Source organism: Faecalibacterium sp. I3-3-33, assembly GCF_023347295.1.
Classification (GTDB): Bacteria; Bacillota; Clostridia; order Oscillospirales; family Ruminococcaceae; genus Faecalibacterium.
The window spans coordinates 2,229,816-2,287,486 of record NZ_CP094469.1 but is presented as its reverse complement, the minus strand read 5'-3'; the positions used below and the strand labels follow the sequence as shown (position 1 = coordinate 2,287,486).

Here is a 57,671-nt window from a genome sequence, read left to right as displayed (position 1 = left end):
GCACAGGCCGGGCTGTACTACCACTACGGCGTGCGCAAGCAGCTGCTGCCGGAAAAGATGTTCGGTGTGTTCGAGCACCGGGTCACCCGTCCGGCAAACCCGCTGGTGCGCGGCTTTGATGAGGTGTTCTACGCCCCCCACAGCCGCCACACCGGCATCTGCCGGGAGGATGTGGACAACTGCACCGCCCTGCGCATTCTGGCCGAGAGCGACGCCGCCGGGCCCTTCCTCATGAGCACCGAGAACGGGCGGCAGATCTTTGTCACCGGTCACCCGGAGTACGATAAATATACGCTGGATGCCGAGTATAAGCGGGATGTAGCCAAGGGTCTGCCCATCCATGTGCCCGCCAACTACTACCCGGATGACGACCCTGCAAAGCCGCCGCTGTTCCGCTGGCGTGCCCACGCCCACCTGCTGTATGAAAACTGGCTGAACTATTATGTCTACCAGAACACCCCCTACGACTTGGGAGAGATTCAGCGGGTCAAGCACGAAGAAACATAAGAAAGTTCAAAAGCCGCCGCGCAGAAAAAACTGCCCGGCGGCTTTTCTATACAGGTAGGTATTGTATGAAAAAAGTACAGGTGGTACAATAAAATACATAAATCGTCTGAAAAAGGCGAAAACAGAAAGGGTGAGGTCATGGAACAAAAAGCTTTTGCGGACAAAAGCAGAATGCGGGATTCCGGCGTTGAGCTTTTGAAGGTCATTGCGGTCATTCTGATCGTAATAAGCCATGTGGTGCTGACACTGACAACGAAAAATGAATATATCCCGTATAACAACTATCTTTTGGATTGTACCCATGCAACGACCAGTGGAACCGTTCTGCTTTTAGCGGTCATGCGGCATTTTGGCGCGCTGGGGAACTGGATCTTCTTCGTTGCTTCTGCATGGTTTTTGCTGGACAGCACAAAAGCGTCCGGGAAGAAAATAATGGGGATGCTGCTGGATATCTGGGTGATCTCTGTCCTGTTCCTTGGAATAACGCTTTTGCTCCGGGGTGAGGTAAGCGGTAAACTTTTCCTTTTCTCGCTTTTCCCAACGCTCTTTGCAAATAACTGGTATTTGACCTGCTATCTGCTATTCTATCCCATCCATCCGTATTTGAACCGTCTGATTTCCGCGATGACGCAAAAAGAACATCTGAAGATGATCTCTGTGCTGACGGTACTGTATATCGGCTTTAACTTTATAGAAAGCAGGTTTTTCTTTCCGAATATGCTGCTTCTCTGGATCAGCGTATATCTGATCCTTGCCTATATCAAGCGCTACTGCATAGAGCTGTATTTCAGCACAAAAGTGAACGGCATCTTGCTGCTGTGCGGTGCGGCGGGTGCGGTGGGCATCGTGGTTTTGACCGACCTGCTTGGATTGAAGATCGCTGTGCTGTCGGATCAGCTTTTACGGTGGGTGAGTAATTTTAATCCTTTTTTGATCCTGATCGCCATTGCGGCGTTTGGGCTTGCCAGAAAGAACCGCTTTAAAAATAAGACGGTAAATCAGATCGCAAAGTGTTCCATGCTGATCTATATCATCCATGAAAACATTCTGCTGCGAACCTATACAAGACCCTATCTCTGGCACTGTATTTTTAACCGGTATGGGTATGCCCATCTGTTTTTGTGGGTCTTTTTGTATTCGGCAGGCTGGCTGCTTGCGGCACTTGCGCTCAGCTTGCTTTACGAAAAGAGCATTCAAAAGATAACAGCAAAGGTAAGTGAAAAAATACTGAAATGGATGGGCAGCTGGTATCAAAAATATGAGGATGCCATGCTGAAACTGCATTGATAAAACCGCAGCCTGCCCGGACCTGTAAAAAAGGGACCCTCTCAAAGCAAAAACTTTGCAGAGGGTCCCTTTTTGTGTGATGGCTATTTTTTGCGTTTTGCGGGCTTTTTCTTGCACACGCTGTAACCAAAAGTGCCCAGCTTTTTGCCAAGGGCCAGATACTCCCCGTGGCTGTACACGATGAGGTTTGCCTTGTCCAGACACAGCTTGCCTTTTTCGTCCAGCAGGCTCTCGTCCACATCGCAGGCCACCACCTCGGCTAAAAACAGGTCATGGCTGCCCAGCGGGATGCGCTGGGTGATGCGGCATTCCAGATTGACCGGGCTTTCTTCCAGCACCGGGCAGTCGGTCAGCACGCTGCCGGGGGCGGCGTGCAGGCCGCAGGCGGCAAATTTGTCCACGTCGCGGCCGCTCTTCACGCCGCACCAGTCGATGGCGCGCACCAGCTTTTCGGTGGGGAGGTTAATGGCGAACTGCCCGCTCTCGCACAGCAGCTGATGACTGTACCGCTCCGGGCGCACGCTGATGGATACCATGCTGGGCTGGGTGCAGATGGTGCCTGTCCAGCCGATGGTGATAAGGTTGGGCTTTTCCAGCCCGCCGCAGGATACCAGTACCGGCGGTTCCGGGTTCAGAAGGGTGCTGCCCTTCCAGCTTTGTTTGCTCATCCGTGATATTTCCTTTCGTAGGGAGCCCATGTGCGCTCCGAGATGATATAGCGCGGGCGGGCTTTCGTTTCCATATAGATCTTGCCGATATACTCGCCGATCACGCCCAGACACACCAGCTGCACACCGCCCATAAAGCAGACGATGCAGACGGTGGAAGCCCAGCCAGCCACACTGCTGCCCATGGCGGCGCATACGATGGCCCAGATGACCCCGATAAAGCTGACAAGGCTTACCGCGATGCCCGCCCCGGTAATGATGCGGATGGGCTTGTTGGAAAGGCTGGTAATGCCGTCAAAGGCCAGCGCCAGCATCTTGCTCAGGGGGTAGTGGCTCTCGCCGGCCAGACGCTCGTGGCGCTCGTAGGTGACCACATCGTGGGCAAAGCCCACCAGCGGCACCATGCCCCGCAAAAAGATGTTGACCTCCTTGTAATCCGCAAAGCTTTCCAGCACGCGGGTGCTGATCAGGCGGTAGTCTGCGTGGTTGAACACGATATCCGCGCCCAGAGCATTCATCACATGATAAAAGCCCTCGGCGGTGAACCGCTTGAAGAAGGTGTCGGTGTCCCGGCGGCTGCGCACACCGTACACCACCTCGGCACCGTCCAGATACTTTTTCACCATCTCGTCCATGGCGTTGATATCGTCCTGACCGTCGCAGTCGATGGAGATGGTAATATCGCAGCTGTCGCTGTGCAGCGCCTCCATCAGCCCCGCCAGCACGGCGTTCTGGTGGCCGCGGTTGCGGCTCTGGGAAATGCCGATATAGTGCTCGTCCTGCGCGGCAAAGCCTTGGATCAGCTCCCACGTTTTGTCGCGGGAGCCATCGTTGACAAAGAGCACCCGGCTTTTATCGCTGACCAGCCCCTGTGCGGTCAGACTGTGGATCTTTTCCAGAAACATGGGTGCTGTAATGGGCAGCACCTGTTCCTCGTTGTAGCAGGGGATCACGATCCAAAGAACAGGCTTGGACATTGCTTGATTGCTCCTTAATTATAAAATAGTTGGCAAAAGGCTACTGCACCATCTGCTGCAAGGCGTCCGGCTCCAGCAGTTTGAAACTGCTGCGGTAGGTGTCGATGAGCCCTTCCTTCTGCATGGTGCTCAGCTCCCGGGAAAGGGCGCTGCGGTCGCAGTTGAGGTAATCCGACAGCTGGATGCGGGAGAAGGGGATGCTGAAGGTCAGGCTGTGGGCGCGGGCGGCTTCGCTGAGCAGATAAGCCGCCACCTTGGCGCGCAGGCTCTTCATCACCAGCAGGTCGATGCGGCGGGAGAGGGAAAAATATTTATCGCTGATGGTGCGCACAAGGTTCTGTACCACCCGCTGGTGGGCGGGGCTGCCGTCCGAGAGCAGCAGCCGCTCGTAGGGCAGCAGCAGCACCTCGCAGGGGGCGGCAGCCAGCACGGTGACCGGGCTGGACAGGCTGGAACCGCCCAGCACGTCCCCGAACACCCCGCCCGGCTCTACCCGGGCAATGGGGATGCGTGCCCCGCCCGGTGCCGGACGGTAGGCCTCCAGCTCGCCGGACAGCACGATGCCTACCCGGTGGCTGGGCTCCCCCGCCAGCACAAGGGCTTCGCCCTTGCCGTAGCTGCGCACGCTTGCCCCAAGCCGGGACAGCAGCGTGCTGAGCTCCGCAGCGGAAAGACCCGTGAACAGCGTGGTGGTTTGTAACAGCGGCAGATAATTATTCATCGCAACTCCGCAGAGAAAATAGTGTTCTCCGCAGCCTCCTGCAATTACGTTGCGCACGCAACGGTATTTTTACCCCTATTATAGTAAACTGGAACGCGCAAAGCAAATGATTTTGCAAAATTTTCAAAAAAAGACCGGTTTCCGTCCCCGCAGCGGGGCGTGCCGGGTGTAAAAAGGAGTATTTCATGAAAAAGATCCTGTCCTTACTGCTGGCGTTCAGCCTTGCACTGAGCCTTGCAGCCTGCGGCGGCAGCGCAAGCTCTGCCGCTTCCAGCACGGCGGTGTCCGAGACTGCTTCCTCTGCGGCTGCTTCTGAGGAAGAGTCCGCAGCGCCGCTGTCCGCTACCGAGCCGCTGCGCATTGCGGGCCTGAAGGGCCCCACCACCATGGGGCTTGTCAACCTGCTCTCGATGGAGCAGGCCGGCACCGCTGCCATGGACTATGATTTGCAGCTTTACGGCGCTGCGGATGAGATCGTGCCGCTGCTCATCAAGGGCGAGCTGGACATGGCCGCCATCCCGGCTAATCTGGCGGCGACTCTGTACCAGAAAACAAATGGCGGCATTCAGGCCGTGGCAGTGAACACCTTGGGCGTTTTGTATGTGGTGGAGCAGGGCGATACCGTCCACAGTATGGCCGACCTCAAGGGCCGCACCATCCTGTCCACCGGCAAGGGCACGACCCCGGAGTATGTGCTGCGCTATCTGCTTACCGCCAACGGCCTTGACCCGGACAAGGATGTGGACATCCAGTATTACAGCGAAGCCACCGAGGTGACCGCCCAGATGGCCGCTACGCAGGACGCCATTGCCGTGCTGCCCCAGCCCTATGTGACCGCCGCCGGGCTGAAGGACGACACCCTGCGGGTAGCCCTTGACCTGACCGCCGAGTGGGACAAGGTGGCAGACACCCAGCTGATCACCGGTGTGACCGTGGTGCGCAAGGCCTACGCTGAGGAGCACCCGGACGTGGTAGCCGCCTTTCTGGCAGACTACGCCCAGAGCGTGAACGCCGCCAACACCGATCTGGATGGCACCGCCGCTCTGTGCGAGGAGCAGGGCGTGGTGGCGAAAGCCGCCATCGCCAAAAAGGCACTGCCCAACTGCAACATCGTCTGCCTGACCGGCGAGGAACTGAAGGCAGACGTCTCCGGTTATCTGCAGGTGCTCTACGATGCCGACCCCGCCGCCGTGGGCGGCACGCTGCCCGGCGAGGACTTCTACTGGACAGCCCAGTAACAACCTGAAAAAAGCATTCCATCTCCCGCCGCTCTGCCGTGGTACGCAGTGCGGCGGTTTTTGTTGGAAAACGATTTTGAATGGCTTCCGCTGCGCTCTAGCCATTTTCAGCGGAAAAAATATTTTTTAATTCGCAATTCTGGAAAATCTGCGGATTTTCCAGAATTGCCTTTTCACAGGGGGCTGTAACGATAAAATGGTGGTTTAGAATGCATCTGCTGCTCACCGCTACGACCCCACCCGTGAAAATAGCGTTTGGAGCGCTCCACAGAGCGCGACAAACGCGAAACTATAAATAATAATACCTTGATTTATGGCCAGAGCGCCAGCGGAGGCCATTTTAAATCGTCCCGGTTGCAATTCCGCTGCAAAAGTTCTACAATAGAGGCACATTATAGAATATGGAGGGAAAACCTATGGCTTGCACTACCATTCTGGTCGGCAAGGCAGCATCGTACGATGGCTCTACCATGATCGCCCGCAACGATGACTCCGGCTCCGGCCATTTCACCGCGAAAAAATTCACCGTGATCCACCCGGAGGAGCTGCCCAAGACCTACCGCAGCGTCCTCTCCCATGTGGAGATCCCTCTGCCGGAGGGCGCACTGCGGTTTACCGCCATGCCCAACGCCGTAGAGGGCAAGGGTATCTGGGCAGCTTCTGGCGTCAACGCCGCTAACGTGGGCATGACCGCTACCGAGACTATCACCTCCAACCCCCGTGTACTGGGCGCAGACCCGCTGGTGGAGTACCAGCCCGCCAAGGGCGAAAAGCCCGAGGTGCCCGGCGGCATCGGCGAGGAGGATATCGTCTATCTGGTGCTGCCCTATATCCACTCTGCCCGTGAGGGCGTGCTGCGTCTGGGCAGCCTGCTGGAGCAGTACGGTACTTACGAGATGAACGGCATCGCTTTTCAGGACGTAAACGAGATCTGGTGGCTGGAGACCATCGGCGGTCACCACTGGATCGCCCGCCGCGTGCCGGACGATGTGTATGTGGTCATGCCCAACCAGCTGGGCATCGATACTTTTGATCTGGAAGATGCCTTCGGCGCACAGAAAAATTACCTCTGTTCTGCCGACCTGCGGGAGTTCATCGCCAAGAATCACCTCGACCTCTCTTTGGACGGCGCGCTAAACCCCCGGGATGCCTTTGGCAGTCACGATGACGCCGACCACGTTTACAACACCCCCCGCGCATGGTATATGCTGCGCTACCTCAACCCCCGCACATGGGTGTGGGAGGGCGCCGATGCCGACTACACCCCCACGTCCGATGACCTGCCGTGGTGCATGGTGCCGGAGCGCAAGGTGACCCCGGAGGACATCAAGTATATGCTGTCCAGCCACTATCAGGGCACCCCCTACGACCCCTACCTGAGCTACGGCGACAAGTCCGCAAAGGGTGCGTACCGCTCCATCGGTATCAACCGCAACGACTTTATGGCGCTTTTGCAGATGCGTCCCGACCAGCCGGAGGAATCCCGCGCAGTGGAGTGGGTGGCCTATGCCTCCAATGCCTTCAACACCATGGTGCCCTTCTACGCCAACGTGGAGCGCACCCCGGAGTATCTGGCAAACACCACCGGCACTGTGTCCACCGATAACTTCTACTGGACCAGCCGCCTCATCGCCGCCATGGCAGATGCTTCCTATAACAAGTCCCTGTTCCATCTTGAGCGCTACGAGGAGGCTGTGCTCTCTGCCGGCCGCGCACTGGTGAACCAGTACGATGCAAAGCTTGCCGCCGAGCAGGACGCTGCCCGCCGCGCCGCCCTGCGGGAGGAAGCCAACACTGCCATCGCCGCCATGCTGCAGGAGAAGGCTGCTGATACGCTGGATAAAGTCCTGTTTGAGCTGAGCAGCCAGATGAAGAACGCGTACTCCCGCTCGGATGCCTGATTGAAACCAGCTTGAGCATCAAAACCGGTCACAACCGGTCACATAAACGCAGAAAAGACCACCGCATACACAAGTGCGGTGGTCTTTTTTAGTGGAAAAGCACTCTTGTATCCCACATATTAGCAACGGTGCACAAAAATCGAGGAGATTTTTTGTAAACGAAAATGGCTGAAACTGATTGATTTTGACGGGACTTTTGCTATAATAAAGATGAAAACAACCAAAACACGCCAAGACCGTGCAGAAACGGTCAGACGTGGGAAGGAAAGAAGGAGAAAGACACCATGCTGGCAGAGGAACGTTTTGCACTGATCTTAGAGCAGCTGAACGAAAAGCGTACCGTGACGGTGCAGCAGCTGTGCGAGGCGCTGCACACCAGCGAATCCACCATCCGGCGTGACCTGACCGAGCTGGACCGGCAGGGCAGATTGACCAAGGTACACGGGGGAGCTACCCTGCCGGACAGCCGTTTTCTGGCAGACGAGCCCACCATGGAAGCAAAAGAGACTCTGGCTGTGGCAGAAAAGCGCAGCATTGCCGCAGCCGCCGCAGCACTCATCACCGCCGAGGATTTTGTGTTCATTGATGCAGGCACCACTACGCTGGAGCTGGTGCGGGTGCTGGCGGGTGCAGCGCTCAAGGCCACCTATGTGACCAACGGCGTGGCGCACGCCCGGCTGCTGGCGCAAAAGGGCTGCCGGGTGTATCTGCCCGGCGGGCTGCTGCGTCCCCAGACCGAGGCCATCGTGGGGGCACCGGCGGTCAGCAGCATCCAGCAGTATAACTTCACCAAAGCGTTTATGGGTGCCAACGGCGTGGCGCTGGAAGCGGGCTTTACCACCCCGGACCCCGAGGAAGCAGCCGTAAAGGCCGCAGCCGTCCACCGCGCAAGGGAAAGCTGGTTCCTTGTGGACGATGCAAAGTTTGCAAAAATTTACCCGGCGGTCATCACGGACCTGCACGGCGGTGCCATCCTGACCAACCGCTGCCCGAACCCGAAATATAAGCAGTATACATTCGTGAAGGAGGCAGAAGTATGATCTATACCGTTACTTTTAACCCGGCCATCGACTATGTTGTGCGTCTGGACGCACCGCTGGAGGTGGGCGCAGTGAACCGCGCCCAAGGTGAGGACTGCGTGCTGGGCGGCAAGGGCATCAACGTGTCCGGCGTGCTGGCGCAGCTGGGCTGTGAGAGCGTGGCGTTGGGCTTTGTGGCGGGCGAGACCGGCGCATGGCTGGAGCGCGGTCTGGCGGCGCAGGGACTGAAAACCGATTTTGTGCATCTGGAAAACGGCATGACCCGCATCAACGTCAAAATCAAGGCAGGGCAGGAGACCGAGCTGAACGGCGCAGGCCCTGCCATCCCGGAAAGTGCTTTGCAGCAGCTGGAAGCCCAGCTGGACAAGCTGACCGAGGGCGACATCCTCATTCTGGCGGGCAGCATCCCGGCAAGCCTGCCACAGAGCGTCTACGAGCGGCTGCTGGCGCGGCTGCAGGGCAGGGGCGTGCGCGCGGTGGTGGACGCCACCCGCGACCTGCTGGTGAACGTGCTGCCCTACCATCCCTTCCTCATCAAGCCCAACAACCATGAGCTGGGCGAGATCGTGGGTAAGGTGCTGACCAGTGACGCCGAGATCGTGGCCGCTGCCCGCACCCTGCAGGAAAAAGGTGCCCGCAACGTGCTGGTGAGCATGGCAGGGGACGGTGCGCTGCTGCTGGACGAGCAGGGACAGGTGCACCGCATCGGCTGCCCCAAGGGCAAGGTGGTCAACAGCGTGGGCGCAGGCGACAGCATGGTGGCCGGCTTTGTGGCCGGGTATCTGCAAAGCCGCAGCTACGCGCAGGCGCTGCGTCTGGGCACGGCCTGCGGCAGCGCAACGGCCTTCAGCCTTGGGCTTGCCACAAAGGAGAAGATCGACGAGCTGCTGGCGCAGCTTTGATAGGATAAAAGAAACAAAGGAGGAAGTTTTATGCGCATCACCGAGTTATTTACCGCACAGTCCATTGCGCTGGACGAGGCGCTGCAAACGCAGGAGGAGATCCTGAGCCGTCTGGTGGAATTGCAGACTACCCATGGCAACATCACCGACAAGGAGGCCTACAAAAAGGCACTCTACGCCCGCGAGGCCGAGGGCTCTACCTATGTGGACAACGGCATCACCGTGCCCCACGCCAAGACCAATGTAGTCACCCGCCCCAGTCTGGCCGCTCTGCGGCTGAGCACCCCGGTGCAGTACAACGCTGAGGATGACGGCACCACCGACCTGCTGTTTGCCATTGCTGCACCGGAAAACGGCAGTCTGCACGTTGATATGCTGGCCCGCATGATGCAGATGCTGATGAACGAGGACTTTGTGGAAAAGCTTAAAGCCGCCAAGACCCCCAAGGAGTTCTTGGAGTGCATCGATGCGCAGGAGGAAGCACAGTTCGGCACAGAAAGCTTTACCCAGCAGGCCATCCCGCAGGACGGCTACCGCATTCTGGCTGTGACCGCCTGCGTCAACGGCATCGCCCACACCTACATGGCCGCTGAGGCGCTGACCAAGGCCGGTGACAAGCTGGGTCTGCCCACCAAGGTGGAGACCAATGGTTCGGACGGCGCAAAGAACATTCTGACCCGCGCCGAGATCGCCGCTTGTGACGGCATCATCGTGGCAGCGGAGAAAAAGGTGGACACCGCCCGCTTCGACGGCAAGCCGGTGCTGTTCACCCGGGTGGACGACGGCATCCACAAGCCGGAGGAACTCATCAAGAAAATTGCCCATGGCGAGGTGCCCGTGTTCCACGCCGAGGGCGGTGCAGCAGCCGAGGACGACAGTTCTACCAAGGACAGCTTTGGCCGCAGCCTGTACAAGAACCTGATGAACGGCGTTTCCCACATGCTGCCCTTCGTAGTGGGCGGCGGCATCATGATCGCGCTGGCCTTCCTGCTGGATGATTACAGCATCAACCCCGCAAACTTCGGCATGAACACCCCCGTTGCCGCCTTCTTCAAGACGGTGGGCGGCGCTGCCTTCGGCTACATGCTGCCCATTCTGGCAGGCTTCATCGCCATGTCCATCGCCGACCGTCCGGGTCTGGCCGTAGGCTTTGCCGGCGGCGTGCTGGCCATGAACGGCACCAACTTTACCGACCTTGCCGCAGGCAGCACCACCGGCATCTCCGGCGGCTTCCTTGCAGCGCTGCTGGCCGGTTTTGCAGCGGGCTACATCGTGCAGTTCCTTAAAAAGATCACCGAAAAGCTGCCTGCCAGCCTGAACGGTATCCGCCCCATGCTCATCTACCCGCTGGGCGGCATTCTCATCGTAGGTGCGATGATGTGCGCTGTGAACCCGGTGATGGGCATGATCAACACCGCCATGACCGACTGGCTGAACGCACTGGGCGGCAGCTCCAAGGTGCTGCTGGGCGCTATCGTGGCCGGTATGATGAGCGTGGATATGGGCGGCCCGGTCAACAAGGCAGCCTACGTCTTTGGCACTGCCGCCCTTGCCTCCGGCAACTACGAGGTGATGGCCGCCGTCATGGTGGGCGGCATGGTTCCTCCCATCGCTATTGCCCTGTCTACCACCTTCTGCCCCCGCAAGTGGACGCTTGACGAGCGCCGCAACGGCATTGTGAACTACGTCATGGGTCTGTGCTTCGTGTCTGAGGGCGCTATCCCCTACGCAGCAGCCGACCCGCTGCGTGTCCTGCCCAGCTGCGTGATCGGCTCTGCGGTCGCCGGTGCGCTCTCCATGACCTTCGGCTGCGCACTGCGCGCACCCCACGGCGGCATCTTCGTGTTCCCGGTGGTGGACCACGCCGTGCTGTACTGCGTGGCGCTGGCTGTGGGCAGTGTGCTGGGCGCAGTGATCCTGAGCCTTGTCAAAAAGACCCAGCCCGCCGAGGCAAAGTAACAAGCCATTCTCTTCTCCATACGGATAGTTCTTCATAAGAGCAAAGGGGACTGCCGCACACTGCGGCGGTCCTTTTTGCGTTTTCCGACCGTCTGCGGTAAAAAGATGTTTTTTGCACCGGACAGTTCCCCGGCAGTGGAAAATGTGTTATCATAGGAACGATAAGAATGTGTAAGACCCCGCACTTGCGGGGAGAAAGGAAACGATCTGTTCCATGCGCAGACAAAGCTTCTGGAACCACCGGTTCACCCGCACCCGGATCAAAAGCGAGAAGGTCCAGCTGCCGGAAATGCTCTTCGGCTATATTCTGGGCCCCATGGGTGCTTCCATCTCAGGCAGTATTTTCGGCAGCATCCTGCAAAGCTACTTTACCGATGTGCTCCGGCTGGATCTGCGGTTCCTCAGCCGGCTGCAGCTGGTGTCCACGGTGCTCATCGTGGTGGCAAATCTTCTGGTAGGCCAGCTGATCGAGCGCACCCGCGCCACGGCGGGCAAGGCAAGGCCGTGGCTGCTGCTCTCGGTGTTTACCTTTTCCTCTGCCAGCGTGCTCATGTTCATCGTGCCCTTTCAGGGCATCGCGCGCATGGTGTGGATCGCCGTGGCGTACAACCTGTACTACTCGTTTGCGTCTCCCATTTACAGCACAGCCAGCAGCATTATGCTCTCGGTGTCCACCCGGGACAGCCGTCAGCGCGGGCTGCTGGCCTCCATCAACAGCATGGTGGGGCTGGGCGTGATGGGCACTTGCAGCATGGTGTTCCCCATGCTGGTGTCCTTTTTCCTCCGGGAAAATATCCACCGCTGGTTCTTTACCATGCTGGGGGTGGCGGTGTTCACCGGGCTTACCATCTACTTGCAGTTCGCCTTTACCAGGGAGCGCGTCACCGAGGAACGCCGCATTCTGGAAGGCCTGTACGGGCCGGAGGATGAATTTGAAGCCGCCCGGCAGGCAGAAGCACCCTCGCAGGAGCCTGCACCGGTGCAGCGGGTCTCACTGCGCCGCCAGCTGCGGGCGGTGGCTGCCGACCCCATGTGGTGGCTCATACTGGGCATATGCGTGCTGTTCCAGTGGAGCGGGTCTTTAAAAAACAGCACCATGACCTACTATTGTAAGTGGGTGGTGGACAACACCTTTTTGGGCAGTGCCGGTGCATGGGGCGCGTCTCAATCCCTGCTGACCATGATGGGGGCGCTGCCCATGGCGCTGGCCTCGGTGCTGCTGGTGCCGCTGACCGACCGGTTCGGCAAGCGCAAGGTGTGCGGCTGGTTTTTGCTGCTGGGCGCTGCGGGCGGCGTCCTCGCGGGGCTGGGGCAGGGCAGACTGGTTCCTGTTGCCATCGGTGTTGCGCTCAAGTGCTTCGGCTCTGCACCTATCTGCTGCCTGCTGCTTGCCATGGTGACCGATGTGGTAGACCATGTGGAGGGGCGCAGCGGCATCCGCACCGACGGACTTACCATGTCGGTGTACAGCTCCCTGTCCGTGGCGGGAGGATCGGTGATGAGCGCACTGTTCAACGGGGTGCTGGCGCACACCGGCTATGACCAGTGCGCCAGCACGGCGCTGGGCACTGCCGCCCAGAACGCCGCCGTGCGCCATGTGATCGCAGGCGGGTATATCTGGGTGGAAACGCTCAGCTATGTGGCGGCGGGGCTTTTGCTGCTGGCCTTCTGGAAGGTGGAAAAAGACCTTGCCGCCCGGCAAAAGACCTGACCCAAAACGGCATCTGCAACAAAAAACAGAACTTTGTACCGCCCAAAACGGCCTATCCTGCCGGAATTGTATTTCGTGCTTTGTTTTGCATTGCGCCTCACCCCGGGCTGTGGTATACTTATATTTGTGATTTTTTAGTCCGGGTATGGTGTGCCCGGCCACCAGAGAGGAAACGAACGATGAAAATAGGATTTGACAACGACAAATATCTTGCGATGCAGTCTGAGCATATCCGCGAGCGCATCAAGAAGTTTGACAATAAGCTGTATCTGGAATTCGGCGGCAAGCTGTTCGACGATTATCACGCTTCCCGCGTGCTGCCCGGCTTTCAGCCGGACTCCAAGCTGCAGATGCTTTTGCAGCTCAAGGAGCAGGCCGAGATCGTCATCGTCATCAGCGCCGAGGACATCATCAGCAGCAAGGTGCGCGGCGACTACGGCATCACCTACGATCTGGACGTGCTGCGCCTCATCGACGCTTTTCAGGGGATGGGGCTGTATGTGGGCAGTGTGTGCGTGACCAAGTACACCGCCGCCGCCGAGGTGGAAGCCTTTGAAAAGCGGCTGAACAGTCTGGGCATCCGCACCTTCCGCCACTACAAGATCCCCGGCTACCCCAACGATGTGGCACGCATTGTCAGCGACGAGGGCTACGGCCGCAACGAGTACATTGAGACCGAGCGCCCGCTGGTGGTCATCACCGCGCCCGGTCCCGGCAGCGGAAAAATGGCCGTCTGCCTCTCCCAGCTGTACCATGAATACAAGCGCGGCGTCAAGGCCGGTTACGCCAAGTTCGAGACCTTCCCCATCTGGAACATTCCTCTGAAGCACCCGGTCAATCTGGCCTACGAGGCCGCCACCGCCGACCTGAACGATGTGAACATGATCGACCCCTTCCATCTGGAAGCCTACGGCGTGACCACCGTGAACTACAACCGCGACATCGAGATCTTCCCGGTGGTGAACGCGATGTTCGAGTTGATCGCAGGCCAGAGCCCCTACAAGTCCCCCACGGATATGGGCGTGAACATGGCCGGCAACTGCATCGTGGACGATGCAGTCTGCTGCGAGGCCTCCCGCAAGGAGATCGTGCGCCGGTACTATAAGTGCCTGTGCGAGCAGAAGATCACCGGCACCGCCAAGGAGAGCGAGCGCTACAAGCTGGAGCTGCTGATGAATCAGGCCGGGCTGACCATGGGGGCCCGGGAAGTGGAAAAGCAGGCGCACGCCCGCAGCGAAGCTACCGGCGGCGCACCGGCTGCTGCCATTGAACTGAGCGACGGCACCGTCATCACCGGCAAGACCGGCCCGCTGCTGGGTGCTACCGCAAGCGCCCTGATCAACGCACTCAAGCATCTGGCGGGCATCCCGCAGGAGACGGATCTGGTCAGCGCCGCTGCCATCGAGCCTATCCAGACCCTCAAGACCAACTATCTGGGCGGCAAAAACCCCCGTCTGCATACCGATGAGATCCTGATCGCTCTGTCCAGCTCTGCCGCTTCCAGCGAGCTTGCCGCAGCAGCTATGCACCAGCTGCCCAACCTCAAAGGCTGCGATGTGCACTCCACCGTGCTGCTTTCCAGCGTGGACAGCAGCACCCTGAACCGTCTGGGTATGTACCTGACCTGTGACCCCGTCTACGAGGAAGAGGACCGCAAGTACCATAAGCTGTAAAAAATAGCAATGCGCAAACTCCCCCTGTTAAAGCCGTCTGGCTTTGGCAGGGGAGTTTTCGCTATTGCCTTGCTACTTGTCCGCAGATATGGTACACTTGTTCTGCTTATTTTTTAAAGCGGATAAGAAAAGAGGATTAACAATATGGAACAACAACACAAACGCAGCGCGTTCTCCGGTAAGATCGGGTTCGTGCTGTCTGCCGCAGGCGCTTCGGTGGGTCTGGGCAACATCTGGCGCTTCCCGTATCTGGCAGCTAAATACGGCGGCGGCATTTTTCTGCTGGTATACATTCTGCTGGCAGTCACCTTTGGCTATACCATGATCGTGGCCGAGACCGCACTGGGCCGCATGACCCACAAAAGCCCGGTCAGCGCCTACGCCCACTTTGGCAAGGGGAAAGGCATCCGCTTCGGCGGCTGGATCAACGCCATTATCCCCATTTTGATCGTGCCGTATTATTCGGTCATCGGCGGCTGGGTCATCCACTATCTGGCCGAGTATCTGTGCGGACGCGGCAGCAATCTGGCAACGGATGGCTACTTCTCCGCCTTTATCACCAACGGTCTGCAGGCCGAGCTGGCCTTTTTGCTGTTCAGCCTGTTCACGCTGAGCATTATCTTTGCTGGTGTGCGCAACGGCGTGGAGCGCGTCTCCAAGGTAATGATGCCGGTGCTGGTGGTGCTGTCGCTGGTCATTGCGGGCTACTCTGTCACCCGTCCCGGTGCGCTGGCGGGTGTAAAGTATTTTCTGGTGCCCAACCCCAAAAACTTCTCTTGGATGACCGTGGTCACCGCCATGGGGCAGATGTTCTACTCTCTGTCCATTGCCATGGGCATTCTGGTCACCTTTGGCTCCTATATGAAGAAGGACGTCTCCATTGAGGAGTCCACCGAGAACGTGGAGGTGTTCGATACCGCCATTGCCATCATGGCAGGTCTGATGATCATCCCGGCGGTGTTCGCCTTCTCCGGCGGCGACCCGGACACCCTGCAGGCCGGCCCTGCACTGATGTTCATCACCATCCCCAAGGTGTTTGCCAGCATGGGTCTGGGCACTGTGGTGGGTGTGCTGTTCTTTGTGCTGGTGCTGTTTGCAGCCATTACCAGCTCCATCGCTCTGACCGAGAGCGCCGTCTCCACCTTTGAGGACGAGCTGGGCTGGGATCGTACCCGCTCCACCGTGCTCATCGGCGCCATCATGGTGGCACTGGGCAGCCTGTCGGCACTGGGCTACGGCCCGCTGGCCGGGGTGACCGTGTTCGGGATGCAGTTCTTGGACTTCTTCGACTTTTTGACCAACTCGGTCATGATGCCTATTGCAGCCATTGCCACCTGCCTGCTGGTGTCCCGCGTCATCGGCGTGGAGCAGATCGCGCAGGAGGTGGAGCAGGATGGTCAGCGCTTCCGCCGCAAGCCGGTGTTCAATTTTATGATCCGCTGGCTGTGCCCCATTTTTGCAGCCATTATTCTGGCAAGCTCGGTAGCAAACGCCTTTGGCTGGATCGCCATGTAAACCAAAAGCAGTATTTCCGGCAGCAGAACGCAAGTTTTTGACAGTAAAAGCAGGACAAGGGGGCCCTTATGAAAATGGAAACCTTGAAGCAGCAGATCCTGACGGCAAAGGGTGACGTGCGGGCAGAGCTTGTGCTGAAAAATGCCCGGGTCATCAACGTGTTCACAAACGAGATCGAGCAGGCCGATGTAGCCATCCGTCAAGGCATCATTCTTGGCGTGGGACACTATACCGGCGAGACCGAGCTGGACCTGCAGGGCCAATACGTCTGCCCGGGGCTTGTGGATGGGCACATCCACATTGAAAGTTCCATGCTCTGCGGCCCGGCCTTTGAACAGGCGGTGCTGCCCCACGGCACTACGGCGGTGGTCACCGACCCGCACGAGATCTCCAATGTGGCCGGTACGGCGGGGCTGGACTTTATGCTGGAAACTACCAAAGATCTGGCACTTTCGGTCTACTTTATGCTGCCCTCCTGCGTACCTGCCACCGGGCTGGATGAGTCCGGCGCGGTGCTGGAAGCGGAGCAGCTGCGCCCCTACTATCAGCAGCCCCGGGTGCTGGGACTGGCGGAGCTGATGAACTCCTACGGCACAGTGCGCGCGGACGAAAAGATCCTGCAGAAGATCTGCGACTGCAACGCTGCGGGTAAACGCATCGACGGGCACGCACCCTTCCTCAGTGGGGAGGAGCTGAACGCCTATATCGCCGCCGGGGTGCAGTCCGACCATGAGTGCTCGGACATCCACGAAGCCATGGAAAAGCTGCGGCGCGGGCAGTACATCATGGTGCGGGAGGGCACGGCGGCGCAAAATATGGAAAGCCTGCTGCCCCTGTTCCGGGAGCCTTATTGCAGCCGCTGTATGCTGGTGACCGATGACAAGCATCCCGGAGACCTGTTGCAGGGCGGGCATATCGACTACATCATCCGCAAGGCCATTGCCGCCGGGGTAGACCCGGTGGTGGCGGTGCGGATGGGCACCCTTGTCCCGTGTCAGTACTTCGGTCTTGCACACAGCGGCGCGGTAGCTCCCGGTTACACCGCTGACCTGATCGTACTGTCGAATCTGGAACAGTTCACGGTGGAGCAGGTGTACAAAAAGGGCAAACTGGTGGCGCAGCAGGGCAGAATGCTGCACCCCGCCGCCCTTACTGTGGACAAGGCACGCTTTGCGAGGGTGTTCGATTCCTTCAACATGGACGAGATCACCCCGGAGCAATTGCAGTTGAAGCAGACCGGCACCCGGCAGCGGGTGATCTGCCTGACCCCGCATTCGCTGTTGACCACCGAAAAGATCGTTCCGTTCTGTCAGCACCCGGGCACAGCGCCCGGTGTGGACGTGGCGCAAAAGATCGTCAAGCTGGCGGTGTTCGAGCGGCATCACCGCTCCAGTCATGTGGGCTTGGGCTTTTTGGGCAACTACGGCCTGCAATGCGGCGCAGTGGCTTCCAGTATCGCCCACGACTCCCACAACCTCATCGTGGCGGGCACCAACGATGCCGACATGGCGCTGGCGGGCAACACGGTGCGCAAAAATAAGGGCGGCCTTGCCTTTGCACTGAACGGACAGGTGGTAGGGGAGCTGCCGCTGCCGGTGGCAGGGCTTATGAGCACCGAGAGCGCCGAGACTGTGGAGGAAAAGCTGCAAGCGCTCAAGGCGGCGCTGAAAGCCCACGGCATCTCGGAGGACATCGACGCCTTTATGACCCTTGCCTTCGTCAGCCTGCCGGTCATCCCGAAGCTGCGGCTGAACACCTACGGCATCGTGGATGTGGATGCCCAGCAGATCGTCCCGGCGGTGTTCTGAGAACGCGGCACAGGATTGAATTTGGAAATCATTTTTATCGGCACAATGCCGGACAGTCTGCGGGCTGTCCGGCATTGTGCATTCACGGAAAGATGGCTCTTGACTTTTTGCCACAGAACCGGTATGTTGATACTGTCCACTTACCACACAAATAATATAAGGAAGCTTTATGGAAAAACGCAGCACACCCTCTTTGCAGATCACCGACCGTTTTGGTGCACAGGCGGCCTTTGCCAGCCTGCGCCTGCCGGACGGTACCGAGGCCAGCGTACCGGCAGAGCACGCCGCTGCTATCTATGTAAACGAGCAGCCCGCCTTCCGGGTGGTATGCACCCCGGCGCTGCTGCCGCAGCTGGCCTTGGGGCGGCTGCTCACCGAAGGATGGATCGCATCTGCGGACGAGGTGGAGCAGATCGCCGTCTGCGCCGAGGGCGCAAAGGTGCAGGTATATCTGCGCCACCCGCTGCCCACTCGCCGCGCCGCCGCGCAGGAGGTTGCCAGCTGCTGCACCGATAATATCGCGCTGGGCAGTCCGGTGGAGTTACAGCCCTTGCGCCCTGTGCCGGGGCTGGTCTTGCAGCCGGAATGGGTGGAGCGCCTGACCGCCGCCATGCACGCCGGACTGCCGCTGTACCGCGCCACCCGGGCGGTACACAGCTGCTTTGTGCTGCACAAAGGGGAAATTGTTTTTGCCTGCGAGGATCTGGGGCGGCACAACGCGCTGGATAAGGCGGTGGGCTGCACGGTGCTGGCAGGGCTTCCGCTGGCAGAATGCGTGCTGTACACCAGCGGCCGGGTGCCGCTGGATATGGTGCGCAAGGCCATCCGCGCCGGGGTGCCGGTGCTGGTAAGCAAGAGCATGCCCACCGTGCAATCCGCAGAGCTTGCAGCAGAATACGGCCTGCAGCTGGTGTGCGGGCGAAAAATCCCTAAAGTTTAAGCAAATATTACAAAAACAATCGTTACAAAACGGAAAAGCCTGTCTGTTTCTGTTGACATACTCCGCGCACGCATGTTAATATATTATCGAAGAGACCGCTCCGCTGTTGCAGCAGCCAGAGCGGCCTCAATTGTTGTCCGGGGTTACCCGGCAAAATAAAAAACAGGCAGGTGATAACATGAAGCAGGCAACCAACCCGTTTGCGCCCGTACCGCTGTGGCGCAAGCGGCTGCCGGGCTATGCAGCCATGGGCGTTGCGACCATCGCCTTGGCGGTCGGGCTGACCACCTTGCAAAGCGCACGCACCACGGTTGCCGGTACCCTGCTGCCGGTGTCGGAGGCGGATGCAGCCACCTACGGCATCAGCGCAGTGTACCAGCTCGACGATGGCAGCTACCGCGTGGAGGGCTCTCAGAAGGGCTTCCAGAGCGATGTACAGGCTGCCGTGACCATTGACGCCGAGGGAAATGTTTCCGCAGTAGAGATCCTCTCGCAGGACGAAACCGAAAGCCTTGGCGGCCAGTGCATCAACCCGGAGTTCACGTCCCAGTATCAGGGCGCAGCTCCCTTCACGCTGGCGGGCAAAAGCTACACCGTAACGGACCCCGTTACCGGTGCCGCCTATGCTGCTGCCGGTGCAGCGGAGGAGCAGCCCGCTGCTGCCGGGGATTTTGACCCCGCACAGTGGCGCACCTTCGATACCTCTCCCGAGGCCGAGGCTACCCGCAAGATGTATGCTGCGGGGCTTACCCTCTCGGCTTTGAAGGGCGAGGCACTGGGCGATGAGCTGGCTCCGCCGCTGGATTCCAGCGCAGAGGCCGTGGCACGGCGCAAGCTGTACGCAGCCATGCTCAGCAAGAGCGCACTGGACGGCGAGCCGATGGCGATCCCCTTTGCGGATCTCTCGGCAGAAGAGCAGTCCAAGGCGCGTCTGGAGCAGGCCAGCCTGACCACCGCCGGCAATGCGTCCGGTGCTGTCAGCGCAGACCTGACCGAGGTGGACGCCCTTTCCGGCGCGACCATCACCTCTTCGGCTGTGACGACCATCGTCAACAACTCGTATTTCTATGTGACCGAGGTGCTCAGCGCAGAGTGACCTCAACGGAGGAATGGAACCTATGGCAAAAACTGATTTCCTGACGGCTGACATGACCCGCCGTCAATTCATGAAGATCTCGGGCAAGAGCCTTGCAGGGCTCACCCTGTCCGCTTCCATGCTGTCCCTGTTCGGCTGCTCTCAGCAGCAGGTGGATTCCGGCGCAGTGGCCACTTGGGCACTGCCGCAGGGCCTGCTGGTGGTCAACGCAGACCTGTGCACCGGCTGCCAGCGCTGCGAGATCAACTGCACCCTGACCAACGACGGCGTGTGCTCCTCTTACATCAGCCGCGTCAAGATCCAGCGCCGTCTGAATCTGGACGGCGCAGGCAACGGCCTGCTGTCCGGCACCGATAACTGCTTTGTCTACTTCCCGGACACCTGCCGCCAGTGCGAGGACCCCGCCTGCGGCAACGCCTGCCCGCAGAAGGCCATCACCACCGACGACCGCGGCATCCGCGTAGTGGATACCGACAAGTGCATCGGCTGCGGTGCCTGCCATGATGCCTGCCCGTGGCACATGCCCACTGTCAACCCTGAGACCGGCAAGTCCTCCAAGTGCATCGCCTGCGGTGCCTGCGTGGCAGGCTGCCCGTCCGGCGCTCTGTCCATCGTGGATTGGGATGCCGTTACCAGCGCAGCACAGGCTGCATACTTGGATCTGTAAGGAGGAACTACAATGGCTGAAAGTTATGGCTGGGCAGGCAAGATCCTGCGCGTCAACCTGACCACCGGCGAGATCACCACGCAGGATGACGAAAAGTACCATAAGTATATCGGCGGTATGGGCATGGCCTACCGCATTATGTATGAGGAAGCTCCCATGGAGCTGGACCCCTATGACGAGAAGGCTCTGGTCATCTTCGGTGTCGGCCCCCTGACCGGCGCAGGCGTGCCCTGCTCCGGCCGTATGAACGTGACCTTCCGCTCCACCTGGTCCAAGGGTCACTCCATTATCGACGCACACATGGGCGGCCACATCGGCTCCATGCTGAAGTATGCCGGTTACGATGGCATCGTGGTCAGCGGCATCTCTGAGAAGCCCGTCTACCTGCGCATCGAGGACGGCGCGGTCTCTCTGGAGGACGCAACCGAGATCTGGGGCAAGGGCACCTTTGCTGCCAATAAGTGGATGGTAGAGCAGAACGGCCGCGAGTTCGAGACTGCTTCCATCGGCCCTGCCGGTGAAAATCTGGTGGACTACTCCACCCTGAACACCAGCTTCGGCAACTCCGGCGGTGCCGGTCTGGGCGCTGCCATGGGCAACAAGAAGCTGAAAGGTCTGGCCATCCGCGGCACCGGCAGCGTCAAGGTGGCTGACCCCAAGAAGGTGCTGGAGCTCTCCAACTACATGATGGGAAACCTGATCGGCGGCAACAACAACCACAACGTGCCCGCACAGCCCCAGAGCTGGGCAGAGTACAGCGCCACCTCCGGCAAGAACCGCTGGTCCGGCGCGCCCGGCCGTATGTGGAAGAAGGCTCCCGGCGGCCCCGTGGATACCGGCGAGCAGCCCTACAACGATATCAACAAGGTGGCACTGCGCTGCTTCAAGGGCTACTTCGACTTCGGCGCTCCCGCTGCCGAGTACACCGTGAAGAACGGCGGCTGCTCCTCCTGCCCCATCCGCTGCTACACCGAGTATGATGTGGATCCGCTGGCAGATTACGATCTGCCCACCCACAACTCCAACACCTGTATGCCCGTGCTGTACGGCACCCGCGTCTACCCGGACGGCGTGCACGACTTCAAGTACGAAGGCGACGGCACCATGGTCATCAATCTGGCATGGGCTCATGCTGTGGACGATATGGGTCTGTGGGACAACTACGGCAACCTGAACCGCGACCTGCTGTGGATCCTGCGCATGCCGCGCGAGGAGGCCACCAAGTACATCAGCGAGGCCGAGTACGACTCTCTGCCCTGGGAGTGGGAGAAGGCCGGCGATCCCCGCTGGGAGGTCGAACTGATCCGCCGCATGGCTTACGGCGAGGGCGACCTGTCCGTCATCGCCAAGGGCACGCTGGCCATGATGGAAAAGTTCGGCCTGCCCAAGAGCTGGCTGGACCGCAACGACGGCGCTACCAACTCCAACCTGATCTACAACGGCTTCCCCAACCACCACGGCCCTGCTGAGGCATGGCAGGTTGGTATGCTGTACAACCTCGTCTACAACCGTGACTGCATGATCCACGAGATCGTCTGCGAGACCGGTTCCGGCGCTCCGTATGAAGTGACCAAGAAGGTCATGGAGGACTTCTTCGGCGAGGGCTGCTACGATAAGGCCAAGGCCTACACTCCCATCAACGAGAACAAGGCAAAGCTGGCTGCATACTGCGTCAACGATAAGAACTTCCACGACTCCGCTACCCTGTGCAACTGGATGTGGCCCATGACCCAGTCTCCCTCCAAGGAGCGCGACTACCACGGCGATCTGGATCTGCAGGCAGACTTTATGACTGCTGTTACCGGCGAGACCTATACTCAGGCCGGTCTGCAGGAGGACGGTGCCCGCATCACCCAGATGCTGCGCGCGATGACCGCCATCAGCTTCCAGCAGAACTGCGGCAGCGCAAACCTGCGTCAGGAGCACGATGCCATCTGCGATTGGGTGTTTGATAAGGACCCCGACTTCAAGGCATTCGAGGAAGGCACCACCAAGCTGGACCGCGCCGACATGGAGAAGGCAAAGGATCTGTTCTACGACGTCTTTGGCTGGGACCGCACCACCGGTGTGCCCACCCGCGAGACGCTGGAGAAGTATGATCTGGCTGACATGGCCGATGATCTGGAAAAGCGCGGCATCTACGCCCAGAACACCGCAGCAGCTGAATAAATCCAACGGATAAATCCCATAGAAAGAGGAAAAATCGTCATGTTGTTTGGCAGACGTAAACCCGGCTACACCACCACGGTGGATGGCAGCGTAGACCCGGAACAGGCCGTTCTGGAACTGCAAAAGGCAGAGCTGGCCGCCAAGAAAAAGCCCAAGGCAGAGGTGTTTGACATCGACGCCGCAAGCGAGACTGCCCGCCGCCTGAAGGAGACCGGCAGCACCTTTGACGGCAGCGCCGCCAAGACCGGCGAGGATGTGATCGCTGCAGTGGAGCGGGAGACCGCCGAACTTGCCGCAAAGCAGGCCGCTGAGGCCGCACCCGAAGCTGCCGAAGCTGCGCAGCCCGATGCTGCAAAGCCGGAACTGCTGGATTTTCTGGCCGGTGAACCGGAGGCAGAAAACGATCCCTTTGCGGATCAGCCCACTAAGACCGCCCCGGAGCTGCCGGAGCTGACCCCTGCACAGGAACTGGCCGGTTACATCCGCGCCCGCTCTGCGGCTGCGCTGATTACCCCCCACGCTTTGCTGCTGGAGGAAGTGGAAAACGCCGACGAGCTGCTGGCACAGATGCCCGCAGACCCCCAGTGCACCGATATCGTCACCCGCGCGGGTGCAAAGGACACCTACTACTACTCCAACGCCAATATGAGCGATAACTACGCCATGATCGCGCAGCTCATCGAGGACAAGGATCTGTGTGTGATGTTTGCCGAGATGGTGCGGTTCAACGCCCGCATCTACCCCAGTGCCACTCCGCTCAAGTATTTCCAGCGCTCCCCCTACGGTCTTGCGCCGGAGGTCATCGAGCAGACTTGGAAGGCCATGCAGGAAAACCCGGAGTATGCCGATATCGAGGAGCTGACCAACAACCAGAACGAGCGGTTCCTCTTTTCCACCAAGCACCTCACCCGCCGCTATGCCAAGGCTATCAGCGACGTGGACGATTTCTGCGATTAAACCATAAACTACAATTGAATCAGGGTATAAGAGCTTCTTTGAGCAAAGGCGTCTAAACTCTCACAAAGAGCAGGACACCGCGCCGCAATGCTAAGGGCTGAATAAGCCGGCATTCAAGGGTGGCGGGGGAAACCCCACCGCCTTCCCGCAGAAGAAACGCTGCAATTTGAAAAAAAGAACTCCTCCCATCTTCACAGGTGCTTTTTGGCTGTGTGCTGCCGCTGCAAGGGCGGCGCATAGCCAAAGGCTGCCACCGGCGTAGCAGACTGCAAGCTGCCGCAGCCGGTTTTGTGGGGATATTCTGCGGAGGCGTTTTGATTTTCCGGTCAAGACGTCTCCGCTTCTTTTTCACCTGCCTTTTTGAAAAAAGAATACCCCCGCCGGTGTCCCCGTCTGAGCCATAGCAGAAGGGGAGAGCGGCGGGTCTATGGAGGAAGTTATAATGAATCAGCCTTTCTGCTCCCCCGTTCAGGCGCTGCGCAGCGTGCTGGACGCGGCAGCGCTTCTGCCTTCTCCGTCCCCGGAGACCATCCCGCTGGAAGCCGCCTGCGGGCGCATTGCCGCCGGTGACCTCTGCGCCCGGATGGACCAGCCCCCCTTTGACCGCAGCCCGCTGGACGGCTACGCCCTGCACAGCGTGGATACCGCCGGAGCAAGCCGGGAGACCCCGGTCACCCTGCCGGTGGTGATGAAGCTTTACGCGGGCGATGCTCCGGCTGCGGCGCTGCCCGCAGGCTGCGCTGCCCGCATCATGACCGGTGCCCCCCTGCCGGAGGGCGCGGACTGCGTTTTGATGCAGGAACTGACCGACAGCGGCGAAGAGACCGTACAGATCTATGCTGCCGTAAAACCGCTGCAAAACGTAGTGTTCCGGGGGGAAGATGTAGCCGCCGGTGCGGTCATTGCGCCCGCCGGGACGGTGCTCACCCCCGCCCATCTGGGCGTGCTGGCCGGGCAGGGCTACGCTGAAGTAACGGTCTGCCGCCCGCTGACCGTGGGCATCCTTTCCACCGGCAGCGAGCTGCTGGAACCCGGCGCACCGTGGGCACCCGGTAAAATTTACGATGCCAACGGCATCCAGAACGCCGCCCGGCTGCGTCAGCTGGGCTTTTCCGTGGAGCGGCAGCAGTGCTCCGATGACCCGGAGGTCATCACCGGTAAAATGCAGGAACTGCTGACCCGCTGCGATGCCGTCATCACCAGCGGCGGCGTTTCCGTTGGGCAGAAGGACTATCTGCCCCTTGTGCTGGAACAGCTGGGTGCACAGCTGGTGGTAGAGGGCGTAGCCCAGAAGCCCGGCAGCCCCATGCTGGCGGCAACACTGGGCGGCAAGCTGGTGTTCTGCCTGTCCGGCAACCCCTTTGCCGCCGCCGCTACGCTGGAGCAGTACGCTATCCCTGCGCTGCTGCGCGTCGCCGGGCGGCGGGAGGAGAGCTGCATCCCTGCCCGCACCGTCTGCACCCTGACGAACGGCTTTTCCAAACCCAGCAAGGGCTACCGCTACCTGCGTGCCACCGCCTGCGGCGGCAAGGTGACGCTGCCCGGTGCGGGCAACACCGAGGCACACTCTTCCGGTGCACTGTCCGCTATGATGGGCTGCAACTGTCTGGTAGAGATCCCCGTCGGCAGTGGGCCGGTGGAACCTGGCATGGAAGTGGAGGTGCTTTGCTTTGTACAGTGAACAAAAACAGGCGCTTGCCGAGACACAGGCGCTCAAACGCCCGGCGGTGCTGGCCGTCAGCGGGGTGCACAACAGCGGTAAGACCACCCTGCTGGAAAAGCTGCTGCCCGTGCTGCGCAGCCGTGGGCTGAAGGTAGGCGTCATCAAGCACGACGGCCACGATTTTACCCCGGACGTGCCCGGCACCGACAGCTACCGTCTGCGGGAAGCCGGTGCCGAGGGCGTGGCGGTCTATTCCGGCACGCGCTACCTGCTGACCGAGGAATTCCGCCTGACCGAGCAGGACCTGCTTGCCCTGTTCGAGCGTCACGGCTACGACCTTGTGCTGCTGGAAGGGTTCAAATCCAGCGGCTGGCCGAAGATCGAGGTGGTGCGCAGCGCCATTTCGGATGCGCCCGTCTCCTTCCAGCCGCTGGCGGTGGTGGGGGATATTCCCGGCGCAGATTTTGACCTGAACGATATTCCGGCACTGGCAGACTGGATCGAAGCCCAGATGCCCGCGCTGTAAGGAGAATGCCATCATGAAACTGATCCGTACTGTTGACGCCGCAGGGCAGGTGCTCTGCCACGATATCACCCAGATCATCCCGGGCGAATACAAGGATGCCCGCTTCCGCAAGGGGCACGTCATCCAGCCCGAGGACATCCCCGTGCTGCTTTCCATCGGTAAGGAGAACCTCTACGTCTGGGAAAAGCACCCCGGCATCCTCCACGAGGACGAAGCAGCCGCCCTGCTGTACAAGGCCGCTGCGGGCAAAAATATCCACGGCACTGCGCCGAAAGAAGGCAAAATCGAGCTGATCGCGGACTGCGACGGCCTGTTGAAGATCAACCGCAAGGCGTTGATGGCTGTGAACAGCACCCCGCAGATGATGATCGCCACCATCCACGGTGACCTGCCGGTGAAAAAGGGCCAGAAGCTGGCCGGTACCCGCATCATCCCGCTGGTCATCGAGCAGGAGAAGATGGACGCCATGCAGGCCGCTGCCGGGGCAGAGCCTATCCTGAACGTGCTGCCCATGCAGGCCAAAAAGGTGGGCATCATCACCACCGGCAGCGAGGTGTTCAAGGGACGCATCGAGGATAAATTTACCCCCATCCTGCAAAGCAAGCTGGCGGTCTACGGCTGCGAGATGGTTTTCCATAAGGTCTGCGACGACGACCCCGCCGGGATCACCGCTGCCATTCTGGAGGCCAAGGCCGCAGGGTGCGAACTGATCTTTACCACCGGCGGCATGAGCGTGGACCCCGACGACCGCACCCCGCTGGCCATCAAGAACACCGGGGCGGACATCATTACCTACGGTGTACCGGTGCTGCCGGGTGCGATGTTCCTTGTCAGCTATCTGGACGGTGTGCCGGTATGTGGTCTGCCCGGCTGTGTGATGTACGCCAAGCGCACCATTTTTGACCTGCTGCTGCCCCGTCTGCTGGCCGATGACCCCATCACCGCCGAGGATATCGCCCGCTTGGGCGAGGGCGGCCTGTGCCTGAACTGCGAAGTGTGCCACTGGCCGAACTGCGGCTTTGGGCACTGCTGAAACCCTCTCAGCTTACTAAGGTGAAAAAATATGAGTGAAAATAATCTGACACATTTTGATGCCGCCGGGAACGCCGTGATGGTGGATGTGAGCGCAAAGCCCGTCACCACCCGGGAAGCCACTGCACACGGCATTATTACCATGAACGCCGAAGCCTTTGCCGCCGTGCAGAGCGGCACGGTGAAAAAGGGCGATGTGCTGGGCGTGGCGCGCATTGCGGGCATTATGGCCACCAAGCGCACCAGTGAGCTGATCCCCTTGTGCCATCCGCTGCCCCTGACCAAGGTAGGCATCGAGTTCCGTCTGCTGCCCGAACGGCAGGCGGTAGAAGCCCTGTGCACCGTCAAGACCAGCGGCGTGACCGGCGTGGAGATGGAGGCGCTGACCGGCGTTTCCACCGCGCTGCTGACCATCTATGATATGTGCAAGGCCGTGGATAAGGGCATGGAGCTGGGCGAGATCCATCTGGTGGAAAAGACCGGCGGCAAGAGCGGCCACTATATCCGGGCGGAGGGCGGCTATGTTTGATCGTTACCAGCGCGAGATCCATTATCTGCGCCTGTCGGTGACCGACCTGTGCAACCTGCGTTGCCGCTACTGTATGCCGGACGGTGTGGAAAAGCTGGAGCGGGAAGCCGTGCTGACCTACGAGGAATTTCTGCGCTTGGCTGCGTTGTTTGCCCAGTGCGGCATCGACACCGTGCGAGTAACCGGCGGCGAGCCGCTGGTGCGCAAGAATGTGGCGCAGCTGGTGGCCGGGCTGAAAGCCACCCCGGGCATCCGCCGGGTCACCCTGACCACCAACGCCGTTTTGCTGGCAGAGCAGCTGCCCGCGCTGCTGGATGCCGGGCTGGACAGTGTGAACATCAGTCTGGACACCCTGCGCCAGGAGGTGTTCCGGCAGATCACTGCCCGGGACGAGTTTGCCGCCGTGCAGGCGGGCTTGCAGGCGGCGCTGGATAGCGGCCTGCCCGTCAAGCTGAACTGCGTGCCGCAGGCGGGCGTGAACGAAGCCGAGCTGGAAGCCCTTGCCGCACTGGCAAAGGACAACGCCCTGCAGGTGCGGTTTATTGAGATGATGCCCATCGGCTACGGCGCTGCCATGCCCTGCATCTCCGGCCCGGAGCTGCGGGCGCGGTTTGCCCGGCGCTGGCCGGAGCTTGCGCCCCTTTCCCCTGCGCAGGAGCACGCCTTGGGCGACGGCCCGGCGGTGTACTACACCGTGCCGGGCTGGCAGGGCAGCATCGGCTTTATTGCAGCGGTGCACGGCAAATTCTGCGCTTCCTGCAACCGGGTGCGGCTGACCAGTCAGGGCTTTTTGCGGCCCTGCCTTGCCAGCGAGACCGGCTGCGACCTGCGCGCACTGCTGCGCGGCGGCGCGGACGATGCGCAGCTGCTGGCCGCTATCCGGGAGACCATCTGGGCAAAGCCCCGGGAACACCATTTTAACGACAGTTCCATGCCCGCTACCCGCGGGATGTATCGAATTGGAGGATAAATAACTATGGGTAAGCTTCTGGCAATCTGCACCAGCCCCAAGCGGGGCACCGTAAAAACCGAGGTGCCCCGCGCCGTCCTGACCCCGGAATGGGGCATCGTGGAGGACGCCCACGGCGGCAACTGGCACCGTCAGGTCAGTATGCTCAGCGCCGAAAAGATCGAGGCGTTCCGCAAGAAGCTCTGGGTGGATTACGGCGCTTTTGGCGAAAATCTGGTCATCGAGGGCTTCGATTTCCGCAATCTGCCGGTGACCAGCCGGTTTGCCATCGGGGATGTGGTGCTGGAAATGACCCAAATCGGCAAAGAGTGCCACAACGACTGCGTCATCAAGCAGCAGACCGGCGAGTGCATCATGCCCCACGAGGGCGTGTTTGCTCGGGTACTGACCGGCGGCGAGATCCATGTGGGGGACGAGGTGACCCTGCTGCCCGCACTGGAAAATCCGCCCCTGCGCGCTGCCGTCATCACCCTTTCCGATAAGGGCAGCCGTGGTGAGCGGGAGGATAAAAGCGGGCCGCTGATTGTAGAGATGCTCACCGCCGCAGGCTATGTGGTGGAAGAGACCATGATCCTGCCGGACGAGGCAAAGGCGCTGAAAGCGCAGCTCATCCGCATGGCAGACGGCCGTCAGGTGAACCTTGTGCTCACCACCGGCGGCACCGGCTTCTCCCCCCGGGATATCACCCCGGAAGCCACCTGCGCCGTGGCCGACCGCAACGCCCCCGGCATTGCCGAGGCCATGCGCTACCACAGCCTGAGCATTACCCCGCGCGGAATGCTGAGCCGTGGCGTCAGCGTGCTGCGCGGCAAGACCCTGATCGTCAACCTGCCGGGCAGCCCCAAGGCGGTGCAGGAGAACTTGGAGTACATTCTGCCCAGCTTGGAGCACGGGGTACGCATCGCCGCGGGTCTGGACGGCGAGTGCGCCCGTAAGTAAGGCTTCCTGCCCTGCTTTCCTTTACGGGGCGTAGAAATATACTATTTTTTCACTTAAAGTAAGGAGAAACAGAGATGAACGACCATCGCATTTCCCGTCGGAGGTTTCTGGCCGCTGCCGGTATGGCCGGTGCAGCTGCTGCCCTCACCGCCTGCGGCGGTGCTGCTTCCAGCGCAGCATCGTCCGTGGCTTCCTCTGTCGCCGCTTCCCCGGAAGCAGCACAGAGCGTGGAGTTGATCGTGTTTGCCGCCGCTTCCCTCACCGAGACGCTGAACGCCATCGGTGAGAGCTACACGGCAGAACACCCGGAGGTGACCTTCCGTTTCAACTTCGACTCCTCCGGTACCCTCAAGACCCAGATCCAGGAGGGCGCGGATTGCGATCTGTTCATCTCTGCCGGTCAGAAGCAGATGAACCAGCTGGACATCACCGCTTCTGCCGAGGTGAACAAGGACGGTCTTGACTTTGTGGATGCAGACAGCCGTGTGAACCTGCTGGAAAACAAGGTGGTGCTCTGTGTACCGGATGGCAGCGACAAGGGCATTGACAGCTTTGACGCACTGGCCGAGCACCTGAAGGCGCAGGATATCCTGTTCTGCATGGGCAACAGCGATGTGCCCGTGGGGCAGTACACCCAGAAGATCCTTGCCTACTACCAGCTGGACGAAGCTGCACTGGCTGCTGCGGGCGTGATCACCTACGGCTCCAACGTCAAGGAGGTGACCACGCAGGTCACCGAAGGCAGCGTGGATGCCGGTGTCGTTTACTGCACCGATGCGTACAGCGCCGGTCTGACCCCTGTGGACGAGGCCACCAAGGAGATGTGCGGTCAGGTCATCTACCCCGCCGCCGTGCTGAAGGCCGCCCCCAACGCTGAGGCTGCCAAGGAGTTTTTGGCTTACTTGCAGACCGACAAGGCTATGACCGTGTTCGAGGGCGTGGGCTTCAGCGTCGTATAAAGGAGCAGACATGGACTGGTATCCGTTGTGGAACAGCCTGCGCATTGCTTTGATCAGCTGCGCGGCGGTGTTCTTTCTTGGCATTTTTGCCGCCTATTATATTGCTCGTCTGCCCCGGATGGTCAAGGGTGTGCTGGATGTGCTGCTCACCCTGCCTATGGTGCTGCCGCCCACGGTGGTGGGCTACTTTCTGCTGCTGCTCTTCGGCGCAAAGCGGCCGCTGGGCATCTTTTTCATGCAGCAGTTCGGGGTAAAGCTGGTCATGAACTGGTACAGCGCCATCTTTGCCTCCATCGTAGTGGCTTTTCCGCTGATGTACCGCACCGCGCGCGGCGCGTTTGAAAGCTTTGACGAAACGTTGGCGTGGTCGGCGCAGACGCTGGGACAGTCCGATACATGGATCTTTTGGCGGGTGCGGATGCCCGCCTGCCGTCAGGGCATTCTGGCGGGCACGGTGCTGGCTTTTGCCCGGGCACTGGGCGAATACGGCGCTACCAGCATGATCGCGGGCTACACCCCCGGCAAGACCGCCACCATTGCCACCACGGTCTACCAGCTGTGGCGCACCAACGATGAACTCGGTGCCATGCGGTGGGTGCTGGTGGATATCGCCATCTCGGCGGTAGTGCTGCTGGCGGTGAACCTGCTGGAGAAAAAACAGAAAGCGGGTGGCCGCAAATGAGCCTTGAAGTCAATATTGAAAAAAAGCTGGACGGTTTCACCCTCCGGGCTGCTTTTACCGCGGGCAACACCTCTACCGCCCTGCTGGGCGCTTCCGGCTGCGGCAAAAGCATGACATTGCGGTGCATCGCGGGCATCGTAAAACCGGACCGCGGACGCATCGTGCTGGACGGGCGGGTGCTGTTCGACAGCACCCAGCACATCGACCTGCCGCCGCAGCAGCGGGGCGTGGGACTGCTGTTCCAGAACTACGCCCTGTTCCCCAATATGACCGTGGAGCAGAATGTCCTTTGCGGCCTGAAGGCAGAAAAAGACCCCGCCGCCCGCCGCGCCGCCTGCGCCGAAATGCTGCGCGCCATGCGGCTGGAGGAGCTGGCAAAACGCTACCCCGCCCAGCTTTCCGGCGGGCAGCAGCAGCGCACCGCTCTGGCACGCATTCTGGTGGGCAAGCCCCGCATCCTGATGCTGGACGAGCCCTTCAGTGCGCTGGACAGCTACCTGCGGGAAGAGGTAGAGGGCGAGGTGGGCAGCCTGCTGGCAAATTTTGCGGGCACGGCTCTGCTGGTGACCCACAACCGGGACGAGGCCTACCGCCTGTGCAAAGAAATGATCGTGCTGAACGATGGGCAGGTGCTGCGCGCCGGTACCACCAAGGCCGTTTTTGCCGACCCGCAGAGCGTTGCCGCCGCGCGGCTGACCGGCTGCAAGAACATTCTGCCCTGCACCCCGCTGGACAGCCACACCGTCCGGCTGGACGTCTGGAACACCACCCTGCGGCTGGCACTGCCCGTCCCGGCGGGCTGCACCGCTGTGGGTATCCGTGCCCACGACTTTACGCCCTGCGCCGCCGATGTGCCCAACGCCATTCCGGTAAAGGCGGTCTCCACCAGCGAGAACCCCTTTGACTGGAACCTCATCTGCACCCCGCCGGAGGGTACGGCGCAGCTGTGGTGGAAGGTAAGCAAAAAAAGCCTTTCCTCGGCAGCACCCGCTGCGCCGCAGTACCTGTGTGCCGCACCGGAAAGCATCATGCCGCTGAAGGGCTGAGAAAATGAATGGCCTGCACTGCGTTCCGGCCATATTCAGCGGAAAGAATCATTTGAAAATAGGGGATTTCCCCACAAGCAAAGCAGCCGCTGCACGGTAAGATGCAGCGGCTGCTTTGCTTATTTGTGTAAAAAGGGGAGTGCTTATGCCATATCGCGGCAGGTCACAATGTCTGCCCCGGTGCCGCAGACGTCGGTCAGCACCACATCACCCACATGGATGGGGGCGTGCAGCACCACGCTGTCCAGCGCGGCGACCACCTCGGCCATCTGTCCCTTGGGCACGGGCTTGGAGGTCTTGACCGGGCAGCGGGAGTGCAGGCAGCCCTCGGCGCGCACGGTGCTGGTAATGATGCGGGTGGGGTGGGTCAGCTCTTCCTTGCCGTAGGCGATGCCGTTGGGGCAGCCGTTGCCGGTCACCTTGTAGTCGTTGGCTTCATCCACCTGCAGATGGCAGCCCTGAGGGCAGCAGGTGCAAATTACTTCTTTCATATCGCTCATGCCTCCTCGATCTCAATGGTCACTTCGTCCACGGGGGCTCTGTCCAGCAGCACTCTGGGCAGGGCAATGTGCTCCATCTCGCCGGGGGCAAGGCGGTCGCGCTTGAAGCGTGCGATCACCGTGTCACCGCTCTTGACAAGGATGGTGCTCTTGCCGCAGATGCGGCGGACGCGGAAGGACACGTTGGTGCTCTTTTCCACGCCTTCCAGACGGATGCGCTGCGGCAGGGTGTAGCCAAGGTCTGCGCCGGGCTTCACGGTCAGCACACGCCCCTCGGCCACGGGGCCGTTCTGGATATAGTTGGCAGCGGCCGCACCGGCCAGCTCGCTCTCGCCGGAAACAAAGTCCACCAGATCGTGCACCTGCACCACGTTGCCGCAGGCAAACACGCCGGGAATGCTGGTCTCCATGTTCTCGTACACGATAGCACCCTTGGTGCGGGGGTCCATCTCGATTCCGGCCTGCTTGGTCAGCTCGTTTTCGGGGATCAGGCCCACGCTCAGCAGAATGGTGTCCACATCGAACTCCATCTCAGTGCCGGGGATGGGCTTGCGGTCGGGGCCGATCTCGGCCACGATGGCCTTTTCTACGCGGTTCTTGCCCTGAATATCCACGATGGTGTGGGAGAGATACAGGGGGATGTCAAAGTCGTTCAGGCACTGTACGATGTTGCGGGTCAGGCCGCCGGAGTAGGGCATCACCTCTACGCAGGCCAGCACCTTTGCGCCCTCAAGGGTCATGCGGCGTGCCATGATCAGGCCGATATCGCCGCTGCCGAGGATCAGCACCCGCTTGCCGACCAGATAGCCTTCCATGTTCACATAGCGCTGTGCTGCACCGGCGGTGTACACGCCGGCAGGGCGGGTGCCCGGGGTGCCGATGGCACCGCGGGTGCGCTCGCGGCAGCCCATGCCCAGAACGATGCTCTTGGCCTCGATGATCTGGTAGCCGTACTCCTTGGAAACACAGTGCACCTTTTTATCCGGGGTCACTTCCAGCACCATGGTGTCCAGCTGCACCTTCACGCCGGTGTTCTTGAGCATCTCGATAAAGCGTCCGGCGTACTCCGGGCCGGTGAGCTGCTCGCCAAAGCGGTGCAGACCAAAGCCGTTGTGGATGCACTGGTTCAGAATGCCGCCCAGCTCTTTATCGCGCTCCAGAATGAGGATGTCGCGCAGACCGCTTTCCCATGCCTTGCAGGCAGCAGCAAGGCCCGCAGGGCCGCCGCCGATAATGACCAGATCAACCATTGCTCTTTCCTCCTACCTTCGTTTCGCTGACAAGAACGTTCGAGCCGTTCTTGTCCTGCAGAATGTCCAAGGGGTCTATGCCCAGTTCACGGCTGATCAGCTCCAGCACACGGGGGCCGCAGAAGCCGCCCTGACAGCGGCCCATGCCTGCACCGGCGCGGCGCTTTACGCCGTCGATGGTGTTGGCGGGCACCTCGCTGTGAAGAGCTGCCAGAATCTCGCCCTCGGTAATAGTCTCGCAGCGGCAGATCACCCGGCCGTAGGCGGGCTGCTCCTTGACCAGTGCTGCTTTTTCCTCTGCGGAAAGCTCCTTGAAGCGGATGTGGCGGCGGCCGTCCTTGTAGTCAGCCTTTTCCGCGCCCAGAACACCGCGCTCTTTCAGGATAGCAACGGCTTCCTCAGCAACTGCCGGGGCAGCGGACAGGCCGGGGCTCTTCATGCCGGCCAAGTCGATCCAGCCGGGTGCTTCCGGCTCTTCACCAATGATAAAGTCGTCCACATCCAGATTGGCGCGCACGCCCGCAAAGCTGCGGATGGACTCGCCAAAGTTGATGCTGGGCACGCTGCGCTGGGCAGTGGTCTTGACAAATTCCAGACCGCTGCTGGTGCAGGAGGTGTCGTTGCCCTCCACCGGCTCTGCGTTGGGGCCGACGATCAGGTTGCCGTGCACAGTGGGTGCTACCAGCACGCCCTTGCCCAGCTCGTTGGGGCACTGGAAGATGACGTGGCTCACACGGGTGCCCTCGCTCTTGTCCAGCAGATAGTACTCGCCCCGGGTGGGAATGATGTGGAAGTTGGCGGGCTCCACCATGGAGTGTACCTTATCGGCCCAGATACCGGCAGCGTTGATGACGCAGCGGGTCTCCACCGTGCCGCCGGGCACGGTCAGGCGGTAGCCGCCCTCGATGGCTTCGGCATCGGTCACCTTGCAGTTGCGGCGCAGCTCCACGCCGTTGCGTACCGCCACCTCGGTCATGGCCAGTGCGTACTCCCACGGGTTTACGATGGCGGCGCTGGGTGCCCACAGTGCGCCGCAGACCTTCTCGGAAAGGTTGGGCTCCATGGCAAGGGCCTCTTCCTTGGAAAGGATCTTCATGCCGGGTACGCCGTTGGCGGTGCCGTTCTCAAACAGATGCTGCAGGTGGGGCAGCTCCTTTTCGTCCAGTGCCAGCACCAGAGAGCCGCACTGCTTGTAGGAGACATCCAGCTTTGCGCAGATCTCCTTAGCCAGCGCCACGCCGCGCACATTCAGCCGTGCCATGCGGGTGCCGGGGGCGGGGTCGTAGCCTGCGTGGAGAATGGCGCTGTTGGCCTTGGTGGTGCAGTCTGCCACATCATTCTCGGCCTCAAGGATGACCACCTTGTTGTCGTAGCGCGACAGTGCGTAGGCTGCGGCGGCACCGATGACACCACAGCCGATGATTGCTATATCATACATTGTTCTTTTCCTCCTGTCCGTTCTGCCTTGGCCCGTCGGGAGCCGGGCAGCTGTTGATGGTACAAAAAAGAGCGAAACAAACAAAGGCAACTGCCCTTGTCCGTTTCGCTCATATCTCTTGAAACAAACAGCACTTGTTGATTCTTATGATACCCTGTCCCTGCGAAAAAAGCAAGATGTTTTGCACTTTTTGTGAAACCCTTACAAAAAGTGCCTGCCGCTTTTGCGCAGAATGCGGGTCACATATCCCACACGGCCTGATTGGTGGTGGAAATGGCGGTAGCACCGGCTTCCAGCGCAGCCAGCACGTCCTCCTTGTCCGCGATCAGCCCGCCGGTCAGCACCGGCACCTTGGCTTTGGCGCAGACGCGGCGCAGGATCTTGGGCATAGCGCCGGGCAGCAGATCCAGACAGTCCGGTAGGTTTGCGGGGATCTTGTCCAGACTTTCCAGTGCGATGGAATCCAGCAGGAATACCCGCAGGATGGCGGCCAGTCCCAGCTCTTTGGCGCGGCGGATGAAGGACTGCCGGGTGGAGATGATGCCGTCCGCCTCGGTGGTATTGCGGATAAAGTCCACCGCCACCTCTTTGCCCGCCAGCCCGGCAATAAGGTCTACATGCACCACGGCAAAGCGTCCGGCTTCGTGGATGCGGCGCACAATGGAGGAGATATTACAGATATCTCCATATAATACAAATACCACCCGGATATTCTCGTTGGTCAGTGCGTTGCAAAGCCCTGCATCATCTTTGACTGCCGCAATGACCGGCGTTTCCAGAATGGCATCCATCAGCTCCTGCTTCATGCTTTTCCTCCTGCCCGGCGTTCTGTGGGGCAACTTTACTGATGCTCTGCCAGCCAGCGCAGGGCCATATAGGTGTAGGCTGCCGTGCCGCGGTACAGGATGCTGTCATCAAAGCGCACCTTGGGGTGGTGCTGGCCGTAGGTGTAGCCCTCCTTGGCGTTGCCGGCAGCTAAGAACATACTCACGGTGGGTACCTCGTGGCTGACAAAGGCGAAGTCCTCGCTGCCGCCGCCGGGCTTGCCGCCGGTGAGCGGGGTCATATCCATCGCTTCCTTGCCCAGCAGCTCGGTCATATAGGTCAGGGCGTTGCCCGCCAGCGGGGTGTCCACCACCATGCAGGGGCAGTAATCGCTGAACTCCACCTCGGCGGTGCAGCGGTAGGCGGTGGCTACGCCCTGTGCAATTTCGGTCATGCGCTGGTGGATGAGGGCACTGACCTTCTGCTCCGGGTCCACAGTGCGGATGGTGCCCCACATATCGGCAGAATCCGGGATGACGTTGGAGGCCTTGCCTGCCTCGAACCGGCCGGTGGTGAACACGCCGAAGCCTGCGGGGTCCAGCTCACGGCTGTTGATCTCCTGCAGGGCAATGTGGATGTGCGCCGCTGCGGTGATGGGGTCGATGCAGGCGTTGGGCATGGAGCCGTGGCCGCCCTTGCCGCGCACAACGATGTGGTACTGCTCGCAGCTGGCCATGGTGATGCCGCCGCCCGGCACCAGCACCATACCGGCGGGCAGGGGCATTCCGGCCAGTACATGGAACATGACAGCTGCGTCCACCTTGGGGTTCTCCAGCAGGCCGCTGTTGATCATATCCAGCGAGCCCTGAAAAATCTCCTCTGCGGGCTGGAACTCCAGCTTTACCGTGCCCTCGATCTCGTCCTCGTGCTCCTTGAGCAGCTTGGCTGCACCCAGCACCATAGCGGTGTGCATATCGTGGCCGCAGCCGTGCATCTTGCCGGGCAGCTCAGAGGAAAACTCCTCGCCGGATTCCTCCTGCAAGGGCAGCGCGTCCATATCGCCGCGCAGCAGGATCACCTTGCCGGGACGCTTGCCGCCTGCAAGCGCCACCACGCCGCACTTGCCGCAGTCCTGCGGGGTGTAGCCCATCTCAGTCAGCGCCTTTTTGACCAGTGCCTTGGTCTGGGGCAGGTCAAAGCCCACCTCCGGGTGACGGTGCAGTGTGCGCCGCCATTCCTGCAGCTGGGGCTCCAGCGCCTTGGCGGCTTCCAACAGTTTTTCCGGTGCGATCATTGTAAAATCAACTCCCTCTGAATTTATGCGGAAAGCCCTCTCGGCCACAGCAGGGAGGGCTTTGCCTTACGGTTATTCTTCCCCGCCGTTATTGCCATTGGGGTGGTACTGGGCGCAGGTGCACTTTTTGAACTTCAGGCCGCTGCCGCAGGGGCAGGGGTCGTTGCGGCCGATCTTGACCACACGCACCGGCTGGCCCTTGGGGCTGCCCTTGACGCCGGGTGCGCCGTTGCCGGGCACAAAACCCTCGCCGGTGGGCTTTGCCACCTGCTCCCGCTTGGGGGCGGAACCGGCGGCGCGCAGCTCGATGGTCAGCAGCATCTTGACGCTGGACTCCCGGATGGAATCCACCATCTGGTCAAACATATCAAAGCCCTCGATGCGGTATTCCACCACCGGGTCCTTCTGGCCGTAGCCGCGCAGCGCGATGCCCTGCCGCAGCTGGTCCATGTTGTCGATGTGGTCCATCCACTGGCGGTCTACGCACTTGAGCAGGCAGATGCGCTCCAGCTCGCGCATGACAGGTGCACCGTAGCGCACCTCCTTGGCCTGCAGGATCTGCATCCCGCGGTCGTACAGCATATCGGCAATGCCCTGCTGGGAAAGGCTATCAAAGTCTGCCACGGTATAGTGGAAGTCGGCATCGGTGGTCAGCCAGCCCTGATAGTGGCGGCGCAGGGCACCAAAATCCCACTCGTCCTTTACATCACCGGAAAGGAACTGGGCGCAGCTGGAATCGATGTTCTCCCGCAGCATCTTGTGCATCTCGGTGCTGATATCCTCGCCGTCCAGCACCTTGCGGCGCTGCCCGTAGATGATCTCGCGCTGCTGGTTCATCACGTCGTCGTACTTCAGCACGTTCTTACGGATCTCGAAGTTGCGGCCTTCCAGCTTTTTCTGGGCGCTTTCCAGCGTATTGGTGATCATGCGGTTCTCGATGGGGGTATCCTCGTCGATCTTCAGGGTGTTCATCAGGCCGGACACCCGGTCGCCGCCAAACAGGCGCATCAGGTCGTCCTCAAGGCTCAGGTAGAAGCGGGAAGCGCCCGGGTCGCCCTGACGGCCGGCACGGCCGCGCAGCTGGTTGTCGATACGGCGGCTCTCGTGGCGCTCGGTGCCAATGATGAACAGACCGCCTGCGGCGCGCACCTCGTCGGCCTCGGCGTCGATGGCGGGCTTGTACTGGGCGTACAGCTGGTCAAAGCGCTGACGTGCCGCCAGAATGTTGGCATCGGTGGTCTCACCGTGGCCGTTGGCTTCGGTCAGCAGCAGCTCCACGGCTGCCGGGTCGGCGTCCTGCGGGGTCTCGGGGTTGAGCAGGTTTTCGCAGAAGTGCTCCTTGCGCATCTGGGCTTTCGCCATGAACTCGGCGTTGCCGCCCAGCATGATATCGGTACCACGGCCTGCCATGTTGGTGGCGATGGTGATGGCACCCTTTTTACCGGCCTGCGCTACGATCTCGGCTTCACGCTCGTGGTTCTTGGCGTTCAGCACGTTGAAATCCCGGGTGTGGCGCTGCAGCATCTTGGCAAGCGTTTCGCTCTTTTCCACACTGACAGTACCCACCAGCACGGGCTGACCGTTTTTGTGGCACTCCATTACCTGCTCGATGACGGCGCGGTACTTGCCCTCCACGGTCTTGTAGATGGCGTCCGGGTAGTCCTTGCGCTGCACCGGGCGGTTGGTGGGCACGCTGACGATGTTCAGGCCGTAGATCTCGGTGAACTCGGTGGCTTCGGTGCGGGCAGTACCGGTCATACCGGACAGCTTTTTGTACATACGGAAGTAGTTCTGGAAGGTGATGGTGGCCAGCGTCTTGCTTTCGGCGGCGATCTTCACGCCCTCCTTGGCCTCGATGGCCTGATGCAGACCCTCGTTGTACCGGCGTCCGATCATCAGGCGTCCGGTGAACTCGTCCACGATGATGACCTGACCATCCTTGACCACATAGTCGATGTCCCGCTGCATCACGCCGTAGGCCTTGATGGCCTGATCGATGTGGTGGGCAAGGGTCATGTTCTCGGCGGCGGCAAGGTTTTCTACCTTAAAATAGGCCTCGGCCTTTTTGATACCGGCGGCGGTCAGGGTACAGGTCTTGTGCTTTTCGTCCACAACGTAATCGCCATCGGCCTGCTCATCGGTGGAGACCTTATCTTCCAGTTCCACCACCACGCTCTTGTGCAGGGTGCGCACAAAGCGGTCCACCTGCGTATACAGGCTGGAGGAGTCCTCGCCGCGGCCGGAAATGATCAAAGGCGTGCGGGCTTCATCGATCAGGATGGAGTCCACCTCGTCCACGATGGCGTAGGCGTGGCCGCGCTGCACCATGTTGGCCTTGTAGGTCACCATGTTGTCGCGCAGGTAGTCGAAGCCGAATTCGTTGTTGGTGCCGTAGGTGATATCGGCATTGTAGGCGGCCCGTCGGGCGTCGCCGTCCATGCCCTGCACGATCAGGCCCACGCTCAGCCCCAGCCAGCGGTAGAGCTTGCCCATCCACTCGCTGTCGCGCTTGGCCAGATAGTCGTTGACGGTAACGATGTGCACACCCTCGCCGGTCAGGGCGTTCAGGTAGGCGGGCAGGGTAGCCACAAGGGTCTTGCCCTCGCCGGTCTGCATCTCGGCAATATCGCCGCGGTGCAGGGCGATGCCGCCGGTCACCTGCACAGGAAAGTGCTTCATGCCCAGCACGCGCCATGCGGCCTCGCGGCAGACGGCAAAGGCATCCGGCAGAATGTCGTCCAGCGTTTTGCCCTCGGCCAGCTGCTGCTTGAAAGCGGCAGTCTGCGCCTGCAAGTCGGCATCGGACATGGCCTGATACTTGGGCTCCAGCGCCAGCACCTGTTTGGTGATGGGGTTCACCTTTTTCAGCTCCCGGTCGGAGAAGCTGCCAAAAAGTTTTTCAACAAGGGACATAGGTCACACCTCATAAATCTTAAAAATCGGGCTGTGATGCGCCCGGAATCGCGCATAACAATACAAGTATATGATACACCAAAGCGGCAGACACGTCAAACCTGCAAGGCTATTTTAGCCTGTTTTTACATGAACTTTCTGTAAAAAGATGCTGCAAGCTGTTCACAACTCCCTGATCTCCCGGCAGCACAGTTTATTTTCGCCCTATCGCTTTTGGGGGAATCGTGGTAGAATAGGCTTATCATTGATAGGGAGGGCTGTACTTATGCTCAAACGGCTGCGCACTGCGCACCCCATTCTTTATTGTATCCTGTCCGAGGTGCTGTTCCTTGGCAGCATGGTCGTGTTCAGCCTGCTGGCTACCATCGGGCTGGCAGCGGCAGGCGCGGATTTTGACACCATGGACGGCTATCTGTTTGGTTCTGTGCAGGAGGCTGTCGGGCTGGCGGTGGCACTTTTGCTGCTGGCCCGCACCGGCAGGCTGGATCTGCTGCGGCGGCGCGGCTGCGGCTTTCTGAACGGGCTGCTGGTGGGCATGTACCCGCTGTTTTTCATTGGGTACACGGTCTGCGGGACGCTGGCTTTCAGCCGCCCGGACACGCCGCTGCTGCCGCTGCCCCGCATCCTGACCTTTATGTTGAACATGATCCTTGTGGGTGTGGCTGAGGAGCTGGTGTTCCGGGGCATCATTGCCCAGACCCTGCTGGAGCGCTACGGCACCGCCCGCGCAGGGGTGTGGAAGGCCTGCCTTGTGTCCGGCGTGCTGTTCGGCGCAGCGCACCTGAGCAACCTGATCGGTTCGGCACCCTTTGGCGTGCTGATGCAGTGCGTGTTTGCGGCTTCGCTAGGCGTGATGCTGGCCGCCATCTACTTCCGCACCGGCAATTTGTGGGTGACGGTGTTCCTGCACAGCGCCATGGACATTGCCGCCATGCTTATCGGCGGGCTGTACGGCACCACCAGCGTGGCCGAGAGCGTGAGCGGCTACGATGCCTCGCGGCTGATGTCGGTGGCGGTGTACCTGATCCCCACCATGTTTCTGCTGCGCAAAAAGAAGCTGCCGGAGGTGCAGCTGTACTGGGGCGGTATTGTAAAAAATTAAGGCTTGCGGACAAAAATCTTCTTGCAATCTGCTGTGCAATCTGGTATACTGTATCTGTTACCGTGGTACGGGGCTGGGAGTATGCCCGCTTTTGGGAGAACCGTTTCCCGCCGCTGTGCCATAGGCAGATAAATTACTTGAAAGAGGTACTGTATTATGAATAAGCAGGAAGTTATGGCCAAAGTCGCTCTGACCGAGAAGGACACTGGCTCCCCCGAGGTTCAGGTCGCTCTGCTGACCGCTCACATCAACGAGCTGAACGAGCACCTGAAGAAGAACCCTAACGATCACCACAGCCGCCGCGGTCTGCTGAAGATGGTTGGCCGTCGCCGCAATCTGCTGGCTTATCTCCAGAAGAAGGACATCGAGCGTTACCGTGCTCTGATCGCAACTCTGGGTCTGCGTAAGTAATTTTAACGGAGGGCAGGTACCGCAAAGGTACCTGCCCTTTGCTTTATGTATAGCTCCATGTATCCCATGCGCACAAAATAGCGGTGGCAGCGTATTGCAGCAGTAAATCGAACGCCTGTGCCTGCGGGCAGGGGCGCTGGATTTATTGCTATGATGCGCACGCCACAGCTTTTTGGATAGAACGATCTGAAAAACAAGGAGGCAGAAACAATGGCAATCGAATTTGGTTCCCGCAAAGAGACCTTTGACAACTTCAAGGTCTACGAAACCATGTTGGCCGGCCGCCCGTTCAAGGTTGAAATGGGAAAGATGTGCGGCCTGTCCAATGCCAGCGCACTGATCCGCTACGGCGAGACCTGCGTGATGTGCAACGTGGTCATGAGCCCCAAGCCCCGCGAGGGCGTGGATTTCTTCCCGCTGAACGTGGAGTACGAGGAAAAGCTCTACGCCGCAGGCCGCATTCCCGGCAGCTTTATGCGCCGTGAGGGCCGCCCCGGCGAGCGCGCTATCCTGACCAGCCGCGTGGTGGACCGCCCCATGCGCCCGCTGTTCCCCAAGGAGATGCGCAACGACGTGTGCATCACCATGACCGTCATGAGCCTTGACCCGGATTGCAGCCCCGAGATCGCCGGTATGATCGGCGCTTCTCTGGTGACTGCCGTGTCCGATATCCCTTGGAACGGCCCCATCGGCGGCGTGCAGGTGGGTCTGGTTGACGGCGAGATCGTGCTGAACCCCACCCAGGAGCAGCGCAAGGTGAGCGACCTTGCCCTGACCGTTGCCGCCACTATGGACAAGATCGTGATGATCGAGGCCGGCGCCAACGAGGTGGACGAGGACACCATGCTGACCGCCATCAAGACCGCACACGTTGAGATCAAGAAGATCATCGAGTTCATCAACAAGATCGTGGCCGAGCGCGGCAAGCCGAAGATCGACTTCCAGGTGGTGGGTCTGGACATGGATGTGTTCCACGCCATCCAGAATAAGTACTTGGACGATTTCAAGGCCGCTATGGACACCGACGACAAGAACGTGCGTGACGCAGCCCTGCTGCCCATCATGGACAAGATCGCCGAGGAATACCCCGACCTGTCCGCCGCCGATTTGGATCTGGTAAGCTACAAGATGCAGAAGTTCGTGGTGCGCCGCTGGCTGCTGGATGAGGGCAAGCGCGTGGACGGCCGCGGCATCAACGAGATCCGCCCGCTGGCCGCCGAGGTGGGCATTCTGCCCCGCGTGCACGGCTCCGGTATGTTCACCCGTGGCCAGACGCAGGTGCTTACCACCTGCACGCTGGGCGGCACCAAGGACAACCAGTTGATGGATGACCTGACCGACGAGCAGACCAAGCGCTATATCCACCACTACAACTTCCCGCCGTACTCTGTGGGCGAGGCACGCGCACCGCGCAGCCCCGGCCGCCGCGAGATCGGTCACGGCGCACTGGCCGAGCGTGCTCTGGTGCCGGTGCTGCCCTCTCTGGAGGAGTTCCCTTACACCATCCGCTGCGTGTCCGAGGTGCTCTCTTCCAACGGCTCCACCTCTCAGGCTTCCATCTGCGGCTCTACGCTGGCATTGATGGACGCAGGCGTGCCCATCAAGGCACCTGTTGCCGGGATCTCCTGCGGCCTGATCACCGAGGGTGAGCGCTGGATGACCATGCTGGACATTCAGGGCGTGGAGGACTTCCACGGCGATATGGACTTTAAGGTCGGCGGCACCCGCAAGGGCATTACCGCCATCCAGATGGATATCAAGATCGACGGCCTGACCTACGACATCATTGCCGAGGCCTTCGAGAAGTGCCGCAAGGGCCGCCTGTATATTCTGGACGAGATCATCAAGCCTGTGATCGCCGAGCCGCGTCAGGAGCTGAGCCGCTGGGCACCCAAGATGTTCAGCATGATGATCCCCACCGACAAGATCAAGGACGTCATCGGTAAGGGCGGCAAGGTCATTCAGGACATCTGCGCCACCTGCAACTGCAAGATCGATGTGCAGGAGGACGGCCATGTGTTCGTCTCTGCCGTGGATCAGGAGGACGCAAAGCGCGCCATCTTTACCATCAAGACCATTGTGGAGGACCCCGAGATCGGTGCCATCTACAAGGGCAAGGTGACCCGCCTGATGAACTTTGGTGCCTTTGTGGAGATCGCCCCGGGCAAGGAAGGCCTTGTGCACATCTCCAAGCTGGACACCAAGCGCGTAGAGCGGGTAGAGGACGTGGTCGCCGTGGGCGATGCCATCGTGGTCAAGGTGACCGACATCGACCAGCAGGGCCGCATCAACCTGAGCCGCCGCGACGCTATTCTGGCACTGGAAGCCAAAAAGGCCGCCCAGCAGCAGTAAAAACCTAATACAGACTGCATAAAATGAGAGCCGCTGTACGTTTTGTACAGCGGCTCTTTTGCGTGGGGAACCCTCTCAGGCTTACTGTGTTCGCCAGCTCCACCGAAAGGGGAAGCTTTTTGCACGCCTGCAAGCTTAGCGCGAAAGCCGGAAGGGGTGTTCCGCCGCAGCGCCGCGCTTCCGTAGGAAGCAGGCGCTGCAAATGCAGTTCCCGGCTACGACCCCTCCTGTGAAAAAAGCGTCTGTCGCGCTCCGCAGAGTGCGACAGACGCGAAAATTTAAAATAATCTTTCCGCTGAACATGGCCAGAGCGCAGCGGAGGCCATTCAAAATTGTGCCGTGCCCGGCAGGGGAGAGAGCACAAAAAGCTCCCCCTTCGGGGGAGCTGGTATCGAGCAAAGCGAGATGCCTGAGAGGGTTCGTGCCAAAACCCCACCCGTGAAAAGGCAATTCTGGAAAATCCGCAGATTTTCCAGAATTGCAAATTTGAAAATATATTTTCCACTGATTATGCGCAGAGCAACGCGGAGCGCATTCAAAATCGTGCTGTGCCCGGCAGGGGAGAGAACACAAAAAATGCTCCCCCTTGCGGGGGAGCAAATTCGGCAACGCAACGCCAAGCTATGCCGAATAGAAAGAAGACGGGGTCAGTTTTCCTTTTTGCCCTGACGGTTCAGCACCCAGCCGATGGCAAAAAGCAACACACCGCTGCAAGCCAGTACCGGCACAGGCCAGTTCAGCTGGCCGGTCTGGGGCAGAACAGGCTTATCGGGGTTGGAAGGGGAGACCGGGTTATCCGGGTTCCCGGGGCTTACCGGGTTGTCCGGGTTACCGGGACTTACCGGGTTATCAGGGCTGTCCGGGCTTACCGGCGTGTCGGGCGTATCCGGCGGCTCCGGGGTGTCAGGCGTGTCGGGCGTATCCGGCGGCGTGTCAGGCACATCCGGGGTGTCGGGGATGTCCGGCGTTTCCGGGATGGTGGCACCTACCTTGGGGGTGGCGTCCACATCGTAGATCCAGTTGTCGCCATCGGGCATGGGGATGGACACAAGGAAGGGCTTGATGGCCTCGTAGCCGTGGGATGCCTCGGTCTGCACGACCAAGTACAGCCCCTGCGGCAGCTTGGTAATGTCGGCGTAACCCTCTTCGTTCACGTCCTGCTGGGCGGCAATGGCGGGCACTGCGGGCAGATACTTTACCAGCTGGTCAGCCAGTGTGCTGTCGGAAAGATCGCCCAGCACCACACCGCAGCCCGCAAAATCGCCGGTATAGTCAAAGTACAGGTTGCCGTTGGTGCGCTTGACCGAGGCCACCTGATACAGGGTCAGCTCGCCGCCGCGCAGGGGCACATCGTTGTGGGTGTCGTACAGGCGGACGTGGAGCGAACCCAGACGCCCCAGCACAATGTTGGCACTGGTGGCAAAGGCCGGCAGGGCGCAGCATACCACAAGGCACACAGCCAGCAGCACAGCCGCCAGACGATGACGCAAATCAATGCTTTTCATGTTCTTCACCTCTCGTTTTCTTGGGTTTGCGTGTAGAAAGCAGCATACCGATCAGCAAGATCAGCAGCATGGGCAGCGCCATAATGGGCGCAACAATAATGGGTTCAATTTTAAGCGCTTCGGCGGTAACGCGGAGGTGCTTGTACTGATCCGGGGTCTCCACGCGGCGGCCGCGCACCAGCAGGCGATGGGTGTTGATGCCGTAGGGGGTGCAGGTCATCAGGGTGACGTAGTCCTTGCCTTCGGCGATCTTCAGCTCATCGGTCTCGGTGGGCAGCACGATGGAGATTTTGTCCACCTCGTAGGTGAGCACCCGGTCCAGCACGGTGATGGTAAAGGTATCGCCCACTTCCAGCTGGTCGAGGTTGGTAAATAGCTTTGCGCTGGGCAGGCCGCGGTGCGCCGAGATGACCGCGTGGGTGGACGCGCCGCCCACCGGCAGGCTGGTGCCCTCTAGGTGGCCTGCGGCGATCTGCAGCACGCTGTCGCCGGTGCCGTGGTAGATGGGCAGCTCCACGCCGATTTTGGAGATGGTGATATAACCCATAATGCCCGTGCCGGTAATGTCCAGCGTTTCGTTGTAGCCGGAAAGCTGATCCGGGCGGTAAAGGGCGTTTTCGTTGGCGGCCACCTGTGCGTTAAAGGCATCGGCGGCGTCAAAGTAGGCGCTGTAATCCGCATCGGTCATGTTGTCCACGTCCTGCGCGTAGCTTGCCACCGCGCGGGACTGGTTGCGCTGGTTGACGTAATCGCTGATGGTGGGGTATAACATCACGGATAGACCCACGAAAAAGACGAGGATCAATATAATGGTGCTTTTGTTCTTTTTCATGGGCTACTCCCTAACGTTATAGTTTCAGGATCAGAGCAGGAGGCCTTGCGGCCCCGCTCTGTGCCGGGGAAAAGGAGAGCTTAGCGGTTCTCCATGCGCTTTTTGGTAATGAGCAGAACAGCTGCTGCAACCATCAGGCCGCCGCCAACAACGTAGAAGATGGTGGTGCCGATGCCGCCGGTGCCGGGCAGGGTAGTGCCGCGGTTGTTCTCAATGTTAGTAGACAAAGAGCCCTTACTTGTATCAGGGGTAAATTGAATTTCACCAATGGTTGCAATACCAGACAGGCTAGTCAGCTTGGGATCTTCAGAGGTGACGTCATGCTCAGCAGTAACAGTAAAAATCTGCTCATCAATAGTGTTATAGCCAGCAGGGGTAATAACTTCTTTGATCTTATAGGTACCATCATCCAGACCGACCCATTCAAACGTGGTCTTATCTTTATCTACAATGGTATATTCACCAGCAGCAGATTCAGTAGCGTTGTTCAGTGCGACCAGATTCCAGTCACCAGCCTTGTCCTTCTTATACAGTGCAAAGGCGGCACCCTCCAGTGCTTTAGTAGTAGCACCATCGATTTTGTTTGCAATGACCTTAAAGGTGAAAACAGTGACCTTGTCATTGGGAGTGGTGGTAGTGCCGTGGGTGTCATAAGGGTTGTTAGAGTATTCCAGATATGCCTCGTTGGGGTTGCCCTTGGAGCCAATCACAGCGTTCTTGTTCAGCTTAGACTTGTACTCAACAACGACCTTAGCATCAGCGGCAGCGCTACGGATTTGTTTCAGATCTTCAATCACAACATGGAAGGTGCAGCCATCGGTCAGGCCGGTGGTGATAACTTCATACTGGTCAGCGGTCAGTTCAGTGCCGCCAACCTTAACCTTTACAGTGTCCTCCAAAAAGTCCAGACCAGCAGACTGTACATCGTGGAACACGAACTTGTAGGTCTTGTAGTCAGCAAAGTTGCTTGCAATCTTAGCGGTCAGCTGGAAAGGAACCTCATCGCCGATATCATGGTCAGCGCTGTCCTGCCAGTTGGAGGTAGTGTCGTCAGTGGTGTCGTTGATATCCTTAACTTTCTTTTCCAGAGTGGGCTTGTCACCCTTCGGGAAAACATTAACATCCTTAACGACTTTCAGAATAAAGCTGGTGTAGGTTTCGTGCTCGCCTACGGAACTATTCTTGACCAGATAATAACCGGCAGACAGACCGGTGATTTTGCCAGCATCGTAAGTGCCGGAAGTTGCATCAAGGTAGCTGCTTACTTCCTCAGCAAAAGTCTTGACGTTAGCTTCATTGAGGCTGGCAGCTTTGGTTTTAGCATCGCCGAGAGCAGTTTTACCGGCTTCGCTGACACCAGTACCCCAAGTAACATTGGACAGGGTGCCATCATGAAGATCACCGGAGAAGATCTGGTAGGCTTCATAAGTGCCAACGGGATTGTTGATGGTAATAGTGTAAGTAGTGCCAGTGCCAGCAGTACCAGCACCCTCAGCAAACGCCGGGATCGCCATGGCGCAAACCATAGCAACTGCCAGCAGCGCAGCCATGAGTTTCTTCATTGCTTTCTTCATGGAGAAAAGCTCCTTTCTTTTCTCTGCCCCTTGCCGCCCCCTGCATTTTTGTGCAGGAGGGGGGAGGGGTGTGGTTTTTGTTCGGACTATCGCGTAAACTTTGCGCTGGGCGGGCGGGGGTTAAGCTCCGGGCGTCCGGCAGGGAAGTGCAGTTTAGTCATCTGCCCTCCCTTCATGTCTGCGCTTGCGGTGGATAAAACTATATGCCAGCGCAGACAGCATCATTGTGCCGCCCACGGCTGTATACGGGAGTGTACCGGTGCCACCGGTAGAGGGGAGCTCGTAGCCGGTGTTGTCTTTTTCCTTGTTGGTCACAACAATGGTACCGGTGCCCTGTACGTTGTTATTGGAGTAGCTCACATCGTAGGTCTGACCGGTGCTGGTCTCCTTTACATAGAAGTAGCAGCTAAGGTCAACGGCGGGTACAGGATAGGTGGCTTTCCAACCGTTTTCCTTAGTAAGCGTCAGGGTTTCTACACGCTTACCTTCGCCATCGGGGGCGGTGCGCTTGTAGAGCTCCACGGTGATGCTTGGCGGCAGCTTTGCATCGGCTCCGTCAATGGCATTGCCGTACTTATCTTCCCAAAGCTTTTGGATAACAAGGCGGTTGCTTGCGTTCTTCACCGTAAGGGTAATGCTTTCACCCTCATAATAGAAGTTGATGTTGTTCTTATCGACCCCGGTTGCGGCAGCGTTTTCGCCCACTGCCGTGTTATAGGCAGTATCCTTACTTGCCAGATCGGTAGTCCAGATAAAGTAGTGCGGGGTGGGGTCTACTGCATAACCATCGGGCGCTTTGGTCTCGGTCAGGCGGTAAAGGGTGTTGTAGGGACGCAGAACAGTACCGTCACCGGTGGAGGTGCTGCCGCTGTCCGAGAAGGAAAGATAGAAGGAACTGCCATCTTTTATATTTGCGTCAATGATCTCGTGCAGTGTTTTGTACGTGCCAGTTGCAGCATCAAAGTATTCCAGCTTGAAATGCGCGCCATACAACGAGGTGGAGATGTTTTGACTATCGACCTTATGGATGGTCAAGCCAATGGTATTTGCGCTACCGCCCATTGTTTGCTTTTCAACCTTTGTTTTTACCTCTTTGACTACATAGGTCTCAAGCTGTGCAGTGTTCTTCATCTCATATTCGGTATTGCTGGTGTTCTTGTACTTATATTCCAGCAGATACGAATGCCCGTTCGGTACTTTTACGGTAAGGATATACAAATTCTGGTCGCCGCCAGAATTGGTGGTCTCCTCGTAGTCCACATCGTAAGCACCGTTGGGGATCAAAGCACCCGTTGTTTTGGTTTGCGCATCGTAGGAATAGAGTTTGACCGAGGACTGAACCAGCGCTGCGGTGTTTTTCTTGCCGTCCTTCACAACCAGCGTATCGGTCAGGGTAATCTTTTCTGCATGACCGATCATTTTTCTGTCCGGGTTGATGACAACAGAATAATCGACCGTATTGGAACTCTGGTTATAATGGCCGGATTTTGTTGCAAGAATGGAATGGTGCTCAACATCGGTTTTGGTCTCAGACTTGCCTACACCATTCCACTCAGCGGAGTTAGTGAAAATCTTGGTTTCCGTATCAAGGTTCGAATCCCAGATGGTATCATCCACCTCGACTGCATAGCGGATGTAAAAAGAAGTATATTGATCCGCAACGTAGTTTAGTTCGTCCTGCAACGTGAAGGTCAAGGTGTTTTTTGTGGAATCATACTTGTTAGCAAAGAAACGGTCATCGCTCAGGCTGACATTATCATTCCATCCTTTATGGCTACCATCCGCAGCAGTGTAGGATGTACGATCATAGTAATAATTATTCCATTGGTTACCATAATATTGGGCAACCAACTTAGCAGAGCCAGCAACATATTTTACATAATCTGGCAGCTGATCGGTGATGGTGGCCGGAAGATTCAGAGGAGCTTGGTTGGTGACCAGCTTGAGCTGGTAGTAGATGTAGGTCTTGCCATCCTCACCGTTGCCGGAGGTCACCTTGACATTTTCAGTCTTGTAATAACCTTCAGACGTTGCACTCTCAGGCGGCTTGTCGGCAGACATCTTGATCAGCTGCATGGGGGAAGGTGTACCCGGGATGGTGTACTCGTACTGACCGGAACTGCCACCGGACTCGTTCTTGAAGTAAATGGTCTGTCCTTCGCCCAGCCCGGTGGAATCGCCCCGCGTGGTATAGCTTGTGATCTCAACGGATTCCACAGGATTGCTGTTGTTAAAGCCCTCCTTATGGAACACAAGCTTGAAGGACTTAATCTTCGTATTTGAGAGATCGTCCGGTACAGTTTTGGTGGTGCTATCTGCGGTCTTTAGCGTGTAGACTTTGGTAGTTGTATCAACGTTTCTACCGGTATAGTACCGTACCTCAAGCCGCAGACCGTTGTTTTTAAGCTGGTCATAATGGATTTTGGTGTCATCTTTAAGCGTAACAACGAGGTTCTTTATGATCTCAGCCTGCAAGTCTTTCAGGATAGCGTAGTGATCGTTGTTTTCATTCTTGCCAGAGGAAACCCAAGGATCATTGATGTAATCTTTGATCTCAAGGTGGTTATCCTTCACGCCATCTTTTTCACCCCAAACGATGGGAGGAATGACCTTCAAGCTCCAAGGCAGAGTGAAAACCTTGTTGTTTGCCTTATCCTCTGTAAGTTTGGTGTCTGCCGTTGCCTTCTTTTCGGTGGTCTGACCACGGTCGTTGTAGGACGCATCACCGGAAGCTTCCCACTTTTTGTTGCCGTTCAGTTCCAAATAAGCGTTGTTTTTGACCTTATCGCCGATTTGGAAGTTCGCAGGAGCAGTGGTCGTATAGATAACGGTGTAGCTGTAAGCCGGGTTTTTATACTGCTCACCCGAGAAGGTGTAGGAGAAGGAGCCTTTCCCCTTGTCAGGGAAATCGTTGGTTTCGTACTGGCCATCGACCTTGAAATAACCGGTCATCGTGCAACCGCTCGGCAGGGTATCCTTGAGCACATAGCCGTCCATGGATACACCGTTGGGCATAATGGTGACAGTCCATGTGATCTCATTCTTTTTAGGATCGTAGCTGCCGCTCTTGTTCAGCTCGTCTCGGAAATAGATCTTGCTGCCGGACTTTTCATCGTTTGCAAGCGCACAGTTGTACAAGTCGGCACCGTCCGGGCCGATATGATCCACGACCACATCGTACTCAAGAACATAGCGCTGGTTTTCTTCCAGTGCGGGCAGACCTTTGCCGTTCATGTCAGTGATCTTGATGCCGGGGTTACCATCAGCAATGCCTTTGTCTGTCAGGCCGCTGCTTTTAACGTCGGTCACCTTGAAATCTTCATTTGCTTTAAGCTCTTTAAGAACTGTATCGGTTTTGCGGTCTTTTTTAGTGATCGTAATGTTCTCATAAGTGGCAGTATTGGCAAAGTTGCTGTTTTCCGTTAGCTTCATGTAATCGCTCAGATCAATGGCCTTGCCGCTGCCGTACTTAGAAATCGCCTGTACGACATAATGTAGCTTATACTTGCCATCCTCTGTCCGGCCGGTGATTTTGCCCTCCTTTTTAAGGTCGAGATTTGTTTTTTTCTCGATTTTGATCGTTGTACCGCCGCCGGGGAACTTGATCCCCTCGTTGGTCTGAACATTGTCGCTGTCTACCTTACATTCAACAAAGAAGTGGCCGCTGGTTTGATGACCGTGAAGGTCGCTATTAAAATCAAGGGTAACATCACCATTTTTGGTGATGATAAGCGTACCGATTATTTTACCATCTTTATCCTCAAGATCAGCAGTGCCATTCTCAGATAGCTTAAATCCATCGGGCAGCTTGTAGGTCAGCGTCGTGGTACCTTCAGGCAGGTTATCGGGGATGGTAAAGTTGTAGGTAAGGCCAACAGAGCCGCCATCCTTGACAGTCAGGTCAAACGTATTAACAGTACCGCTGTCCTTTACTTTATACTGCGTGTCGTCAATCTTAACTGTGATGTCTGTGATCCAATCCTCTTTCAGCTGGGTAGTAAGACCCGCCGCCGCAAGCATCATAGGTGCCCGCAGTGCGCCGTCAACGGCAGAGGAGAGCATCTCGTCTGCGTACTGGGCATAGGCAACACTCACCACGCCCAGAACCTCGGCGGTGGAAAGGGTGACCTCAGCCACCTTGCCGTCCACATCGCCGGAGATAACGGTCAGCGTGTTCTCGTCTGCTTCGCTCACGATGCCCACGGTCTCCACAGGTTCAGCGTCAGTTACGGTAGTGGTCTGCGGCTCGGCAGCGGGGGAACCCACGCTGGGCGCAGCGGTGTCGGCGCTGTCCACCGGCTTTGCGGCGGGCTGGTCCGTGTCAACGGTGTCGGGGGTATCAGGGATATCAGGGGTATCGAGGGTGGTCATGCCCTCGGCGGCAGGGGCGGTATCCAGCGCAGCAGTGCCGGATTCCTCAGGCTCTGCGCCGTTCTCGCCCTCGGCGTCCATGCTGAACAGGTCGTCCAGACCGTCCGCTGCACCGTCGGCGCTGCTGTCCACAGCCACGGTGCGGGTGACGTACTTATTATAAATAACGATGTCGCCCACATCGGCAGAACTGCCGTCCTCGCCGTCCAGCAGCCATTCCATGTCGCTCATGGAGCTGCGCAGGGCAAGCACGCTGGCCTCCTGCGGGATAGCGCTCTGGGGGATACCGGCATACTTCAGGCAGTAAGAGAGGAACATCACGTCCCACTCGCCGTAGGGGTTGCCGTAGGACTGGCCGTAGCGGGAGTAGTAGCGCAGGGTCACGCCGTCCGCGGGGTCGATCTCAAAGTTTTTCTCGCTCTGCTCGTAGCCCAGCTGGGTTTTTGCCACGCTGACCAGATCCTCGGCCCAGTTGCCGGAGATCACGGCCTCGGCGTTGGCGGCCTGCCACTCCTCGGGGGTCTCAAGGTCAGCGGAGGTGTCGCTCAGGCAAGCTACGGTGTGCTGATGCTCCGGCAGGGGGCAGGTGAGCACTTCCTCGTAGCAGGCGTCGGTGTGGTGGTGGTAGATGGGCTCCACGGTGTCCACCATCGGTGCCAGCGCCACGGGCTCGGCCACAGCCATCGCTGCCAGCTCGGCGCTCTGGGTGGGCTCCACTACCTGCTCCACAAGCTCGCCGTCCTGCAGGCCGCAGGTCAGCTCGTACTCGGTGGTATAGCAGCTTTCGTCGTGGGTATGCTCAAATTTGTCGCAGATCAGGCTGCCGTCCTCGGGGTCAAAGCAGTCGTCACCGTGGACGTGCTCTTCCTCCATGCAGGTCAGGGTCTGCACCTCGGTGTAGCAGTCCTCGGTGTGCTCGTGGGGCACAAACTCGATCTGCGGCTCCAGCGACAGCGGTGCGGGCTCTTCCTCAATGGTGGGCTGGCTGGTCGCAGCAGCGGCGGTGGCCACCTCGTCCGCATTTTCAAGCTCGCCTTCCTCGTAGCCGCAGGTCAGCACCTTGGTGTAGCAATCCGCCGTGTGGGTGTGCTCCTCCTCGCCGCACTGGTACTGCGCGGTCATCGAGATGCCCACGCCATGCAGCTGCCAGTTGACGAACAGGGTGGTGATCATGGCAAGCGCCAGCACGAATGCGGTGTAGCGCCGCAAGGTGTGCCGGTTCTCGCGGAACCGCTCCATGTACGTTTTAAGGATGTCGTTCATAACGGAATACCTCCTCCCGGGGTCAGTGGATCAACGAAAAGCTGGACAGGGGCCATACCCTCAAGAACACCCTGCCCACGATCTGGCTTTTTTCAACGCAGCCTATCACGCTGCTGCGGCTGTCGATAGAAGTGGCGCGGTGGTCGCCCAGCACGAAGTAGCGGTTTTCCGGCACCTGATAGGGGAACCGGATGTCGCATTCGCCCACGGTCAGCGTGTCCACATAGGGTTCATCCAGCGCCACGCCGTTTACCGAGACCACGCCGTTCACGTCCATATCGATCACATCACCGGGCTGACCGATGATGCGCTTGAGCAGCAGCTTGTTCTGCCAGTAAAACCCGCACAGCTCGCCGTTTTCAATGTGGTTGGATTTTACCAGCAGGATAATGTCCTTGTCATTCAACGTAGGGTTCATGCTGTCGCCGGAGACCTGAAGCACCGGCAGAAACAGCGTAGCCAGCAGCACGGCTGCTGCGGCCACCACCACCAGAATATAGATCGTACTGCGCAGCACCCGCTGGTAGCGGCTCTGGTACGCAAGACGCTCACGTTCTGCGGCCACTTCCTCGGTGGAAGGGATGGAAGCGAACCGGATATCGCGTTTTTTCATGTTTCCTCCGAAGGCAGGCCGTCGGTGCTGCGGTACTGGTCCAGCAGCTCGTTGGCCTTGCGGTCAAATGCCTGCCAGCGCTGCTGCACCTCCTGCTCGGCGCGCTCCACCATGGCCTTGCAGTCGGCCTCGGTCTGGGTGCGCTTTTGCGCGGCGGCGGCGGTCATGGCGTCGCATTCCTGCTGCGCCTGCGCCTTCAGGCTGTCGGCGTCTGCCTGTGCCTGTTCCAGAATGCGTTTGGCCTCGCTGCGCGCCTGCGAAAGGGTGTTGGCGGCGGTGGCGTTGGTGTCCGCAAGGCTGGCCTGCACCGAGTGCAGATAGTCATCGGCGGCGGCCTGCGCGGCGGCGAACACGTTGTTCAGCTCCAGCGCGGCCTGCGCGATGGAACCGGCGCTTTCCAGCCGGAGCTGCCGGTCCTGCAGCTGCGCGGTGAGCGCGGCGTTCTGCGCCTTGAGCTGGTCCTCGCTCTGTTTCAGCGCATAGATGATCTCTATCAATTCAGCGCGGTGCATTCGCCGCAGTTCACGATCTGCCATTTACGTACAAACTCCCAAATGTAAGATGACGAAATTTCTTTCGAAAATTCCGAAAAAACTTAAAGAAAATGCCTGAAAAATCGCTTGCCGCCGCGCGATTTGCGCGACCAGAGAGGTCTTTTATAAACTACTTTATTCTAACACATCCCCTGTAACAACAATATAACAAATCAGACACAAAATCAAGAGGTAAAGCCCAAAAAAATATCGCAAATTATTTTGCTTTGTGTGCAAAACGCCCAAAAATAAGGTAATATACCACAGAATTGTTAAAATTTTCCTTCATAATTCTGGGGCGTGAAGTTCTGCGCAGTAATGCACTGAATTGCTGCGTCTACGAAAAACGGGAGCCGCACTTTTTCGAAAAAAGCGCGGCTCCCGTATCCAGACTTTGGGGTGATCCTTTTACTTGCCGAAGCTGCCCAGCAGGCTGTTCAGCGATACAAAGGACTGGTAGATGACGTTGACGTTATTGATGATGGAACTTGCACCGGAGAAGATGCGGGCGATGTAGTTGAACACCTTGCCAACGTCCAGGAAGGCCTGATAAGCGTTGTTGGCACCGCCGTCCAGGTAGGTCATCTCTTCGGCTTCGATGGCGGAATAGCTGGCGGGCATTTTCATGGTAGAAGTAGTCATGGTAAGATCCCTTTCTTCAATGGTATCATTGCGTTTACAGCAGTGTTCAGAACAAGGTGGCGACCAGCAGGGTGGTAAGCAGGGCACCGGTCACTAGTGCGGGCCCTACATACTTTTGCCACTGGGCGGTGGCGGGCTGGGTGGTGGGCTGCGGCACGGTAGTGGTACCGGCCTTGGCGGTCCAGTGGGCGTAGATGGTGGCGTCGGAGGTAAACACGGTGGAGGTGGTCACCTTGCTGCCGCCCACCGGCTCGGTGTACCAGCCGTCAAAGGTGTAGCCCGTCATGGTAGGCTGCTCGGGCGTGCTCTCCAGTTTGCCGGACAGGTTCGTGTAGGTGACCACAGTAGAGCAGATGCCGCCTTGGGCATCCATACCAATGGCGTACACGTTCTCTTCCTTTTTGCTCCCTGAAGTTTTGTCGGCAGCAAATGCAGCCGGCAGTGCGCAGCACAGCAGCGTGAACAGGCAAAGCCCGACCACCAGCGTTTTCAGGAATTTTTTCATGAGATCCCTCGCTTTCCTTCACAAAGATGGAGACACTGCCCCGCCCGGGCGCAACCCGGACGCAGGAGAAGTTTCTTCAACTTATTTTTATCACATCCAGTGTACCAGAAGCGCAACAAAAAATACAGTCTTTTGAGAAAATAATAAGAAAAATCAAGAAAAAAATAAATTTCACCTTTGCAAGATGAATCTTGTGCCCCTGCGGGCTGTGTTTTTTGAAAAACGCATCCCGCAAAACTTACCTTTCGTAAAAACATGGCAGGATATGGAAAACGCAAAACCTTTGCCGCAAAGCCTGAAAAACGACAAAAAACGCTGCGAAGGCAGCGGGCGGCGCGCAAAAAAACGCGGCGCACCTCTTGTGGAAAAGCGGAAAATATGTTATACTGTTTTGCATGATGCGCCATCGCCAAGCGGTAAGGCAGGGGACTTTGACTCCCCCATCGTAGGTTCGACTCCTGCTGGCGCAACCAGAAAAAGGCCGCTGTACAGGAGAATGTGCAGCGGCCTTTTTATTATTTTCCCTCCGGCAGCTTGAAGAAGCTGCGGTATTCGTCCGAGTAGATCTTGCTGCCCATGCGGCTCACACCGCCGTACAGGTGGGTGCGCATCAGCGGCTCGATGGCGTCCAGATCCTTCTCCCGCAGAATGCGCAGCATCTCGGTGTGCTCGCTGACAACGCTGGATACGTTGCGCGCGCCCACGATGTCCAGACGGATAAAGCGGGAATAGTCTGCCTGCGGGCGGGTCATCTGTTCCCAAAGGTACTCCTTGCTGGTTTTGCGGAACCAGTACTCGTGCATGGCAAGGTCACAGCTGAGAAAGTGGTTGAAATCAAAGTTTTCCGGGTCGCTGCGCCCCGCAGCGGCTTCCAGCAGCATATTATAAAGGTGTTCCACCGCAAGGATCTCCATGGGCGAGCAGCTCTGCACAAAATCCCGGAACACCATGCCCTCCACCGCAACACGCTGGAAGATGAGCTGATCCACCACGCCGATGTCGATGGCGGTGACGATGGTGCCCTTGCAGGGGATGATCTGCACAAAGCGGTTCTGCTCCAGCCGCTGCAAAACGCTGCGGATGGGGGTGCGGGAAACACTGAACCGCTTGCACAGCTGGTTTTCGCTCAGCGCTTCTCCGGGCAGGATCTTCAACGCGCAGATCTCGTCCTCAAGAATATGATAGAGCTCATCCGTGTGCTGTAATGTTGCCATAGTCGTTCTCCATTTATCCGGTAAATTAAACTTATTATCATTGTACCGTTCTGACAGCGGAATGTCAATGCTGGAACGGAACTTTACTTGAGCACTTGTATACAAGTGTTTGCGCTCACACACAGAGCTGCGCCTGAAACGGAAAATGGATATACTACTTTATGGTGCGGGAAAAATACCGATGAAATGCCGCAATAAAACGGCTATTGTAGTAAATATACAAAGAAAAATGAAAATAATTGTCGAATTGCTATAATTGCAAAGCGCTGCGTTTGTTTCGCAGCAGCGCTGCAAGATAATATGCTGTATACAGGGTTTTGCTAAAAAGCTGAAAGGGCAAATACCTCGCAGACACCGGATCGTCCCCAGCAGATGCGGCAGGGTATGTGCCTTTTTGCGTGTATGCTTGCTTTGCTGCCCGAAAGGCGGTAAACTGGAGGTAAACAAAAACGCCCGAAAAGGAGAAATGACATGGCATATACAAAGGCGGAGCTCAAGCGCGACCTTGCCGC

General features: G+C 58.9%; 47 protein-coding genes and 1 tRNA gene (2 of these 48 cut by a window edge). 30 read left to right on the top strand and 18 right to left on the bottom strand.

Going from position 1 to position 57,671, the window contains the following annotated elements:
• Positions 1–507 carry the 3' portion of a homoserine O-acetyltransferase MetA gene (gene metA / locus MTP39_RS10800; protein ID WP_249240521.1) on the top strand. Its footprint begins 432 nt before the window's first position, so only the last 507 of its 939 coding nucleotides appear in the window; the start codon falls outside the window, past its left edge; it ends in the stop codon at positions 505–507.
• A 138-nt stretch (positions 508–645) separates the two neighbouring features.
• Positions 646–1,794, top strand: coding sequence for an acyltransferase (locus MTP39_RS10795; RefSeq protein WP_249240520.1), 1,149 nt, complete (start codon positions 646–648; stop codon positions 1,792–1,794).
• Between the two features lie 83 nt (positions 1,795–1,877).
• On the opposite strand, the gene MTP39_RS10790 is transcribed toward MTP39_RS10795, so the two are convergent.
• The 3 genes from MTP39_RS10790 to MTP39_RS10780 are packed head-to-tail and all read right to left on the bottom strand — an operon-like array spanning position 1,878 to position 4,160.
• Positions 1,878–2,462, bottom strand: coding sequence for a flavin reductase family protein (locus MTP39_RS10790; RefSeq protein ID WP_249240519.1), 585 nt, complete (start codon positions 2,460–2,462; stop codon positions 1,878–1,880).
• On the bottom strand, positions 2,459–3,439 hold the full coding sequence (locus MTP39_RS10785) for a glycosyltransferase family 2 protein (RefSeq protein ID WP_249240518.1): 981 nt from the start codon (positions 3,437–3,439) through the stop codon (positions 2,459–2,461). The genes MTP39_RS10790 and MTP39_RS10785 overlap by 4 nt, the downstream gene beginning before the upstream one ends.
• A gap of 40 nt (positions 3,440–3,479) precedes the next feature.
• Positions 3,480–4,160 carry a Crp/Fnr family transcriptional regulator gene (locus MTP39_RS10780; protein WP_249240517.1) on the bottom strand — a complete coding sequence of 227 codons (681 nt, stop codon included), beginning with the start codon at positions 4,158–4,160 and terminating at the stop codon, positions 3,480–3,482.
• A 185-nt stretch (positions 4,161–4,345) separates the two neighbouring features.
• Between MTP39_RS10780 and MTP39_RS10775 the strand changes: the two genes are divergently transcribed.
• The 23 genes from MTP39_RS10775 (at position 4,346) to MTP39_RS10665 (ending at position 32,082) form a co-directional block, all read left to right on the top strand.
• Positions 4,346–5,398: an ABC transporter substrate-binding protein gene (locus MTP39_RS10775; RefSeq protein ID WP_249240516.1), complete on the top strand. Its 1,053-nt coding sequence runs from the start codon at positions 4,346–4,348 to the stop codon at positions 5,396–5,398.
• Between the two features lie 416 nt (positions 5,399–5,814).
• On the top strand, positions 5,815–7,299 hold the full coding sequence (locus MTP39_RS10770; RefSeq protein WP_249240515.1) for a C69 family dipeptidase: 1,485 nt from the start codon (positions 5,815–5,817) through the stop codon (positions 7,297–7,299).
• A 284-nt stretch (positions 7,300–7,583) separates the two neighbouring features.
• A complete protein-coding gene (locus MTP39_RS10765) occupies positions 7,584–8,339 on the top strand; it encodes a DeoR/GlpR family DNA-binding transcription regulator (RefSeq protein WP_249240514.1) in 756 nt (251 codons plus the stop codon).
• Positions 8,336–9,241 (top strand): 1-phosphofructokinase, encoded by a 906-nt coding sequence (pfkB, locus tag MTP39_RS10760; RefSeq protein WP_249240513.1) that lies wholly within the window; start codon positions 8,336–8,338, stop codon positions 9,239–9,241. Before MTP39_RS10765 ends, pfkB begins: the two co-directional genes overlap by 4 nt.
• Before the next feature lie 30 nt (positions 9,242–9,271).
• Positions 9,272–11,200: a PTS fructose transporter subunit IIABC gene (locus MTP39_RS10755; protein WP_249240512.1), complete on the top strand. Its 1,929-nt coding sequence runs from the start codon at positions 9,272–9,274 to the stop codon at positions 11,198–11,200.
• Between the two features lie 214 nt (positions 11,201–11,414).
• A complete protein-coding gene (locus MTP39_RS10750; RefSeq protein ID WP_249240511.1) occupies positions 11,415–12,911 on the top strand; it encodes an MFS transporter in 1,497 nt (498 codons plus the stop codon).
• Between the two features lie 179 nt (positions 12,912–13,090).
• A complete protein-coding gene (locus tag MTP39_RS10745) occupies positions 13,091–14,584 on the top strand; it encodes a DUF1846 domain-containing protein (RefSeq protein ID WP_249240510.1) in 1,494 nt (497 codons plus the stop codon).
• A 144-nt stretch (positions 14,585–14,728) separates the two neighbouring features.
• On the top strand, positions 14,729–16,099 hold the full coding sequence (locus MTP39_RS10740) for a sodium-dependent transporter (RefSeq protein ID WP_249240509.1): 1,371 nt from the start codon (positions 14,729–14,731) through the stop codon (positions 16,097–16,099).
• Positions 16,100–16,167: 68 nt separating this feature from the next.
• A complete protein-coding gene (ade, locus tag MTP39_RS10735; RefSeq protein WP_249240508.1) occupies positions 16,168–17,907 on the top strand; it encodes an adenine deaminase in 1,740 nt (579 codons plus the stop codon).
• 169 nt (positions 17,908–18,076) lie between these two features.
• Positions 18,077–18,847: a formate dehydrogenase accessory sulfurtransferase FdhD gene (locus tag MTP39_RS10730; protein ID WP_249240507.1), complete on the top strand. Its 771-nt coding sequence runs from the start codon at positions 18,077–18,079 to the stop codon at positions 18,845–18,847.
• Positions 18,848–19,025: 178 nt separating this feature from the next.
• Entirely contained in the window at positions 19,026–19,943 is a 918-nt protein-coding gene (locus tag MTP39_RS10725) for an FMN-binding protein (protein WP_249240506.1), read from the top strand.
• Positions 19,944–19,965: 22 nt separating this feature from the next.
• Positions 19,966–20,610, top strand: a complete 645-nt coding sequence (locus MTP39_RS10720; protein WP_055186098.1) for a ferredoxin-like protein — start codon at positions 19,966–19,968, stop codon at positions 20,608–20,610.
• A 12-nt stretch (positions 20,611–20,622) separates the two neighbouring features.
• Positions 20,623–22,779, top strand: a complete 2,157-nt coding sequence (locus MTP39_RS10715) for an aldehyde ferredoxin oxidoreductase N-terminal domain-containing protein (RefSeq protein ID WP_249240505.1) — start codon at positions 20,623–20,625, stop codon at positions 22,777–22,779.
• A 39-nt stretch (positions 22,780–22,818) separates the two neighbouring features.
• Positions 22,819–23,736 carry a hypothetical protein gene (locus MTP39_RS10710; protein ID WP_249240504.1) on the top strand — a complete coding sequence of 306 codons (918 nt, stop codon included), beginning with the start codon at positions 22,819–22,821 and terminating at the stop codon, positions 23,734–23,736.
• Between the two features lie 442 nt (positions 23,737–24,178).
• Positions 24,179–25,417, top strand: coding sequence for a molybdopterin molybdotransferase MoeA (locus MTP39_RS10705; RefSeq protein WP_249240503.1), 1,239 nt, complete (start codon positions 24,179–24,181; stop codon positions 25,415–25,417).
• Positions 25,407–25,925 (top strand): molybdopterin-guanine dinucleotide biosynthesis protein B, encoded by a 519-nt coding sequence (mobB, locus tag MTP39_RS10700; protein ID WP_112090634.1) that lies wholly within the window; start codon positions 25,407–25,409, stop codon positions 25,923–25,925. The genes MTP39_RS10705 and mobB overlap by 11 nt, the downstream gene beginning before the upstream one ends.
• A gap of 13 nt (positions 25,926–25,938) precedes the next feature.
• Positions 25,939–26,958 carry a molybdopterin-binding protein gene (locus tag MTP39_RS10695; protein ID WP_249240502.1) on the top strand — a complete coding sequence of 340 codons (1,020 nt, stop codon included), beginning with the start codon at positions 25,939–25,941 and terminating at the stop codon, positions 26,956–26,958.
• A 30-nt stretch (positions 26,959–26,988) separates the two neighbouring features.
• A complete protein-coding gene (gene moaC / locus MTP39_RS10690) occupies positions 26,989–27,486 on the top strand; it encodes a cyclic pyranopterin monophosphate synthase MoaC (RefSeq protein ID WP_055186093.1) in 498 nt (165 codons plus the stop codon).
• Positions 27,479–28,456 carry a GTP 3',8-cyclase MoaA gene (gene moaA, locus MTP39_RS10685; RefSeq protein ID WP_249240501.1) on the top strand — a complete coding sequence of 326 codons (978 nt, stop codon included), beginning with the start codon at positions 27,479–27,481 and terminating at the stop codon, positions 28,454–28,456. Before moaC ends, moaA begins: the two co-directional genes overlap by 8 nt.
• 6 nt (positions 28,457–28,462) lie before the next feature.
• Positions 28,463–29,395, top strand: a complete 933-nt coding sequence (locus tag MTP39_RS10680; RefSeq protein WP_249240500.1) for an MOSC domain-containing protein — start codon at positions 28,463–28,465, stop codon at positions 29,393–29,395.
• A 74-nt stretch (positions 29,396–29,469) separates the two neighbouring features.
• On the top strand, positions 29,470–30,354 hold the full coding sequence (gene modA / locus MTP39_RS10675) for a molybdate ABC transporter substrate-binding protein (RefSeq protein WP_249240499.1): 885 nt from the start codon (positions 29,470–29,472) through the stop codon (positions 30,352–30,354).
• Positions 30,355–30,364: 10 nt separating this feature from the next.
• Positions 30,365–31,036, top strand: coding sequence for a molybdate ABC transporter permease subunit (gene modB / locus MTP39_RS10670; RefSeq protein ID WP_249240498.1), 672 nt, complete (start codon positions 30,365–30,367; stop codon positions 31,034–31,036).
• Positions 31,033–32,082 carry a sulfate/molybdate ABC transporter ATP-binding protein gene (locus MTP39_RS10665; RefSeq protein ID WP_249240497.1) on the top strand — a complete coding sequence of 350 codons (1,050 nt, stop codon included), beginning with the start codon at positions 31,033–31,035 and terminating at the stop codon, positions 32,080–32,082. Before modB ends, MTP39_RS10665 begins: the two co-directional genes overlap by 4 nt.
• Positions 32,083–32,225: 143 nt before the next feature.
• Here the strand turns inward: MTP39_RS10665 and MTP39_RS10660 are convergent, their stop codons facing one another.
• From MTP39_RS10660 to secA, 6 genes are all read right to left on the bottom strand, one after another.
• Positions 32,226–32,573: a DUF1667 domain-containing protein gene (locus tag MTP39_RS10660; protein WP_015536825.1), complete on the bottom strand. Its 348-nt coding sequence runs from the start codon at positions 32,571–32,573 to the stop codon at positions 32,226–32,228.
• 5 nt (positions 32,574–32,578) lie between these two features.
• The gene (locus MTP39_RS10655) at positions 32,579–33,832 is read right to left on the bottom strand and encodes an NAD(P)/FAD-dependent oxidoreductase (RefSeq protein ID WP_249240496.1); all 1,254 of its coding nucleotides are present in this window, start codon (positions 33,830–33,832) and stop codon (positions 32,579–32,581) included.
• Positions 33,825–35,270 (bottom strand): NAD(P)/FAD-dependent oxidoreductase, encoded by a 1,446-nt coding sequence (locus MTP39_RS10650; protein WP_249240495.1) that lies wholly within the window; start codon positions 35,268–35,270, stop codon positions 33,825–33,827. The genes MTP39_RS10655 and MTP39_RS10650 overlap by 8 nt, the downstream gene beginning before the upstream one ends.
• 239 nt (positions 35,271–35,509) lie before the next feature.
• Positions 35,510–36,076: a glycerol-3-phosphate responsive antiterminator gene (locus MTP39_RS10645; protein WP_249240494.1), complete on the bottom strand. Its 567-nt coding sequence runs from the start codon at positions 36,074–36,076 to the stop codon at positions 35,510–35,512.
• A gap of 35 nt (positions 36,077–36,111) precedes the next feature.
• The gene (locus MTP39_RS10640; protein WP_249240493.1) at positions 36,112–37,329 is read right to left on the bottom strand and encodes a M20 metallopeptidase family protein; all 1,218 of its coding nucleotides are present in this window, start codon (positions 37,327–37,329) and stop codon (positions 36,112–36,114) included.
• Between the two features lie 72 nt (positions 37,330–37,401).
• Positions 37,402–40,242 carry a preprotein translocase subunit SecA gene (gene secA / locus MTP39_RS10635; RefSeq protein ID WP_249240492.1) on the bottom strand — a complete coding sequence of 947 codons (2,841 nt, stop codon included), beginning with the start codon at positions 40,240–40,242 and terminating at the stop codon, positions 37,402–37,404.
• Between the two features lie 265 nt (positions 40,243–40,507).
• On the opposite strand from secA, the gene MTP39_RS10630 reads away from it, so the two are divergent.
• The 3 genes from MTP39_RS10630 (at position 40,508) to MTP39_RS10620 (ending at position 44,107) form a co-directional block, all read left to right on the top strand.
• A complete protein-coding gene (locus MTP39_RS10630; protein ID WP_249240491.1) occupies positions 40,508–41,344 on the top strand; it encodes a CPBP family intramembrane glutamic endopeptidase in 837 nt (278 codons plus the stop codon).
• Between the two features lie 156 nt (positions 41,345–41,500).
• Positions 41,501–41,755 carry a 30S ribosomal protein S15 gene (rpsO, locus tag MTP39_RS10625; RefSeq protein ID WP_005925047.1) on the top strand — a complete coding sequence of 85 codons (255 nt, stop codon included), beginning with the start codon at positions 41,501–41,503 and terminating at the stop codon, positions 41,753–41,755.
• A gap of 210 nt (positions 41,756–41,965) precedes the next feature.
• Positions 41,966–44,107, top strand: a complete 2,142-nt coding sequence (locus MTP39_RS10620) for a polyribonucleotide nucleotidyltransferase (protein WP_117526857.1) — start codon at positions 41,966–41,968, stop codon at positions 44,105–44,107.
• 647 nt (positions 44,108–44,754) lie between these two features.
• Here the strand turns inward: MTP39_RS10620 and MTP39_RS10615 are convergent.
• From MTP39_RS10615 to MTP39_RS14035, 8 genes are all read right to left on the bottom strand, one after another.
• Entirely contained in the window at positions 44,755–45,612 is an 858-nt protein-coding gene (locus MTP39_RS10615) for a peptidase (protein ID WP_249240490.1), read from the bottom strand.
• A complete protein-coding gene (locus MTP39_RS10610; RefSeq protein WP_249240489.1) occupies positions 45,599–46,444 on the bottom strand; it encodes a class C sortase in 846 nt (281 codons plus the stop codon). The genes MTP39_RS10615 and MTP39_RS10610 overlap by 14 nt, the downstream gene beginning before the upstream one ends.
• A gap of 80 nt (positions 46,445–46,524) precedes the next feature.
• Positions 46,525–48,018 (bottom strand): isopeptide-forming domain-containing fimbrial protein, encoded by a 1,494-nt coding sequence (locus MTP39_RS10605; protein WP_249240488.1) that lies wholly within the window; start codon positions 48,016–48,018, stop codon positions 46,525–46,527.
• A gap of 153 nt (positions 48,019–48,171) precedes the next feature.
• Positions 48,172–53,652 (bottom strand): SpaA isopeptide-forming pilin-related protein, encoded by a 5,481-nt coding sequence (locus MTP39_RS10600; protein ID WP_249240487.1) that lies wholly within the window; start codon positions 53,650–53,652, stop codon positions 48,172–48,174.
• 22 nt (positions 53,653–53,674) lie between these two features.
• Positions 53,675–54,265, bottom strand: coding sequence for a signal peptidase I (gene lepB, locus MTP39_RS10595; protein WP_249240486.1), 591 nt, complete (start codon positions 54,263–54,265; stop codon positions 53,675–53,677).
• On the bottom strand, positions 54,262–54,801 hold the full coding sequence (locus MTP39_RS10590) for a hypothetical protein (RefSeq protein WP_249240485.1): 540 nt from the start codon (positions 54,799–54,801) through the stop codon (positions 54,262–54,264). Before MTP39_RS10590 ends, lepB begins: the two co-directional genes overlap by 4 nt.
• Positions 54,802–55,206: 405 nt before the next feature.
• Entirely contained in the window at positions 55,207–55,440 is a 234-nt protein-coding gene (locus MTP39_RS10585; protein WP_249240484.1) for a hypothetical protein, read from the bottom strand.
• A 46-nt stretch (positions 55,441–55,486) separates the two neighbouring features.
• The gene (locus tag MTP39_RS14035; RefSeq protein WP_256468818.1) at positions 55,487–55,945 is read right to left on the bottom strand and encodes an InlB B-repeat-containing protein; all 459 of its coding nucleotides are present in this window, start codon (positions 55,943–55,945) and stop codon (positions 55,487–55,489) included.
• Between the two features lie 399 nt (positions 55,946–56,344).
• On the opposite strand from MTP39_RS14035, the gene MTP39_RS10575 reads away from it, so the two are divergent.
• Positions 56,345–56,418 (top strand) — tRNA-Gln (locus MTP39_RS10575).
• 42 nt (positions 56,419–56,460) lie between these two features.
• On the opposite strand, the gene MTP39_RS10570 is transcribed toward MTP39_RS10575, so the two are convergent.
• Positions 56,461–57,159: a GntR family transcriptional regulator gene (locus MTP39_RS10570; RefSeq protein WP_249240483.1), complete on the bottom strand. Its 699-nt coding sequence runs from the start codon at positions 57,157–57,159 to the stop codon at positions 56,461–56,463.
• 471 nt (positions 57,160–57,630) lie between these two features.
• Between MTP39_RS10570 and MTP39_RS10565 the strand changes: the two genes are divergently transcribed.
• On the top strand, positions 57,631–57,671 hold the 5' end (the start) of the coding sequence (locus tag MTP39_RS10565) for an AAC(3) family N-acetyltransferase (RefSeq protein WP_249240482.1). It continues 772 nt past the right edge of the window; 41 of the gene's 813 nt are visible here — the first part of the coding sequence; its start codon is at positions 57,631–57,633; its stop codon lies off the right edge, out of view.

Bases quoted from the DNA above. Each gene is read 5' to 3' on its own strand.
- MTP39_RS10710 (WP_249240504.1), top strand. From the start codon at position 22,819: ATGTTGTTTGGCAGACGTAAACCCGGCTACACCACCACGGTGGATGGC.
- MTP39_RS10740 (WP_249240509.1), top strand. From the start codon at position 14,729: ATGGAACAACAACACAAACGCAGCGCGTTCTCCGGTAAGATCGGGTTC.
- MTP39_RS10605 (WP_249240488.1), bottom strand. From the start codon at position 48,018: ATGAAGAAAGCAATGAAGAAACTCATGGCTGCGCTGCTGGCAGTTGCT.
- modB (WP_249240498.1), top strand. From the start codon at position 30,365: ATGGACTGGTATCCGTTGTGGAACAGCCTGCGCATTGCTTTGATCAGC.
- ade (WP_249240508.1), top strand. From the start codon at position 16,168: ATGAAAATGGAAACCTTGAAGCAGCAGATCCTGACGGCAAAGGGTGAC.
- MTP39_RS10750 (WP_249240511.1), top strand. From the start codon at position 11,415: ATGCGCAGACAAAGCTTCTGGAACCACCGGTTCACCCGCACCCGGATC.
- MTP39_RS10725 (WP_249240506.1), top strand. From the start codon at position 19,026: ATGAAGCAGGCAACCAACCCGTTTGCGCCCGTACCGCTGTGGCGCAAG.
- modA (WP_249240499.1), top strand. From the start codon at position 29,470: ATGAACGACCATCGCATTTCCCGTCGGAGGTTTCTGGCCGCTGCCGGT.
- MTP39_RS10755 (WP_249240512.1), top strand. From the start codon at position 9,272: ATGCGCATCACCGAGTTATTTACCGCACAGTCCATTGCGCTGGACGAG.
- MTP39_RS10785 (WP_249240518.1), bottom strand. From the start codon at position 3,439: ATGTCCAAGCCTGTTCTTTGGATCGTGATCCCCTGCTACAACGAGGAA.
- MTP39_RS10665 (WP_249240497.1), top strand. From the start codon at position 31,033: ATGAGCCTTGAAGTCAATATTGAAAAAAAGCTGGACGGTTTCACCCTC.
- MTP39_RS10655 (WP_249240496.1), bottom strand. From the start codon at position 33,832: ATGGTTGATCTGGTCATTATCGGCGGCGGCCCTGCGGGCCTTGCTGCT.
- MTP39_RS10620 (WP_117526857.1), top strand. From the start codon at position 41,966: ATGGCAATCGAATTTGGTTCCCGCAAAGAGACCTTTGACAACTTCAAG.
- secA (WP_249240492.1), bottom strand. From the start codon at position 40,242: ATGTCCCTTGTTGAAAAACTTTTTGGCAGCTTCTCCGACCGGGAGCTG.
- MTP39_RS14035 (WP_256468818.1), bottom strand. From the start codon at position 55,945: ATGAAAAAATTCCTGAAAACGCTGGTGGTCGGGCTTTGCCTGTTCACG.
- rpsO (WP_005925047.1), top strand. From the start codon at position 41,501: ATGAATAAGCAGGAAGTTATGGCCAAAGTCGCTCTGACCGAGAAGGAC.
- MTP39_RS10730 (WP_249240507.1), top strand. From the start codon at position 18,077: ATGGAAAAACGCAGCACACCCTCTTTGCAGATCACCGACCGTTTTGGT.
- MTP39_RS10640 (WP_249240493.1), bottom strand. From the start codon at position 37,329: ATGATCGCACCGGAAAAACTGTTGGAAGCCGCCAAGGCGCTGGAGCCC.
- MTP39_RS10720 (WP_055186098.1), top strand. From the start codon at position 19,966: ATGGCAAAAACTGATTTCCTGACGGCTGACATGACCCGCCGTCAATTC.
- MTP39_RS10610 (WP_249240489.1), bottom strand. From the start codon at position 46,444: ATGAAAAAGAACAAAAGCACCATTATATTGATCCTCGTCTTTTTCGTG.
- MTP39_RS10765 (WP_249240514.1), top strand. From the start codon at position 7,584: ATGCTGGCAGAGGAACGTTTTGCACTGATCTTAGAGCAGCTGAACGAA.
- MTP39_RS10705 (WP_249240503.1), top strand. From the start codon at position 24,179: ATGAATCAGCCTTTCTGCTCCCCCGTTCAGGCGCTGCGCAGCGTGCTG.
- MTP39_RS10790 (WP_249240519.1), bottom strand. From the start codon at position 2,462: ATGAGCAAACAAAGCTGGAAGGGCAGCACCCTTCTGAACCCGGAACCG.
- MTP39_RS10795 (WP_249240520.1), top strand. From the start codon at position 646: ATGGAACAAAAAGCTTTTGCGGACAAAAGCAGAATGCGGGATTCCGGC.
- MTP39_RS10775 (WP_249240516.1), top strand. From the start codon at position 4,346: ATGAAAAAGATCCTGTCCTTACTGCTGGCGTTCAGCCTTGCACTGAGC.
- moaC (WP_055186093.1), top strand. From the start codon at position 26,989: ATGAGTGAAAATAATCTGACACATTTTGATGCCGCCGGGAACGCCGTG.
- MTP39_RS10680 (WP_249240500.1), top strand. From the start codon at position 28,463: ATGGGTAAGCTTCTGGCAATCTGCACCAGCCCCAAGCGGGGCACCGTA.
- MTP39_RS10660 (WP_015536825.1), bottom strand. From the start codon at position 32,573: ATGAAAGAAGTAATTTGCACCTGCTGCCCTCAGGGCTGCCATCTGCAG.
- lepB (WP_249240486.1), bottom strand. From the start codon at position 54,265: ATGAAAAAACGCGATATCCGGTTCGCTTCCATCCCTTCCACCGAGGAA.
- pfkB (WP_249240513.1), top strand. From the start codon at position 8,336: ATGATCTATACCGTTACTTTTAACCCGGCCATCGACTATGTTGTGCGT.
- MTP39_RS10770 (WP_249240515.1), top strand. From the start codon at position 5,815: ATGGCTTGCACTACCATTCTGGTCGGCAAGGCAGCATCGTACGATGGC.
- MTP39_RS10745 (WP_249240510.1), top strand. From the start codon at position 13,091: ATGAAAATAGGATTTGACAACGACAAATATCTTGCGATGCAGTCTGAG.
- MTP39_RS10600 (WP_249240487.1), bottom strand. From the start codon at position 53,652: ATGAACGACATCCTTAAAACGTACATGGAGCGGTTCCGCGAGAACCGG.
- MTP39_RS10570 (WP_249240483.1), bottom strand. From the start codon at position 57,159: ATGGCAACATTACAGCACACGGATGAGCTCTATCATATTCTTGAGGAC.
- MTP39_RS10695 (WP_249240502.1), top strand. From the start codon at position 25,939: ATGAAACTGATCCGTACTGTTGACGCCGCAGGGCAGGTGCTCTGCCAC.
- MTP39_RS10615 (WP_249240490.1), bottom strand. From the start codon at position 45,612: ATGAAAAGCATTGATTTGCGTCATCGTCTGGCGGCTGTGCTGCTGGCT.
- MTP39_RS10715 (WP_249240505.1), top strand. From the start codon at position 20,623: ATGGCTGAAAGTTATGGCTGGGCAGGCAAGATCCTGCGCGTCAACCTG.
- MTP39_RS10650 (WP_249240495.1), bottom strand. From the start codon at position 35,270: ATGTATGATATAGCAATCATCGGCTGTGGTGTCATCGGTGCCGCCGCA.
- MTP39_RS10645 (WP_249240494.1), bottom strand. From the start codon at position 36,076: ATGAAGCAGGAGCTGATGGATGCCATTCTGGAAACGCCGGTCATTGCG.
- MTP39_RS10780 (WP_249240517.1), bottom strand. From the start codon at position 4,160: ATGAATAATTATCTGCCGCTGTTACAAACCACCACGCTGTTCACGGGT.
- moaA (WP_249240501.1), top strand. From the start codon at position 27,479: ATGTTTGATCGTTACCAGCGCGAGATCCATTATCTGCGCCTGTCGGTG.
- MTP39_RS10630 (WP_249240491.1), top strand. From the start codon at position 40,508: ATGCTCAAACGGCTGCGCACTGCGCACCCCATTCTTTATTGTATCCTG.
- MTP39_RS10590 (WP_249240485.1), bottom strand. From the start codon at position 54,801: ATGGCAGATCGTGAACTGCGGCGAATGCACCGCGCTGAATTGATAGAG.
- MTP39_RS10585 (WP_249240484.1), bottom strand. From the start codon at position 55,440: ATGACTACTTCTACCATGAAAATGCCCGCCAGCTATTCCGCCATCGAA.